The sequence below is a fragment of the Armatimonadota bacterium genome (assembly GCA_039679645.1).
Classification (GTDB): domain Bacteria; phylum Armatimonadota; class UBA5829; order UBA5829; family UBA5829; genus UBA5829.
On record JBDKUO010000055.1, the window covers coordinates 1 to 49,544 of the forward strand.

Sequence of the window (49,544 nt, forward strand, 5' to 3'; positions counted from 1 at the left end):
AGGCTGAAATACTGCCGGATGTGCCAGTTTGTTGCTCGCTTTTGAACTCTGAGACATTCAAGGCTACTTATGAAATCAGCTGTCGGCATAAAATGCGCTCAAAATAACGTCTATCGCAATTGCCTCCTTGTATGTATGTTTGACCGCTCGGTGCGTCATTCGGGTTCCAGTAGACGACCTTCAAGCCGGTATTCGATGCGGTCGTAAGTCCCGAGCCGTCATCTATCCAGCAAGCAGCATGACCGTTTTCTGTCGTGGTATTGGTTACACTTCCCCACACTCTCACGCGCGTGCCGACGGGATTCAGACCGCCGGATGCGGTCTGGTCTGATGTATGCATATAGAGTGCAGGCTGCTCACCGAACTCGCCGCCCGCAGCAGATCGACTTATCATCCCTGCCGGTCCCGGGCGTTTCATCGAACCCGTGCACTTGACACTGGCGGCGTATATATACGCCTCGCCGGACGATTCACCGCTTATCAGACTGCCGTCGATAGTGACGATATTTCCAGGTTCGAGCGGAACCGATACCTGCGGCACGACTTTGATTCCATTGCCGCCGGTGACAGGCTCCTGAATATAGAAAAACGAGACCGAACCGTTAACATAATAGACTGCCGTTACCAACTTGCCCGTCAAATCCACTTCGCCGCTGTTCAGCTTCACATATGCGACTGTTCCAGGTGATGCGGCAAGCGGCTCCGACTCTACCGGCTCAGATTCGGGGACCGGGGGCAGTGTCGGGTCGGCGTCCGCTGTCGAGACCGCGGTCTCAGCATCTTTTATATACGGCCATTTATCTTCTGCTCGAAATGGGAAAGGCACACAGAATTCTTTGCCGTCGACATCTGTGTAGACTGATATTTGCCGCGCCACAAGCACGCGGTAAGAGCCGACTGTCGCCATCTTACCCGTGATATTCAGCGTCCAGCCATTTTTCACGATGAATGTCTTGAGATAGACAGGTAAGATACAGGGAGGACTTGTGCTAAAAATATCTCGAACAAATGCATAATCCCCAATCACATTGTCAACGAAGACGGCAGACAGATTGACAATTGTGCCGTTCGGCTGTGCAATAGCGTTACAAACGCAGCCGGTCGTTTGTGACTGTTCAACCGATGCGAATAACGCGACCGGCAATAATAAGAGTAAAACTGCAAGAACTACGCCCAAACAAATCCTTGTCATCCGATTACCCTCGCTAATTCCAAATCGCAATTTTCATGTCATTCAGTATTGTTTGCAATTTAGCATGCAGGCATATGAATGTCAAGTATAGACTGTTAAATATTTTGCATGCTATTTAAGAGGACTATACAGTGGCTGATAAGAGGCGCGCCTCATACGTCCTAATCCCGCCATTATCTGCAATGAAGCGAGAAGGGATATTGTTACAAGTAGTAGAAATCTAATGCTGGAGGTGGATTAATTGCCTGATACGAAGATTGTGTTTTTTGAAGTTGAAGACTGGGTTCGCGAATATCTAGCCGACAGCTCTCTTGCGCCTCATCAGACAAAGATGATCAACAAGATACTCGATGAGTCGAATGTGCAGGAGGCTGCCGATGCCGACGTTATATCGGTATTCATATACTCAAAAATCGACAAGGCAATCCTGGATAAACTGCCTAACCTCAAGCTCATAGCGACCAGATCCACCGGTTTTGATCATGTTGATATTCGAGAGTGTGACAAACGCGGGATCACGGTCTGCAACGTCCCAAGATACGGCGAGAATACCGTCGCCGAACACGCTTTCGCGCTGATACTTGGTCTCACCAGGAAAATGAAGACGGCCGTAATGCGCGCAAATCAGTTGGACTTTAACATAGAAGGGCTGCGAGGCTTTGATCTGTATGGTAAAACACTGGGAGTCATCGGAGCCGGGGCTATCGGTCTGCACAGCATCAGGATCGGACGAGGGTTCGGTATGCGAGTGGTGGCATATGACGCGTTTCCACAGCCAATCCTGTCTGAGGTGCTTGGTTTTGAATATACGTCGCTGGATAATCTACTGGCCGAAAGTGATATCATCACCCTCCACGTTCCTCTCATAAAAGACACATATCACCTTATAAACAAAGACAATATCGGCAAGATCAAGCGAGGCGCAATCCTCATAAATACATCGCGCGGGGCAGTAGTTGAAACAGAGGCTCTTGTGAAAGCGCTGGATGGAGGTATACTCTCTGCAGCCGGGCTGGACGTGCTCGAAGGAGAGGAGTCTATTAAAGAAGAAGCGCAATTGCTATCGGATACGCTGCCTGTAGAAAAACTGCGCGCTATAGTCCACAGCTATGCCCTCCTGCATCGAGACAATGTGATAATCACGCCGCATGTGGCGTTCTACTCAGTAGAGGCAGAGCAGAGGATTATCGACACCACGGTTGATAATATAGAGAGCTTCTTGAATGGCAAGTCGAAGAATGTGGTTAAGAAGCGTTAGTCTAAACCTACCATAAAAAATGCTGCGCGAGCCACCACAAGCAAAGGCTTATGAGCAGCGTTGGGAAGAGATAGCCAAAGTCACGAACAGCTCCGCGGCGGTCCTCTTTATTACCGAAAACCAGGAGGCACTCGGCCAATATAAGTAAAACCGAGCCGACAGCAACCAGTAATGGCGCCAAAGGGACCAATGACGGCAGAATATGCGCATTGCCCATCGCGATAAGCGCGATCCCTCCGACAACCAGAACAAGCATAACACCTATTATAAGAACGTATGAAACTATCATGCTACCCTCGTTATGAGACAAGCAACAGGTTATTGCCTGTTACCTGTTACCTTTTCTATCAGATGCGTTGTGGAGTGCCCCTCTGTGTTCGTGCCTGAATACGGGATCACCCGGACAAGCCCGCCAATTTTGCGCATAACTTCAGTCTCAGGCAGATCCTCAGGTCTATAATCGCCGCCCTTGACGTGAATATCGGGCTTTATAGCCGCAATCAGCTCAATCGGTGTGTCTTCATCGAATACGGTCACATAGTCTACGCATTCGAGAGCTGCAAGCACCTCGACTCGCTCCGACTGCGGCACTACCGGTCTCCCATCGCCCTTGAGTTTGCGCACGGTCTCATCGGCATTTACTCCGACCACAAGTATATTACCCAGTGCACGGGCATCCTGTAGATACCTTACATGCCCGATATGAAGAATATCGAAGCAGCCGTTTGTGAAAACGACTTTCTTGCCCTCGCTCTTCGCCTGCTCGACTATATCTTTCATCTCAGAGCGCGATTTTACCTTCCACTGGGCCGCTCTGTATGTCTTTTTGTTCATCATAACCTGCTTTATCTGCTCACGGTCAATAGTCCCAAGACGCAGAACCTTTGGCGGATCGACACTGACATCCAAGACCGTAGATGCCACACCTATCTTGCATTCTCCCGAGTCCAAAACCACCGAGACTTTGTCTCCTATCTGCTCAATCGCCTGCCCGGCGCTCTTTGGCGGCTCTTTACCCGATAGATTAGCGCTTGTGGCTACTATCGGCGTGCCAAGCTCATTAAGCAGCGCAAGAGCGACAGGGTGATCCGGAACCCTCACGCCGACTGTGTCCAGCCCGCCGCTTACCAGGTCCGATACGGATTCGTTTTTCTTTATCACTATTGTAAGCGGACCAGGCCAATATCCGGCCGCAAGACGTTTTGCTTTCTCCGAGACTTCCAAGGCCACCATACTCAGTTGTTCTATTCCTGCCACTTGCACTGGAAGCGGATGTGTCTCAGCCCTGCCCTTTGCCTGAAAGATTTTTCTCACAGCATCCTCGTTGAGTGCATCAGCGGCAAGGCCGTAGACAGTCTCGGTCGGGAATATGACCAGTTCTCCGCGTCTTATTGCGTCCGCAGCCGTCTTTATTGCTGCAGTGTCCGGTTTTTTTGCATCAACCTGTAAAACTTTCACTGTATTGAACACACAACCAGTTCCCTCTCCCGGAGGAGAGGGTTAGGGTGAGGGCGCTACCTCCCGTAACTATTACATTCTTTTAATATAAACTCAAGCACGTTGTTAATATTTCCAAGAACTTCCCTGTTCGTAAACCGTATGATTCTATATCCCAAGCTCTTAATTACTGCGGTTCGATTTGCATCATATGCTTCGTTTTGAGCATGTGTATCGCCATCAACCTCAACAATCAGACAGGCTTCTTCGCAACAAAAATCAGCAATAAACTTGCCAATAGGATGTTGGCGACGAAACTTATATCCTGCCAACTGGCCTGCGCGCAGGTGCTTCCACAAAAGCGCTTCAATAGGTGTCTGCTGTCTCCTCAACTGCCTAGCGCGTTCTATTGACTCCGGACCTGATCCTTGTGCCATACGTAGCGCCCTCACCCCGTCCCTCTCCCCCAGGAGAGGGGGCTAAAGTAATCACTATTTTACAGCAATTACAACCCTATCTATGCCGGAAAGATCTTTGATGATTTGCGTCTCGCAATAACCCGCGGACATTGCAATCTCCTCTACCAACTGAGCTTCACCAATACCGACTTCCACTGCTATAAAGCCATTCTCTTTCAAGAGACCCAGCGAATTGGGAAGCAGATCGCGGTAGGCGTCAAGACCGTCCGAGCCGCCGTCGAGAGCAGCCCTTGGCTCATATACGGCAACTTCAGGCTCCAGCGTTTCAATATCGGCGCTGGGTATATACGGCGGATTAGAGACTATTGCATCGAACTGGACGCCAAGACTTTTAAGCGGCTCCACAAGATCGCCTTCGATCAGAATGACTCTATCCGACAATTGATGGTTCTCTATATTGCGCCTTGCCACCTTCAGGGCGTCAGATGAAATCTCGGTCGCGTATAGAATTGCGCCTGGAATATTTGCTGCAATTGCGATTGCTATGGCTCCGCTGCCTGTGCCTATGTCGGCTATATTTAATCGCGCAAACGCGGAAGAGCGAAAATGCGAAACTGAGAAGTCTACTAATGTCTCCGTTTCGGGTCTTGGAATCAGCACACCCGGAGAGACTTCGATCTCCAAGCCATAAAACTCTTTATGGCCGAGGATGTAGGCAAGAGGATATCGGGAGGCACGCTTTTCAATCAGGTTATGAAATGTGTTATGCTCAGTGTCGGAGAGTTCACGTTCAGGATGTGCGATTACATCGAGCCTTGTGCAGCCGAGAGCTTTTGCCATAAGTAATTGGGAATCGAGCAGCGGAGTGTCTACTCCTGCTTGCCCCAAACGCTCGACAGAATATTTCAGGATATCATGAATGGACAATAGAGCGCATTCTCCCCCACGAGAGTGAGTGGACCCGCTTTAAACTCTGCGCTCTCCACTCTCCACTCAGCTTACAGACTGCAGCTTATCAGCCTGGTCGACAGCAATGAGCCGGTCTATCATATCGTCAATCTCGCCGTCCATAAAGGCAGGCAGGTTGTAGATCGTGTGATCGATCCGATGGTCGGTAATCCGGTTTTGAGGGTAGTTATATGTGCGGCTCTTCTCGCTCCTGTCGCCGGAACGAACCATCAACCGCCTCGCGGAGTCAATCTCCTCGCGCTGAGCCTGCTGCTCCATATCAAGAAGTTTGGCGCGCAATATCGACATAGCGCGCAGCCTGTTCTGAAGCTGGGAGCGCTCGTCCTGGCATGTCACGACTATACCCGTCGGTTTATGAGTAATACGGATAGCCGTCTCGTTCTTCTGGACGTTCTGACCGCCGGCGCCCGCAGAGCGATAGGTATCTATCTCGAGGTCATCATCATTGACTTGAACATCTATGTCTTCAGCCTCTGGGAGCACGCTCACTGTGGCGGCGGAAGTATGAATGCGTCCGCTCGACTCGGTAGCCGGGACTCTCTGCACGCGGTGCACCCCACCCTCGAACTTGAGCCTGCTGTATGCGCCCTTGCCCTTGATCTCAAGCGTGGCCTGCCTATAGCCGCCGATACCTGTCTCTTCAGCGCTCATCAGCTCTGCCCGCCAGCCCTGACGCTCGGCATAGCGCGTATACATCCTAAGGAGGTCGCCTGCAAACAAGGCCGCCTCTTCACCGCCTGTGCCGGCTCTAATTTCGACTATCACGTCCTTATCGTCATTAGGGTCCTTCGGCAGGAGCATAAGGCGTAATTCCTGCTCAATTGTGGGCATCTTCTCCTTAAGCTCGCCAAGTTCGATCTGAGCAAGTTCTCGAAGTTCAGGGTCGAGCTTATCGTGAAGCATCTCTTCTGTGTTCGCAAGCTGATTTTGAATATGCTTATATTCACGCCACTTCGCTACGATCCCGGCTAGGTCCGCATGAGCTTTGGCGACCTGGTGATACTCCTTCGGATCCTGAACTATCTCCGGGTCCGCAAGTCGCTCCTCAAGAGCAGCGTATCTGTCTTCTACATCAGCTAGTTTCTCGAACAACTTCGACTTCCTCTTCCTTGTGCTCGGCTTCTCTTTCGAACACGCTCTCCAGTGACTTTATTGCCACTTCGATCATATCAGGCTCGGGCTCGCGAGTAGTAATCCCCTGCATCAGCAGACCGGGGAATATAAGCATCTTCGTAAAGAATGCATCCTTGTGATTTCCTGCGAACCTGACCCCGACCTCATAGGCAATTCCCGCAACAAATGGCAGCAGCGCAATATGATAAGCCCATCGTATAAATGTACTGATTATATTGTGCTCGGTAAGACTGCCGTGCGGGAGTTGGTCAGCGACCAGCGCGTAGACAATTATATTCGTGATCAGCACGACAAATATAAAGCTGGTCCCGCAGCGCACATGTACTTTGCTGTATCGCTTTACATTATCGACTGTCAGATCGACGCCGGACTCGTAGGCGTTGATCGTCTTGTGTTCGGCACCATGATACTGAAACACTCGCCGGATATCTTTCATAAACGAAATGGCGAAAACATATCCGACAAATATGGCTATCTTTACCAGGCCTTCGATGGCAGTAAGTTCCCATCTTACGTGAACATGTGAATTCAACGGTCTTGTAATGAGGATCGGAACATATACAAAAATCGCAAGCCCCAGCGCAAGCCCAACGAACATCATAGCATTAAGCGCGATATCGTTTACGCTGCCGCCTTTTTTCTCGACGGCTTCCAGATCGGCTTCGGCATGAGCCAGAGCTTTATCCTGCTTGCCCGACTTAGCACCCGCCGCTGCATCCGCTTCAGCGGCATCTTTCATGGCGATATCGGCAGAGAACATAAGCGCCTTCATCCCAAGGACCATTGAGTCTATCAGCGCAAGAGTGCCGCGCAGAAATGGCTTATTGAGCCACTTGAAACGTCCGAGAATGCCTTCGACATCTTCCTTGCGCGTAACAATCTCGCCGTCGGCTTTCCTGACGGCTATGCCGTAATCCTTCGGCCCGCGCATCATTACGCCTTCAATAACAGCCTGGCCGCCGTAATGGAAATCTTTTTTCTTTTGATCCGCCAAAACCGCACCTGCCTCCCCGAGACAAAAGCAAAGGAAGCGCCCGACGACAGACGCTGCAGTCGTCAAGATCGCTTCCCCAAAAACTTGTAATCGGTAAAAAGCTATTGCTCTTCCGTCTTCTTGTTCATGCCATACTTGGCAAGGAATTTCTCAACACGGCCTTCCGTATCCATGATCTTTTGCTTGCCCGTGAAGAACGGATGGCACGCGGAGCAAATTTCTACTCTGATCTCGTCCGCTGTCGATCTGGTCTCAAATGTATTTCCACAAGCGCATGTAACCTGCGCCTTTTGGTATTTCGGATGGATTCCCGCTTTCATTGTGTCACCTTTCGGAAAAATGCTTTCTGGTTCAAATCCTATTTCACTAATGAATTATACCATAACCACTCCAAGACTGACAAGAGCGACGCATCCGCTTTCTTAATCACGTTAACACGAATTCAAAACATGCTTTTGAAACGTTAGCGCAAAGCAGATTCCTCGACTTCGCTCGGAATGACAGTGTGCGAACACATTGATCTCATCACGAATAGTTCAGGTGAAATTACCATCACCTTGAACTAAAGCGTAACAAACGCTCGCATCTTCTCCCACTTCTTTGGACCGATGCCTTTGACATCAAGCATCTGCTCAGGGGACTTAAAACCGCCTGACTGAGTCCTGAAATCAATTATCTTCTGGGCTGTTGACGGACCAACACCGGGCAGCCGCTCAAGCTCTTCGCTGCTTGCTGAGTTGATATGTACGACGCCTTCGCCCGGCCTGGAAAGCTTATCGCTGCTCGACTTTGAACCGGAGCTTTTGGCCGGAGCAGAGCCTGCCATTCCGGCAGCCGCCTTCATACTCATGGGAGATGCGGAACTCTGACCGACAGCCGGGACAACTATCTTGGAAGCATCTTCAATCTTTGCGGCAAGGTTTAGAGACTGCATGTCGGCATTATCTTTAGCGCCGCCTGCGGCCTTTATAGCTTCATAGACGCGGCTGCCGTTTGGAAGAGAATAGACCCCCGGCGCTTTGACACATCCCGCGACCTGGAAGATCACTCTGCGACTAGAGTTGGAACCGGCATGGGTTGAGTCGCTGCCTGTCGCGATTACTTTCGCTGAGCCAGCCTGATCCGGTTCGGTGATGACGACATCGCCGGAACGGCTCACAGCGCCGCGCAGATGAGATATGGACAGCCCTATCGCAGCAATGCCCGCAATTGCCAACAGAGCCAGCTTCTGGTTTTTCGTAAAGTCAAACCCCAATGATATCGCCCCTCAATTCAGGTTTGATGGTGCGGCGGCTACAGTATCCCCTTGGTCGATGGTATGCCCTTAACACGATCATCGGCAGAAAGAGCCTCGCGAAGCGCACGTGCGAACGATTTGAACGCCGCTTCGACTATGTGATGCGCGTTGGAGCCGTCGAGCTGGCGTATGTGAGCATTTATGCCAGCGTTATTGACCAGAGCCTTGAAAAACTCAGGCGTAAGCTCCGAATCGAACGCGCCAATCATCTCTTTCTCGATCTGAAGGCCGTATACAAGGCCACCGCGTCCACTCAGGTCGAGCGCAGTCATCACCAGAGCCTCGTCCATAGGCACAACGGATGAACCGTAGCGGACGATACCCGCCTTATCGCCGACTGCGCGCGCAATCGCCTTGCCGATTGATATACCTACATCCTCGACAGTGTGATGCGCATCGACTTCAAGATCGCCCTTGCATTTAACGACAAGGTTGCAAAGGCTGTGCTTGGCGAGGTGCGTAAGCATATGGTCAAAAAAACCGATACCGGTATCGACAGTGCTTTCGCCGGTACCATCCAAATTGATTGAAACGCTTATCTGCGTCTCTTTGGTCTTTCTTTCTATGTCAGCTTTTCTGTCCCCCATAAAGCCTCCTTATATTCAGATGAGAGCGGAGAGTGGAGAGCTAATAGCCCTGAACAAATACCGCAAGACTCAAGGAAAATACTCAATATAAAATCCCAAATCTAAAATTCACTTGGTTCTTATTCGGATTGTGTTGGCATGCGCGTCAAGTCCCTCTGCTTTTGCCATCTCTACGACCGTCGGCGCTATCGCTGATAGAGCTTCCTCGCTATACGAAAGCAGGCCGGACTTCTTTATGAAGTCGTCCACACTCAAAGCAGAGCTGAACCTGGCTGTGCCGCCGGTTGGTAAAGTGTGGTTGGGGCCGGCTGCATAGTCGCACAAAGGCACGGGCGTATAACCGCCGAGCAGGATTGTACCCGCGTTCTTAATGCGCTTTAATGTCTCCCACGGGCTTCGAGTCACGACCTCGAGGTGCTCCGGCGCAAACTCGTTGGCCAGATCGACAGCCTCGTCCATATCACGAGTGATTACGATCACGCCGAAACCATCCAGAGATTTATGTATTAGCTCACTTCGCAAGGCTAAATCAGTCTGAGCGCGGACTTCCTTCAGGACTGCGTCGGCGAGTTGACGTGAGTTTGTAATAAGTGCGCACCGTGAGTCTTCGGCGTGCTCCGCTTGAGACAAAATATCCGCCGCCACATAAGTCGGGTTGGCGCTGTCATCGGCCAGCACTAGTATTTCGCTGGGGCCTGCCAGTTGGTCGATCCCAACTTTTCCGTACAACTGGCGTTTGGCTTCCACAAAAAACGCATTGCCTGGGCCGACGATCTTATCGACTTTCGGCACACTCTGCGTGCCATAGGCCATAGCGGCGGCTGCAGGCGCTCCACCAACCGCATAGACTTTCTCTACTCCGCACTCGCGCGCGGCAACCAGCATTGTCGGGTCTATTTTGCCGTTCTCCCTGGGAGGAGAACAAAGTAATATCTCCTTGACCCCCGCTACAACAGCCGGGACAGCGGTCATCAAGACCGTGCTGGGCAGCGGCGCCAGACGCGCTGGCGCATATATGCCTACTTTCTCAATGGGCCGGACTATCTGTCCGTATGTAAAAGCCTCACTGCTCTCGATCCAGGACTTCTGGACCTGGTTGCGGTGAAACTTCTCAATATTTGCCTTTGCCGTCTTTATTGCGGCAAGCAGGCTAGGATCGACGATGGAATAGGCTTCTTCAAACTCGGCGGAGGTAGCTGGAAGATGGTCAAGATACGGCGAGTCGAACTGTCTGCCATAATCGATCAGCGCCTGATCACCACGCGTTCTGACATCTGCGATAATTTCGCGGACTGTCTTTTCCAATTCCAAGTTTGCGTCGGACTCGACCGGTTTGAGCGCAGCGGTTATCTCGCCTGCCGGATCGCGATCAGTCTCAAGAATTCTCATGTTTGCATTTCTCCTGATTATCAACGCGATTATATCAGACCGGCGGGCGTTCGACAACTACGGGATTGCAACCCACAACTGTTTGACTATTGCAGAACCCGTCGATATAATACGCTTAGGAATAAAGGGAGAGCCGATCAATGCTTGCGCAGGTAATGTCGAGTGCGGTAAACGGAATCGATGCTTATTTGGTGGAGGTGGAAGTCGACATAACCCCTGCCCTGCCAAGTTTCACAATCGTCGGACTGCCGGACGCCGCCGTGCGTGAGTCTATCGAACGTGTGCGCGCGGCCATCAAAAACTGCGGCCTTGAGTTTCCCGCGCGAAGAATCACGATCAACTTAGCCCCAGCCGATGTCAGAAAAGAAGGACCTTCATTTGATCTACCGATTGCTGTAGGCATACTCGCGGCAAGTGGACAGATCGATTTGGACGCCGTAAGAGACTGCATAGTGGTCGGAGAACTGAGCCTCGACGGAAATGTCAGGCACGTCAGTGGAGTCCTTCCTATTGCCCTGAACGCCCGTGAGATGAAGGTCAAGCGAATGCTCGTTCCGGCGCATAATGTCAAGGAGGCGGCGATTGTTCAGGAAATCGACGTCTACCCGGTGACAAACCTCACTGAAGTGGTCCAGATACTAAATGAACCCGAGCACATGCTCCCTGCTATGTTCGATTCTAAAGATTTCGAAGCGCTCGACGAACCCAGTTATGATGTCGACTTTTGCGATGTCAAAGGTCAGGAAACTGTAAAACGCGCGCTCGAAATTGCCGCGGCGGGTGGGCATAATATGCTTATGGTCGGCCCACCGGGAAGCGGCAAGACTATGCTCGCGCGGCGTATTCCGACCATTATGCCCCCTCTGAATATGGAAGAGGCTCTGGAAGTAACAAAACTCTACAGCGTGTGCGGACTGTTAAGCTCAAATGAGGCGCTGATAACGCGGAGGGCATTTCGTTCGCCGCATCATACGATATCAAATGCCGGGCTTACCGGCGGAGGGACCTATCCGCGCCCGGGAGAAGTCAGTCTGGCGCACCGGGGAGTGCTGTTTTTGGACGAATTCCCGGAGTTCAAACGAGACGTATTGGAAGTGATGAGGCAGCCGCTTGAAGACGGCCAGGTCACTATTGCAAGAGCGCAGGCTTCTCTTACATATCCAGCGAATTTCATGCTCGTGGCTGCCATGAACCCTTGCCCATGCGGATTCTATAACGACCATCTCAAAAACTGCACATGCACCCCGCATATGATCCAGAAATACCTCCAGCGCATCTCAGGTCCGCTGCTCGACAGGATCGATATACATATTGAGGTTCCTCGTCTCAAGCAAAATGAACTGATGAACAAAGCACCGGGAGAATCATCGGCGAGCATACGCACAAGAGTGCGTGTTGCGCGAGATGTGCAGAACAAGCGCTTTTCGGGCACCAAAATATTCTGTAATGCGCAGATGACACCACGACACATGAAGCAGCACTGCAAACTCGATGCTGATGCAGAAAATATGCTCAAGATGGCAATCGAGCAGCTTCATCTGTCGGCACGCGCATATGATAGAATCCTCAAACTCTCCCGCACAATCGCCGACCTCGGCAGTTCCGACGATATTAGAGTTGAGCATATTGCCGAAGCGGTGCAATACAGAAGTCTGGATAGAAAGTACTGGGGATAGACAAATATGTCAGGACGGGACAGGAACACCCCGAACGACCAGGCTCAATACTTGCGATTTTCCTGGACAACCGTATTGCGCAGTATGCCGATTCCCTCTACCTCGATCTCGGAAATATCTCCTGCTTTCAGATAGACCGGCGGCGTGCGCGCAAAGCCTACCCCTGACGGTGTGCCGGTAAGTATGGCTGTCCCTGGAAGAAGCGTCATACACTGGCTCAAGTAGCTGATCACTTGGGCTACAGGAAAGATCATATCATCAGTATTGCCGTCCTGCATGACCTGCCCGTTCAAGCGGGAGATCACCCTAAGCCCGGTTGGATCAATATCGGTAACCACATATGGTCCCATAGGAGCAAATGTATCGAAACTCTTTGCCCGGACCCACTGGCCATCAGACTTCTGCGCATCCCTCGCCGAAACATCATTGGCGCATGTGTAGCCGAAGACGTAATCGAGCGCCTCAGACTCTGAGATGTTGCGGGCGCTTTTGCCTATAATGACGCACAGCTCGGCTTCATAGTCCACATGATCCGGCGCTGAATGAGGAAGCACGATGTTTTGACCATGAGCTATTACTGCAGTACTCGCTTTCATAAAGAGCAGCGGAGCTGATGGCAGGACATCATTAGTCTCTTTCGAGTGCTCGGCATAGTTCAAGCCTATTGCCAGCACATTAGGCGGATCCACTGGCGGGAGATATCCTGTTATCTCAGACTCATCTAACACATCGCCTGTTCTCTCGATCAGGTCGAGCAGGCCGCCTTTTATCACTTCTATTCTGCCGTTATCGGCAAATACTCCATATGTGCCATGCGGGAATTTCGCGCTCTTAAAACGAACAAACTTCAATGTGCTCTCCTACTACTATATATCAAAATCTGCAGCGATGAACGTGTGATCTGAAGGCTTATCAAGCAGTCGAGGCTGTTTGTCCACCCAGCAGTCTATCGACTTCTCCGCCAGAGTCGCGGTCGCCCAGATATGGTCCAGGCGCCAGCCTATCCTGCGCTTAAGTGCGTTGGGCACTCTATAGTCCCAGAAAGTAAACTGGTTCGGCTCGCCCATATGGTGCTTCCGAAAGACATCCACGAACCCCCACTGCCTCGCGTAGTCCAGCGCTGCATGCTCCTTAGGATGATAGCATACGCTGCCGGACAGACCCTCTGGATCATACACGTCGATCGGCTCGCGGGCAACGTTGAAATCGCCTACCCATACTATCGGATCATCAGGGGTAAACGAAACATCGAAGTAGTGGCGCATATTCTGGATCCAGGCGAGTTTATAGTCAAACTTCGGTGAATCGACGGCTGTGCCTTGCGGTATGTATGTGTTGACTATCGTCACGCCCTTAACACAGGCTCGTATGATGCGCGCCTCATCATCCCACTCAGGGTTTCCTGTACCAATGACAGTCTGATCTATCGGATGACGGCTTATAATTGCGACGCCGTTAAAGCCCTTCTGGCCTCTATAAGCCACGCTGTAGCCTTCATCAGTGATCGCAGCAAGCGGAAACTCCTCGTCGCGGACTTTTGTCTCCTGCACGCATACGACATCGGCTTCATTTGCTCGCATCCAATCAAGGATGATCTGCAGACGGTTCCGTATTGAGTTAGCATTGAAGCTGGCTATTCTGAGTTTATTCAACTGCATTATTCCCTAAAGCTACAGGTGACTCCCTTATTAATGGTAAACAAGCTTGTGTCATTCCCGCGAAAGCGGGAATCCAGACAATCAGCTTTTATCGGAGCAATCATTCCTAGATTCCCAGTCAAGCTGGGAATGACATGTGAGTTTTACCTTAGTTTTGTGATACACCCTTAAGATACAGGTGAAGCATTTGCGACGTGATCTGAAAAGCAGACCGAATGCAACCGGCAAATGCTTCACCCCTACGATTTTATCGCCTTGCCGACTTTTCGACCTAGTTCTACGCATCCAGCTATGTCGGAATCGGTGGGAACATAGTTCACGCGGATACCCGGGTCGACTATGTCGAACTTCATCTCTTCCATCGCTGTGTTTAGGAGCTTCACTGCTTCGCCGCCCCAGCCGTATGAACCGAATGCAGCGCCTATCTTGTTTGCCGGACGCAGACCCTTTACATAGCTTATGACATCCGCCATTCGAGGCAGCATTCCGTTATTGATGGTCGCGGAGCCGAATATAATCGCCTTGGCGTCAAGCATCTCAGTCGCTACATCGCTGCGGTGGCTGAACTGCATATTCATGGCCTTGACGCTGATGCCCTCGGCGGCAAGACCCTCGGCAACGGCATGAGCCATGCTCTCGGTGCTGTGCCACATAGTATCATAGACGACCAGCGCTTTGGCTTTTGTCTCCTGCCTGCTCCATCTATCCCAGGCCTCAATGATAGAGCCGGGGTTTGCCCGCCAGATCACGCCATGGTCAGGCGCGATCATATCTATCTCAAGGTCCATCTCGCTTACACGCGCCAACAGCTTTTGAACCAGAGGAGAATACGGCAGCAGGATATTGGCATAATACTTGCCGGCCTCATGCATCAGCTTGGACTGATCCACTTCATCGTCAAAACGCTCGGTGGTGGCCCAGTGCTCACCAAACGCGTCCTGTGAGATCAGGAGCTTGTCCTGCTCGATGTAAGAGAACATGCTGTCCGGCCAGTGGAGCATGCGTGTCTCAAGAAAATGCACTGTCTTGGAACCCAGGCTCAGCGTCTGGCCATCAGCAACCACTTCATACGGCCAGTCTTCACGATGATAGTGCGCAAGCAGAGCTTTCTTGCCGTTGGACGAGCAGAATATCTTCTCAGGCTTGACTATCTCCATCACTTCGGGCAGAGAGCCGCTGTGGTCCGGTTCGACATGATTGACGACTATATAGTCTATCTTAGCGGGGTCGATTATGCGCTTGATATTGCTGATAAGCGCACCGCCATGACCTTTTTTCACAGTATCAAATAGCGTGACTTTATCGTCTATGAGCAGATACGAGTTATACGTAGTCCCTTGGGGAGTGGAATAGCCGTGGAAATCGCGTATGTCCCAGTCAAGCGCTCCAACCCAGTAAATGTTTTTCTTTATCTCTATCGGTTGCATCTTTTGCACTCAGCCTTTACATGTTATTCATCTCAGCTATCTTATTCTTAACCGTCTTAGCGGCAATCGGATGATACATAATCAGCAAATCCGCACCAGCATTGAGCAGGCTCATGGCGGTCGCTATCTCAAGCAAAGCGCCGCGCCCGGCAGCCGATCCCCAAAGCGGGAATGTCTGCTGGGGAGCCTTGCTCTCCTTTGTCTTTGCAACCTCGCTGCCTGGAGTGCCCAGCATAGGCATTGCAAGCATAGCGTCACCGGTGAACGCGGAAGTGCGTATGCGCTCCATAACCGAGTATGTATACTCAAGGCCATAACCTATAGCACCGGTAAGAGCATCAATCATGATCTTCTCAGGGGCTATACCCATATTGGTCATCAATATATTGAGCTGCTTGGCCATATTGACATCAATCGGTGTTTGGGAGACCACGCAATGACCATAGCCCATAGCGGCGGCGGTAAGAGTCTTGTAGTTATCCGTCTCCGCCCAGTTGAGCAGCAGGTTTTCACCTGCAAACGCGCCGGCTATCTGCTTCATGACATCGTTCATTTTATCATAATTGCCCGGCCCGGTCACTATGATCGGCACCCCGACAGCCTTGAGCACGCTCTCGACAACTTTCGCCGCCTCGTCTGGTGACTTATCGCCATTGTCGGGATGCGTTCCATCGAGCCTTACGCTGATTGCCTCTGCTCCAAGCTCCTCGACACAGTATTTCGCCATCTCGGCAGGGTTCTCAAGTAAGCTGCCGTAGGCTTCATGCATGCTCTCGGGCAGTTTCGGAGAGACCTGATCGAAGACCTCCATCGCGACGACCTGCCTGCAGCCGGTATCGCCCTCGAAGTGCCTAAATGGGAACGCGGATGCTCCGCCTATAGTCACGGCAGATGTCCGAGTCCCACTGCCGCCTAGCGTGACTGTGCGAACCTGCATATTGACGCTCTCGCCGGGCACACTGAACTTGCCGGGCATTACTATCTTTGCTGATTGGCTTGGGGTGGCGATTCGGAGATCGCCACCCATCTTAATTAGGAGATCGCCATCCATCTTTGCATCCGATACTACAACAGGCGCGGCGGTAACTGCTGCGGCAGGCTTACCCACCGGCACGGCTGTTTTGACAGGAGCATCTTTAACAGGTTCGACGGGCTTGCGCTCCGCCACAGGAGCAGCAGCCTTCTTGGCATCCCATGCGGCAGCTTCGGGTGACGGCTGGGTAATATCCCACATATCCAGTGCCGGATGGCTCACCTTTTCCATATAAGCTCGGATCGAGGCGTCATCCATAGCGACGGTCTCGTCAGCGATCATATCTATGAACTCGGGTATGCCTATCTGCTCGCCGATGTGAAGCAGCTCTTCGCGCATGGAATCTTTGAGCTCTTTGGGCATCCAGACAATGCGTTTATGACCGCCGTCCGATGAGATAAACTTGCGGCTGGAGATATACGCCTTGCCTACGCCTATAAAGCCGGGGGTCTGAATACCTCCACCGATCATACCTGCAAGAGTGGAGAACTTCATCCCCATTGGAGTATTTCCCGGATACTCACGGCTCACTATCGCGACGCCGTTGCACTCCGGAAGCATCGCAACTATTGCCTCGAAACACCCGCAGCTTGTCATTGGGTCCTTGAGCATCGAGTAGGCGTTGAAGCACTTGATCGTCTGCTTGGAGTTTTGATAGACATAGTCGTTGATATTTTTCCACTGACCGCGAATCGGGTCCAGACACTCGCCCTTAACCAGCGGCTGGTTCGGACCGGTCGGGTCGATCTCATAGGCTGCCTTGCCGTCCAGCCAGTTATACGCACCGCACAGCCCCAGCCTCTCGGGTGTAATTACGCAGACATGATTGGGAGCAAAGCTCTGACAGAGCAGGCATGAGTAAAACGTGTCCACGGTCTCATCAGTCATCGACTCGACACGCAAATTGCGCTCTCGATACACTCTGCGCGCTTGCGCAAGACGCTTTTTGACATCTTCTTTATCAGTAAACAGGGTCACCTGGACTTTGTCCACAATCGCCGGGTACTCATTCAGGAGCTTGGCATGAAGAATCTCACCCAAATGGGCGATAGTAAAGCCCTTGGCTTTGGCGTTCTTGCTGATCCGCACCCAGATGATGTCGCGCTGGCCCATGTGCCAGATACCCTCTGCGCCGTTGATCAGATGGTGGATCTGGCGCTCAAGGATCGACTCGAAGTCGGGCTGCATCTTGCGGCCGGCCACTTCGACCCATATGCCCAGAGGCAGAGCAGTGCCCGGCTCTACGTCGTCCACATCCGGGCCGACAACTTCTATCTTGCCGTCCTGAACTTCATCAAGCTCTTTTGTGGTCACATACTCGAAGGCAGGCGTTCTGTTGCCGCCGAACTCGACATGGGTCTGCTCTTTTCTGACTCTTTCACCCTCGAATGCCGCGCCGTAAGTGACAGGGATCGGGACCTTGGTAATCTTGATCTTGCACCCGCGCACTTCAAGGGCCTTCTCGACTATCTGATCGAGCGGCACGTTTGAGACTATGTGCTCGTAAGTGCAGACTCCACTAGGCAGTATCTGCGGGATGGCAGTATCGGCTATTATCGGGAAGCCATAACTGAGCGCCCCGGCTGCAGCGGCGCATTTGATCTCATCTACTGCGCCCAATGCCATTACAAACGCGAAGATGCGGTCTTTGTTATATTTGAGATTTCGGGCATAATCACCGGGCTGGACCCCGCCAAATGAAAGAGCCGCGCGGTTGGCAAATCCTAATGCATAAACTGCAGCCGAGACATCCTTGCCGAAGGGGACAAGGCGGGTATCCCAGCCGACCTCGACTCCGTCCTCGACAAGCTGCTCAGCGAAGGAGATACCGCCAGTCTCGCCAGCCATAAATACGTAAATATTTTTCTCCTGTAGCTCACGAGCGATCTTAACTGCCGTCTCAACGTCAGGTGCAGCCCCGACAATAGCGGCAAAGCCCGGAGCGGAGCCGTCTACAAACTCGATCCCGCGCTCACGTATAATTACATCGCTCGCAGCGCCCAGCCATATTCCATCTACCGGACTGGGGCCGATCAGATATTTACAGGCTTCAAGCATCTCTGCTGCAAAAAGAGTCGCCATCCCCGCGTCGAGAGTGCTGCCGAAATACGGCAGCCATGCGCTCTCAGACGGCGGAGGAGCGAGCAAACTTTTGCACTCATCCAGAACAGGCAGCATATCTCCAAGGGTTTCGACTTTATGGCCCAGCAGAGAGTAAATAACCGGCAGATAATAGGCCGTGTCGGGAAAGCCTACCGGGCAGTTACTGCCCTTGTCGGCGATAACCTGCCGCACAGCCGAATCGACAGCCCCTACCACTTTTTGTGCGCCGGATATGGCTATGGAGGATATAACTTTGCTCATACCAGTTCCCTACGCTCTTTCATATCTAATAATTTGCGCTCGCGCTGAGTGTTGATTTTCAGGTTGTCGCGTTTGGACTCGATGTGCGTGATGATGGCGTCAACCGGGTCGTCGATGGTGGAAAGCGGAAAGCGGAAAGTGGAAAGATCAGATTTGCCTGTCACTGTGAACAGGCCGCTTGCTGCATAGCAACCTGCAATCGCAGCACTTCTTCCCTCTATTCCGCTGCAGTATACGGCAACCGGCATATCTGAGAAATCCTCACCCAGACCACCTAAGGCAAGCAGTTCGTTTGCCAAAAAGAGAATACGGGCGCTTTCATAACAAGAGCCCATCTGCAAAACGGGCGGCATCCCGATCATCTCACACATCTCAGCAAGTGTCTCACCTGCCCGTTCAGCCGCAGCATCCGGCAGCAGCAATCCAGCCTTCGCCAGATCGACAACCGAGCAGCCGATATTGAGCACGAGAACGTTTCGCTTAATAAGCTCATTCGCTATATCGGCCAAGCTATTATCGCCTTGGCTGCATCCAAACACACAAGCGATCCCGCGTATTCTACCGTCGGTGATTGCATCGGAGAGGACTTTGAGCCCGGCTCTGAACCGCCCGCCAAGCATATGTGCAATAGACTCATTAGAGAACCCTGCAATAAGCCTTAAGTCCGTGGAAAGATTCCCCGGACCACCAAATTCGGTGTTTTTCATAAAATCGGTAAAGCTTTTGCACTCAATCTTCTTACCAGGATCGATGTGAGCCACAAACGGCTTTGGCGAACCGTTCAGGATATCTGACGCGATAGTAGCAATCAGTGAACCTATCCAGCCATCTGCTATGCCGCACTTCATGCATGTCTTGGCCGGATCGCCGGTATTAGCCAGAGATTCAACCACAACCGAATCAATCCCGCTGGGCTCTATACCAAGACTCTTCCAGTGCTGTCTGAGCTTCGCCGGGGCCAAGTGCAATATAGCGCTCGGCTGGCTTGACCAGGAAAACTGGCTCATAAAAAAGCCTGCCAGTGCGGATGCGACGGTGCAGTCATCCCGGCCATCTGTCTCTATATCGAACAGCGCTGCAGCTTTGTGTAAAAGCCCAGCATCTGCTATTCCATTTTGCGTTTGCGCGGAAAGCTTGAGAACTGCCGTTTTTGTCTTGGCAAAATCAGAAATGGAAGCTGCGCCCATCGCGCATGCACGCGTAAATTCCCCTATTTCAACAGCCATTAGCTTCTCCTAAATTGGTCGTGGTCATCACTCAGATAATAATAATCAATATAAAATATAGAATACTAAATCAATTGACTCATCAGCTTGTCTACACTCACTCGGCAGGCCGAATCAGATGGTATATTGCCGACTGCCGAGCCGTCAGCATCCAATGCCGCAACATTATCATCCATCTTAATGACCTCAAGGAGCGGCAGACCCGTAGCCTCTGCCTCGACCTTGACTCTATCCGGCAATACACCGTCCGGCACTCGATTGACCACCAGACCACGATTTGCGACCGGCGTGCCCATCTCCTGTGTAAGATCTGCAATGCGCTTTGCAGTGCGGATACCCCGCACGCTGCAGTCCGACACTATTACCAGAAAGTCTATCTTCAGCAGAGTCCTTCGTGAGATGTGCTCGCATCCGGCTTCGCTGTCTACCACAATATGCTTGTAACCAGACGAGAGGCGTTGAATGACATCACGCAGCACGTTATTAGCGAAACAGTAGCAGCCGGGGCCTTCGGGTCGACCCATCACAATCAGGTCGTAGCCCTCCTGCTCCACCAGAGCCGACTGCACCTGCATATCCAGAAATTCCTGCTTGGCTATCCCGGCCAGCTTGCTCGCAGTCGTCCGTGCGTCCTCGCGTATGCCCCCGACGCTCGCCTCATACGTGATACCAAGAGCCTCGTTGAGGTTGGCATTGGAATCCGCATCCACGGCTAATACGGGTGTCTCTTTGTGCGCCACCAGCCACTGGAGAATCATGGTGGAGATAGTTGTCTTGCCCACCCCACCCTTGCCTGTCACAGCTATTGTATAACCCATAACTACCTGCCTTGCAGCGTCCTGCTCGTCTCACTTAACAATCTGAACACCAACTCCGCATCATCAACGGGCAGCGAGCCTGTCCCACATGACGGCGTAATAAATGCCCGGTCGATAATATAATTGCGGTCCAGCCCGCTCTTTGCAGCAAGGTTATCTACAGCCGAATTGAACTTCGCAATGAGACTCTCGACCGATTGGCCGCGCACTTTCTCGCTATTTGTAGGCACTATTCCCCAGGCCAGATACTTGCCCGCTTCCAGATATTTCTTGACGGAATCGGCATAGAGAGCAATGGTGTCGCCGAAGTCGAATGCGTCGAAGCTGATTATATCGACCCCGGCGTCGATAAGAATCGACCACTCGGTATTGCCGCAGCAGTGGATTCCCGCGAGCGCGCCTTCGGAGTGAACGGCTTCGATCACCTCGCTGAGAGTTGAGATTACATCTTCACGGCTCACGCTTACATAAGTCGATGACCCGAATGCCGAGAGAATCGGCTCGTCTATAAAGCAGATCACCTTTTCGGCATAGGGTTTGAATTTGCGGATCTGCCAGCGGCATTTCATCGCCAGAGCCTTTATGACGGCGTCTTTGTAGACATCGTTGTAGTAGATGGCGCGCTTGTCCTGGTCTACAATCGTGAGACCGAAACTGAGCGGCCCGGTTGTCTGCACCTTTACAAACGGCCTAGATGAACCCGATGCCTTCAGCGTCTGCTCCAAGGCATATATCCCCTTGGAGTATTCCGGGCTTATGGCGAAGGCGTCGACGTCGTCCATCGCGATCTTCTCCATAAATGCGCCGAGCGCCATGAAGGTGTCGTCAGTGGTATCGAAGTAAATTCTCTGCTTTTCATTGTCGACCACGACATCCGGCAGGCCCTCTGAGTATTGGATCTCCATCTGCTCGTTCATGCCGTTGGCGGGAAGCTGAGGCCACATAGGCGCATCGGGGATACTATTAAGAATGATATTTATGGCGTCATCGGCGTCGGCATGCGGCAGACTGCCAATCGCTGTGGCCATGCATTTGGGTAAAAAGCTCACTTTGGCTGATTCTCCTGTGTTTGTTGGACAGCACTAGATTACAATATTGAGCACCAAATTACAATATCTAGGCTATAAATCGCCCTACTGCAGAAGCCACAGCGCCTAGTTCGTCCATAAGTTTGGAGAAAACATCAAGATCGAGAGACTGCGCACCGTCGCACAGCGCCTCGCAAGGATTGGGGTGAATCTCTATCAGCAGACCGTCCGCGCCCGCTGCAACTGCAGCTTTGCTCATAGCAGAGACGTATTTCCAGTTGCCGCATGCGTGTGACGGGTCGACGATCACAGGCAGGTGCGAAAGTGTCTTGACCACCGGCACAGCCGACAGATCGAGAGTATAGCGAGTGTGATTGCGTTCGAGAGGGTGCACGCCGCGCTCGCATAGGATTACATTTCCGTTGCCCTGCGCAAGAATATACTCCGCCGCCAGGAGCCACTCGTCGATAGTCGCGCTGGAGCCACGCTTGAGCACAATCGGGTGCCTTGTCTTACCAACTTCAATGAGCAGCGGATAGTTCTGCATATTTCGAGCGCCTATCTGGAGAATATCGGCGTGCTCGAGTATCGCGTCGAGATCGTGCGGGTCCATGACTTCAGTCACGGTGACCAGGCCCATGGCCTCACCAGCCTCTTTTAATAACTTGAGGCCTTCGAGACCCAGCCCCTGAAAAGCATACGGCGAGGTTCTAGGTTTGAACGCCCCGCCGCGAAGAATTTTACCGCCGTGCTCTTTCACTGCTTTGGCGGCTGCCATAAGCTGATCACGGCTTTCGATTGCGCAGGGCCCGGCAGCCACAATCACTTCCTTTGAGCCGATGGACACGCCCTTAACCGTCACGACAGTATCCGCTGGGTGAAACTCACGCGAGGCACACTTATATGCGCGCGTAACCTGAGTGACATGATCGACTCCGGGCATGCTTTCGAGAATACTTGTAAGGGCATCACGAAGATCGGGCGGAATTGCGCTGGCTATTCCGATAGCAGTCCGCTCGCCTCCGGGCATGCTTTTGGGCTTGAGTTTGTAGGTGGATATACGGTCAACGACTGCCTCTATCTCACTCTTTGAGGCGCCGGACTTCATTGCAACGATCATGTTGTGCTCCGTAACTTATCAGTTTATGACATTATCTTAAGCTTGCCCTGCTCCGCTGTCAAGCGCTCGCAGGACTCCGTATAGTAATCATCGGCGATCTCAAAACCAATAAACGGCACACCAAGTCTGGCGCAGGCAATCGCACTGGAACCAATCCCGAGAAACGGGTCCATTACAAGTCGAGCGCGTTCAAGGCCGTGCAGCCTAATGCACCGCATCGGAAGCTCGATTGGAAACGTAGCGGGATGCGGACGTTCCTTATCACGACTCTGGATAGTCTCGTATGGGATAAACCATGTGTTGCCGCGGCAGCGCAGGTCTTTATCCGCACTCTTCCAACGGCCTATGTTGGTCTTATCCTGATAGGGCACGCCTACAGCCAGTCTATCGAGAGGAACATCGCCGCGCTTCGTAAGATGAAATATATACTCGTGGCAGTCATTGAGAAAGCGCTGTGAGGATATCGGCTTGAAGTGGCCGACTGCAACATCGCACACAATTCCAGGATATTTGCCGACCTCACTCTTTAATATCGCAATCGACTTTACCCAGTGGATCACATTTTGGAGTGTAAAGTGCCTGACCATAACTTCCAGCAGTTGAAACGGTACCAGCGGATCTTTTGGCTTGCCTCCGACATTGAGGAAGAGCGATCCCTGATCGGAAAGCACTCGCTTGATCTCTACAGCCCACTCATCCATCCATGACAGATAGTCCTCACGTGAAAGTGTGTCGTCATAGCCGTTGTAGTTGATCCCGAGGTTATATGGCGGCGAGGTCACGACAATGTCCACACTGCCCGCATCCAGGCTGTCGTGCATACCCGAGATGCAGTCTCCATTTATCAGTCTGATCTGAGCATCATTGCATGTGAATATCTGTGAATTTGTGGCCGGTTCTGTAATTATTTCGTTTTCTCCCTGCTGGCTAAGGCTATTTTCCTCAACTTTATCATCATAGTGGCGACATCACGCGCGCCTTCAAACTTCTCGACTATATGCCCTTTAGAATCCGCCAATACAGACGCTGGCGGGTTTGCCAAAGACAGGCTATCTATGGCGCTCTGGCCCGCTTTATCTTCCCAGTTGAGCTTGCGAAATTCGATTTTACTGCCGAATTCGGCCTGCATTTGCGTAAATACCTTATCCATTGCCTTGCCGCCGGGTTTTATATCGGATCGAACCAGCAGCCAAGTCGGCTTGCCCTTATTATGAAAGTTGAATGCGGGAGCAACCTGCCCCGCGCCTATCGGGACGCCTCACCCTCCACTGGAAGAACCGCATTGAGATGTTTCTTCGGTCTTAGGCTCTAGAGCCTGCAGAGCAGCCCACAATATGCCCAACACTATAACAATAGCCAGACCAATCATGAAGTTTTTCATAACATCTTCTCCAGCAGTCTGAGAGCCTGCAGACGGATTTTGTCTGCGCAAGCGGTGTCGACCCGGTCGAGCCAGTCGAAGTCGCCACTGTTGGTATCAGTAGGCAGTGCGCGAGCTTCGGCAAGCACTCTTTCTGCCTGAGCCTTCAAAGCCATATTTTTCGTCTTTGTCGCGGCGTCTTTGAGCATCGACAGACATGCATAGTCTTCCACACCTTCCTGCATAGCCTGCCAATGTATTCCATCGGTAACATCATCGGATGCAATAAAAACCGGTGTGAAAGACTGCCCATCCACACCGAACTCGTTCCAGGAGTTGCCGCCTGACGCGGGATTATATGTTCCGATATCGCCGAACGACCACGAACCTATCCCCTGCGCGCCATACTTGAACGCATACCACGCCAGCATTCGATAGTACCTGTACGGATCATAGATCCTGGTGGGTCCCCATGCGCGATAGAACCACAGCGCCTGTTCGGATGACCTCCGAGTTATATAATATTTCATATATGATGTTGTCTCAGAATTCTTCTCGCACAACTGCGGGCAGACCACATCCATAAGCAAAAAGGCATCGTGCTGCACGCCGGTCTCTGGATTCGGATACCATGGGTCGGAAAAGACACACAAATCGGGAGCGCCTGACTTGATCGCCTTCGCCCATTGAACGAAAAGCTGCGCCTGCGCGTCAGATGATGGCTCATCGATCAGATGCAGTCCGAACCGCTTAGGGCTGATCCCGAGTGACTTCACATGCCCGGCTATCAGGCGTGACCACTCGCTCACTCTCGCGTCAAATGCGGCCTCACCGGCCTTAGCTCCGGCAAAACTGTCTCCCACATATGCGAATACGAAGTAATTGCTTGCCCCGTGCCAGCGATTGACCCACTTATCCAGATTATCGAACGACAAAGCAGCTTTGAGCTTGTTGTTTGAATCGAAATCTTCCACCTTGGGCCATGGCAGGACAACCGGCTGGCCCCACGGCGAGTCCACAAACCCTTCGCGCATAAGCTTTATGGCCTGGCTCATGTTTTTCTGAGTAAGACCGCGGTCCTTATCGCCGTCTGTATAGTCCCACATACACACCGATAGTCCGGGCTGTATCATAGCGACTCTGGACACGTTCAGATCAAACGGCAGCTTTATGCGCCTAGCGCCGTCGATCACAAGTATTCCCTTATACCTGCTGGAAGCCAGTTTTGACGAGTCCACTGTAATCCATATCTTCCGGGTCATACCGGCAGGGATACTTACCGGATAACCGCCTTTTGTGTAATGGTCATCAGGCAGCGCCGCGGCCACGGGAATATACTCGGCGGTATCCGTCCAGGGAACCGAAGAAATCTTGATCCATGCAGGGTTTGGCGAGCCGTGCAGACCCTTGACACTCAAATTGACTGATACGGGCTTTTCTGAAGCATTTGTAATCAGAAAGGACTCCGAACGCCTTTCCTGTCGCATCATGTCTATTGAAAGCCCCGTATCTTTCGGCGGGCTCTTCGGACAGTCACACGGGCCTACATACTCATACCTGGGTTTCTTCCAGGCAAAGAGCGGCGGCAGGCCGCGTGAACTCAGAATAGCACCATAAACCGCAAACACCTGCGCATGCTCGCTGCAATAAGGCATTATGAGTTTGTCGGCTGGGGCAGGCTCAGGAAGAGTATCGATATTGTCCGCTATGTTCTTGAGCGCGGCGGCATACCGGCTCTTTTTACTCGCGGCGATGTTTGATGCGTCAAGCTCGGCCTTTACGGCGCGTATGTCCGCTGCCACTCTCCTCTTGATTGCCGAACGGCACGGCATCTGCTGGGCGAATGTTTTGATATCGGCTATCACTTCGCCGGACGGCTGCACGTTCAGATACTCATCTTGCCCTTTGCAGACCTCTATCTCATCAACCATAACATAAGACTTGTTTGCAACAGCAAGCCTGACGTAGCGGCCTCTGGTCTTGGGGTCATCGGAGACGAACCTGTGCGCCACATAGCCGTTGCGCAGGCTCGGGGCATCGGTTTTCGTGCGGACCATCAGGTCACCGGCAAAATGCCAGGTGATATTATCGTCACTGACAGCTACAATTACCGCCGAAGGCCAGAAGACGCCTACTCCAAAATTAGCCGCAGTGCTGTATGAAATCGCGCCTATAGGTTGGACCTTGCCCAGGTCTATCGTCATAAGGACCGGCGAAACGCCCTGCCATCCCACAGAGCCGCGCTGACCCCACAAGAAATCCGGGTGATATACCCCGTCGGTGAGCTGCTTGGCGTCGTCTGGGTCTTTACAGAGAGAGTAGTTCGGTGCCGGATCGAACGTGACCGGGCAGCCTAGCGCAATATTTACCGGCTGTGAAGAGTTATCAGCCTGTGCACAAGCGCATAAGCAGGACGCTATTGCCATCAGGCAGAAAACTCTTGCCGCAAATCTCATTATAATCTCCTCACAGTCGTTCGGAATGACAGTTGTAAGTATTCAGTATCATTCTTCTTCGTGAGACTGTCGGTTTCCTTGGATCATATAAACCGGGCGCCGGAGATTCCCTTCCCCGGCGCCCAATCCTAACGTCCCTGTTCTTGCAGTGCTTCCTGCAAACTTAACACTTTACCCTACCCTCCAGGTAAGACACCTGGAGGGATTGAAAACCTGACAATTCATTCAATCAATCCCAGCATCCAGGGTTATTGGAGCTTCAGAAGGTGGTACACCAGTTTCTTGCTCGATTTTTCTTGCGATGTCATTTTCAAGAGTAAGTAGCTTTGCACTCATATCGGTTGCTACAGCTACTGCCCTAGGAGCCGCAACAAGTGACATATTCATAACTTGCACTACAACAAGCCATACCAATTCTAGATTCTGCGCTGCTATGAAAACACGCACCATGTCTGTCCTAGCGACGATATCAGGTTGATTATTTGTTGCTCCATTAGCCAAACTCCAAAACAGAAATCGCAGCCATTAACCTGTGCCATTAATAAAAAATGCGGAATTGTTCAAGCGCCACAATGCATAGTATATTGAGGCAAAACCCACACACAGAAGTGTGAAACAAAGCATGAAAGTGAATGCAAAGTAGAATCCCTGAAATGGCAGCAAGCCGAGTCTACCAACAGTAGATTGCAGCCATTGTACCCACCCATAAAGTGTTTTTAGGGACAGTGCATGCACCTCTTGCTCTGATTTTTTCTTGCTCTGCTCATTACTAGCCTGTGTCAGAATAGACCGAATAAACTTACAGGCCATTTCTATTAGCATCTGTGGAAAAGCATATGGATTGCCACACCAGTCCGCAAAACTCGAGATTAAATATGCAAATCCGATACATATAAGCACTACACATATTCTAAGTTGTGCACAATCATGTGCATTACCTGCCCAAACCACTGCAACAATAAATAAGCTAGCAGCAATAATACGATCGCGGGTTCTCCTAAAGGAATGAAAAACACCCCGCGAAAACCGACCGATGTTTTTTCCAAAAAATATGGTTACTTTCACGTGTCTTTTTATAAGCCACCAAACAATACTAACCACAACGATTAGTGGGAAAAACACCACATAAACAGCTGTAACAACACGGTTTACTAGAATGAGCAGAAGTAAAAGTGCACCGATTACAACTGCTTTACCGCCTACTGTATCAATTGCATTCACAATTAATGAAGTAAACGCACACTGCGGAGGGTGTATGGCGGTTATACAAACTAACCACCATACTATGCCAAACACAGCATGTGAAATATTAGAACCACTTCCCGTGTCACTCTTAATCTCATTATTGTTTTTAGCACTTTTTTCTTCTAGGGTAACATCTGCATCCTCTCCCATTTAGCCACCACCTATCCGCACTTGCTGAATCCGCAGAACCTGCAGACTACACAGCCGGACTCATGCTCGACTGCGCTTCCGCAATCCGGGCATGCGCCCACCAGGTTATCGAGTCTGTCTACGTGCTTGGATATCTCGTCAGTCGCAACGCCGGTCTGGCGCTCAGCCAGGTAATGCTCGATAGCGATCCCTATAGCGTCGGCGCACGAAAGGACAGATCCGCCGTTGCCCCATGCGGGGGTCGGGCACCTGATCCCGCGCAGATGTTTCTGAATAGACTGAGCATCCACACCGGCTCGCAATGCAAGCGATATCAACCTGCCTATGGCTTCGAGCTGGCTCGACGCGCAACCGCCTGCTTTACCCATAGAAGTGAAGACCTCACACAGACCCTCGTCGTCCTCGTTTATGGTGACGTATAGATTCCCACAGCCGGTGTTCATACGCTCGGTGGAGCCGTGCGTGCGGTTCGGCCTGGCCCTCGGACCGCGTACAATCTTACCCGCCGCATCGACAGTTTTCTTGTCCATGCCTGAAACATTGAGGACCTGAGCGTCTCGACTTCCGTAGCGATAGATCGTGCATCCCTTGCATCCCTCTTTATATGCGAGCAGATAGACCTCACGTACATCATCCGGGGTAGCATCCTCAGGGAAATTGACTGTCTTGGAGACTGCATTGTCCGTAAACCTCTGGAAGGCTGCCTGCATACGGATATGCCAGGCCGGAGCAATATCCAGAGCTGTGCCGAAGACCCTCTGGACATCCTCAGGGACTTCGTCCATTCCGCGAACGCTGCCCCGCTCGGCGATATTACGCATCAACTCCTCACTGTAGAACCCGCGCTCCCGCGCAACTCGCTCGAAGTAAGGGTTCACCTCCACAAGCTCAGTGCCGTCCATAACACGCTTCACATAGCTGATGGCAAAGAGCGGCTCGACTCCGCTGGAGCACGCAGCAATGATGCTGAGAGTGCCAGTCGGAGCTATAGTCGTGACGGTGGCATTGCGCACCTCCATGCCGTCGTCCTTGCGGTCATAGATACTGCCCTTGAAGTTGGGGAAGACACCCCGCTCCTTGGCTAGCTCGCAGGAGACTTTGCGGCCCTCGTTGTTGATAAAACTCATCACCTGCTCAGCGATGGATATACCCTCTTCTGAATCGTAAGGAATACCCAACTGCAGCAGCATATCGGCAAAGCCCATAACCCCCATCCCGATCTTGCGATTGGCCCGAGTCATGTTAGCGATCTCTTCGAGAGGATAACGGTTCACGTCGATCACATCGTCCAGGAAGCGCACCGCAAGCTGGACTGCATGGCGGAGCTTGTCGTAGTCAACTTCATAGTGGCCATCGACCTCTTTCACCATCAGCGCAAGGTTGATTGAGCCCAGGTTACACGACTCATACGGCAGCAGAGGTTGCTCACCGCATGGATTGGTGCTCTCGATCTGGCCGACATGCGGGGTCGGGTTGTCCCGATTGATGCGGTCTATAAAGATGATGCCCGGCTCGCCGTTTGTCCACGCCAGGTTTACGATCAGATCGAAGACCTTGCCCGCATTGAGCTTCTTGCAGGGCTTGCCGTCGCGAGGATTGATCAGATCATAGTCCTTGCCCTTAATAGCAGCCTGCATGAACTTCTCGGTGAGCAGCACGCTTATATTGAAGTTGGTGAGCTTGGTGGTGTCTTTCTTACAGGTTATAAAGTCGATTATATCCGGGTGATCCACACGCAGGCAGCCCATGTTTGCGCCGCGGCGGGTCCCACCCTGCTTGATCGCCTCGGTGGCCGAGTTGAAGACCTCCATAAACGAGATCGGACCGCTTGAGACGCCGTTGGTCGATTTGACGCAGTCGTGTGCCGGTCTCAATCGCGAGAAGGAAAAACCTGTCCCGCCGCCGCTTTTATGGATGAGCGCAGTGTTCTTTACCGTCTCGAAGATACTCTCCATAGAGTCCTCGATAGGCAGCACAAAACACGCAGAGAGCTGGCCGAGGTCACGACCCGCGTTCATAAGAGTCGGGCTGTTTGGAAGGAAATGAAGATTACTTATGAGTTCATAATATTCGCCCGCGAGCCCTTCGATGTGCTTCTCGGACTTACCGTAAGCGATCTCTGCCTCGGCAATTGCACGCGAAACACGCTTGAACATCCCATCGACGTCCTCGATCAGTTCGCCTTTCTCGTCTTTTCGTAGATATCGTTTTTCTAAAACGGTTATTGCATTTTTAGTAAGCATTAGCCCACCCCTGTATAGAAGTTGATGTAAGAGGAAAAAACATAAGTGCTGCGCTTTTGATAATGTTGGATATATGATCCAACACGCAAAGGAACCTCGCAATCATAAATCGCGGGATTTCTATGCGGTCGCGATCAGATATCGCGCCCGAACACATTTTCTTATTGAGACTAGCGCGAAGACCTTTTGGAAGAGCGCCGCCCACTGCCGCCCAAGACTTCCACTATATCTCTGAACTGCCCTGCATCCTGAAACTGCCTGTAGACCGATGCAAACCTTACATATGCGACCTGGTCCACTTTTCGCAGAGCCTCGACTACCATCTCACCGACCTGCTCCGATTCGATCTCTCTGACCCCGGAATCATACACTTCACGCTCGATGTCATCGGCAATAGATTCCAACGTGTCCATTCCAACCGGACGCTTTTCACACGCTACGATCATGCCTTTTAGTATCTTATTTCGATCGAAAGGCTCGCGGCGCTTGTCCCGCTTTACTACCATCACGCGCAGCTCTTCAATCTGCTCGAAAGTAGTGTAACGCCTGCCACAGCCGACACACTCCCGACGACGCCTGATAGCTTCGCCGCCCTTTGCGGTGCGCGAATCTAGAACTTTATCGTCCTGATTGCCACAAAATGGACATTTCATGATAAGCCCTCTGCCACTATATCTAGTGGACTCCAGAATAGTATCACACAACATATACCATGTCAATGAGACGCAACAACATTTTTATGTGGCAAATTTCCCCGGCTAAATGCCCGGTTGGTATTGACAAAAAACAAAAAAAGTGGCGATTTTTTCAATCGCCACATGGTGTTTACAATCAACTGATAAGCATTAACTATTAATCTTGGTCAGTCCTTTACATTGAGCTTGCTGTAGCAGTTATATTGCCCATCTTTACAGAAGCTGTTGTATTGCAAAGGCAGTGCTGCATCGCTTTTGAAAAGCACCTGTAGTATGCCAAGATTCGATTCATCTGCTTCATCTGGGTAGCGCATGGGGCACGTACGGCTGCCCTCAGAACTCTCGCTACTGTTGCCGTCAGCATCCGTAACTTCGTGGCCGGGCAGACCGCACGCATGGCCGACTTCATGTATGGCACACAAAGTCACCATCTGCTGCACTAACTGTTCACGAGTCCCTTCACTCATCTTTTCGAGCGCCCTCTGGGCCAGCCAGCGGGGAAGGCCCGATGCCTGTAATTGCTTTGCCTCATCTGAGCCCGGCCAGTTCAGCGCATTATTTAGAAACCCATAAATATGCTCGATATATGCTCGCAACCGCGCCGGGAAGACCTTGGTGTAATCAGCGCCCTCAGGGCTGTCACAGTTGTTGCAATAGCCGTAAATATTGTGGTTCGGCCTGATCCCATCAGGGTCCTCCATTCCTGAAGGAACAACCAGCCGGACAGCATATTTATGATAGCCGCTCGGCTCGCCCATCTTCCAATCGACGATACGATCCAGTGTAAGCCCGCCTCGATTGAACACAAGCTGATTATTCAGCCTATATGCAGTAATACCGGAGGCTTGTTTCCAGAGTTGAGTATTGAATTTATTGCTCTCATCGATAACAAAGAGCTCTTTCTCTTTGGGAGACAAGCGCTTGTATGTTAAAGTGGAGCCGTCAAGGACTACGAAACCACGATACTCCCGGTAGAGTGAAAGGCCATCGCCCTTTTTCTCCTGTCCTGCAACTTTCTCTTCATCCCAGTCCTCGCTGTGGCCACTAAATCCCTGCTCTTCCTGCCAGGCATCTGCAACATGATTATCGTCTTCATCGCGCGGGACAGACAGAAATTCGCGCCCGTTAGATTCGTCCTTCGCAGTCTCATTAAGCTCATCGCATACCGCTTTTACACGCCCATAAGCGCCGCAGTCCGTGCTCTCTACTATCACAACTGCCAGCGAGACACGATCACTAGTATAGGCATGTTTGGGATCTTGCGGATCGATAACAATATTGTCCGCCTGTTCGTCGGCAAAACAGAGGTCTGTTTTCTTGCTTACATCTGCGGGATAGTTACAGCAGCGTCCTTTGTTTTCACTGACATCCGTCAGATAAAAGTCTATCCTGCCCTTTGGCGCAGGCTTACCTTTTTCTTTTGGTTTGAGTTCAGCCTTAATGCCCAGAGGCATCGGCATACCGTAAATATGGTTCGGATTGTCTTTCATACGCGGCACGGGGACCCACTTCTGATAGAGCTCAGGCTGAACCGGTGAAATTATCATATCCGGCTCCACAGGCACATTGCCGACAGACCAATTCACAGTAAGGGTTCCCGGAATCAGCATTTGTTCTTCTGTTAAGCCATCACCCCATTGAGCCTGCATCGCTTTTTTTGTGGTCACTATCAGTGAGTTTCCACCTGCCAGGGCAACCACAGGGATTGTCATTGAGCCTTTGCTCCCCCCATCGCGCCAGTTTACTTCGAAAATACCGCCCTCAACCATGAGAGGCGAACCTGATTCACTGCTCTTTCCACTCGATTCAGCGTTGTTGGCGAACTTAGAGAAAGCAGTTCCAGAGCTCTCAGCATGAAATGGTATACGCACAGATAAACTGAATCCTGTCTCAGATGTAACGCTGCCACTTGGGCCGGTATCTGTTTCAGTTACATCGGAATCGGTTATTTGCCAATATGCTTCGTTCAGCGCAAAGCAAGCAAGACTCAGCTTTTTACTGACGGCTACACGTCCCACTATACCCGCTATATCGCCCTCACTGATGGGCATATCGACGGAATCATTTGTGCTGATTGGTAAAGATATGGTAGCGCGTTTGCCGTTGGATACTCCAATATACACTACATTACCGCTGAACGAGGCTTTTCTTTTGACTGACGTCTTTGAGCCAGTAAAAGCTGTGCCGGCTTGCACGTTTACATTTGCAGTAATGGACCCATCACTTGTTTGTTTGACACTTTGGCCGTTGATCTTAAGATTATAGGTAATAGTGCCCTTGGTCGGGCATATTATCTGCTCATCGGGATAACCAAGCGGTACCGGCGACTCAACAAAATCGTACTGATCTTCTTCGCAAAAGCAGGGACCGGCTATGAATACAATCCCCAGGACGAATGCGCACAATCGCAAAAAAATTGAAATTCTCCCCCACATACAACTCTCCCCATATTTTCTATCCTGCGCCGGATAGAGTAGCTATTTATATAATCATTCCAGCTCAAGAATGGATTATATACAATTGACATTGAAGCCTTGTAACACCCGTGGTGCTGCCTCACCAAAATCACACACTATAAGGGCGCTTGTTATTATATGTCAACAATTTAACCACTTGATATCACCTATTACATAGACAGCCCTGCTATTATGTGGTAAGTAATATAGTAATCCTATTCAGGGCTGGTTCTATGGAGACAACACACGGTAAACTGATAGTAATTATAGCAAACTCACGTATAGATATCACAAATCAAAGTGTAATGGTTCGGCTCGTTTTTCAAGATGGCGGTTATGCGCAGGAGTTTCACGCCCTCGACAAAGACGGCAAGTTTCAGCTCATTCTATCCTCACTGCACAAGAACCTGATCCCATCCAGCGAATATCGGACATGTGCATCACCTATGATATCCGGCAGCCGCCCACACCTGTTCGCCATCAGTCGCGACTCTCTGAGAATGGTCTACTCAACGGCTGAAATAGTATCACATACCGTAAAGAGTGTGGTCATACTCCTCACAGGCTCTGCTATGGGCCACAATCTGAAGTGCCATATAGAACTGCGCGAAGATGAAAGCAGCGTGCATATCACGGTTGAGGATAAAATCGAGACCGGCGTGAGCGCGCCGCTTGTCGAGTATTTGATGAGTTCATATGCATTTATCCCGGCCAGATGGGCCGTCACTCACGGCAGCAATATCGACTATACATGGGCTCCTGTTCTAAGGCCGGGAGACGACAATGTCATCGGCGACCGGGCTTTTCATGCTCCTGCAGTAATTGTTCAGCACGAGCATATGGCAGCGGCGCTGATACCCGATCTGCACAACACAAATGGGCAGATGCAGACCGCTCTTGATCTGGATAACGTTAATGGACTGCTCTCATCTCCCCTTATCTCGTACGGGTTCTGCGGCTACGAAGAGTCCTGCGGTAAATTTGTACATGATATGACCATGGCAAAACGGTTGGACACGCCATATCTCAGATATAGCTATGAGCTGCTGCTGGATGCGAACTGTAAGAGGAAATCTATACACAAGCAGGTATCAAAGGTCCTGTGGGAGCGTTACAGTGGAAAGCTGAAAGTGGAAAATGGAAAGTCCAGTATCGATCCGGCAGCATTGACAGACATATATAAAGATGATGCCGAAAAACTGAGACTCGCGCTGCTTGAGCCGGATGCATGGGCGGCGTATGGAGTCTACTTCAAAGGCGATGCCGCACTAAAAAAAGGAGCGCATGCGGTAATAAATGCTCTGCTTGCAGCGCCCAAGTATGCAGGACTTTTCCCAACAAAGTTCGATAGAGTGTGGTCTGGCTGCAATGTCGCAATCGATGGAGCGTATTATCACAGTGTAGAGTGCTCGCGGCAGTGCATCTGGCTGCTCAGGTGGTATACGGATATCTATCAGGACCCGCGCATAGTCAATTATTGCAGAGAATATGCCCAATTCCTGGTCAATGCTATACAAAGAGACGGGTCAATACCATCATTCTTCGACAAATATGCCGATCCATTGCCGGCTCCATTGGACAGCTCCCAGACAGCAATCTCTGCGCTGTTTCTTGCACGGATGGGAATGATTACAGGTGACAGTCAATATATTCAGGCGGCACAGAAAGCAATCAAGCTTGTAACTAAGAACAATCCGCATCAGGATTACACACTTATCGACACACAAAACCGTCTTACCAAATCGGTTAGAGACCCGCACACAGGTTCGCTTCCTCAAAGCGGATGGTCGATGCTCTGGAATGCAATGGCCTGCGTTGAGATGTATAAATCGACTAAGGACCGCAAGCATATCATGCAGGGGATCGATATTTTTGACCAACTCTGCCTGTTTCAATCCGTGTGGGGCGAAAATGGATCAATTCCATTCGGGCTGTGCGCGAAGGGCAATATGAACATATCAGCCGATATCGAGCTTACTGCCGAGTTTGCTGAGTGCGCTATGCGCTATGCACGCGCAACAGGCGAAAAACACTACTTCGAGCGAGGCGCGACAGCGCTAAAAGCTGCAACAAATACGAATAATGTTAGTCCGCTTATCGCCGCGCGCATAGCAGCCATTGACACAACGATACGCCACTCGTTTGGACATGCATTCGTCCATGTCGGGAAAAAGCGGTTATTGTACCAATACGCCACGACGAAACAAAGCACGAACTGTGGGCATAGCAAGCTCAGCCCGCTGCCGTAGGATGCCGTCTTTCCATGAGCGCATCAGCAGGATTTTCTTTAAGCTGGTCACCGACTCTGGCAAGCTCTGTTAGCTTTTCGATCTCTTCTGAGACATTGATCGAATCGACATCTCGGCGGTCCAGTGCCTGGATGATTTTCTCGGCGACCCTGATGGCTCCCAGCACAAGTATCTCGTTTTCATACTCGACATACACGTGGAACCTTCCTTTGGGGTCGACTCGCCAATTCCACTGGGTTTCGCCTTTCAATGTGCTGTGACGAAGCACCTGGCCCTGAAGCTCAATAATCAAATGTTCAAACAAATGCGGGATCTCAGTTGATTGACACTCTCTACGGAAAGAATAACCGTTTTCATTGTCACATCGATGGCGCGACAGATGAGGAAAGAGCTTAAAAAGCAGCCTGGGAATATGAGGCGCATGTTTGGTGGTATAGCAATTGGGGTCAGGCATCTCCACTACCAGCTTGACGTGATTGCTATCATAGAAGAGAATCTCGACTACCTTCAACTTCCGTACTCCTGAGTGGCCGGTAAATGCCTTATGTATTTGTATTGTATCACGCCGACACAGCGATGTAAAGAGCATGGCGCTAGTTTGTCGTCATTATTTATGCATTAGACAACAAACTCAGCCGTCAGCCATAATATAAGCAGCTCTCGCGAATTTATTGTGAGAGCTGCTTGAACGCTACATCAATATCCTGGGCCGTATATATGCACCCCTGGCAGAATTGCATTCAGATTGCGTAGAAACCTGAGTGAATCCGGACTGACCCAGCCCGGAGGCGGCACAGGGCCAAGGCCGAACCTTGTTACATAAGGAAATCCTCCAAAAGCCACCAGAGGCCAGTATCCCCCGAAGCCGAAATTCCCGGCGCCGTAGGTTGGCGGATAGCCGGAATAGCCCGGATTATACCCCGGCTGACTATAAATAACAGGAGCCTGCTGATTGACAATGACCTGCTGTGACGGCATAGCGGCCTGGGGAGCCGTCTGAGGGCTTGCAGGCTCTGAGACTTGAGCTTGAGGATACTTAACTGATGCGCTCGGAACAGGCTTCTGCGCATATTTGGCGGTCCCTTGCTGGATAATCGTTCTGGTTGCCTGGCCGGGATTCGCCACAGGACTGAAAATATACATACCGTCGCTGATTGTGTATGTCAGCCCTGCCGCATTTGTAAACAGAGTCAGTGCCTGCTCAAATGTTATACCCTTGAGTTTTAGTTCTATGACTTTGCCCGAAACTCCGGGCTCGACCATATATTTGTAACCCGTTCCCGCAAACAAGGCTGATATGCCCTGTTCCACGGTCACGTTTTTGAGGTCCAAATCTACAAGTGCGGCTTTTTGACCGGCTGCGCATACACACGCAGACCCCAGGATCGTCAACGCCAGCACCCACGAGAGCAAACCTATTGATTTCATCTCGTGCCCCCTTAGCATACGTATCACACAATAAATATACCCCAAGGAAGAGAAATCAATATTGAAATCTGGCGACCGATTCCGGCAAATACTAAATATTAAATATAAAATATAAAATCTATAGTGGATTGACTGGTTTGCCGTTGATACGTTTCTCGAAGTGGACGTGAGGACCTGTGGAGTAGCCCGTGCTGCCTGATCTTGCTATGACCTGGCCTCTTGACACCTGCTGCCCTCTTTTTACGAGGAGTCTTGAATTGTGGCCGTAAAGCGTGGAAACACCGCCGCCGTGGTCTATTACAACAGCATTGCCATATGCGCCCATCCATCCGGCAAGAATAACTTCACCGGCAGCAGCGGCATGCACAGCCGTGCCTGAACGAACACCAATATCTACGCCTGTATGCAGTTTGTAGACTCCCGTAATCGGATGAACGCGATAGCCGAATGGGCATGTGATACGGCCGCCGCATGGCATCGAAAGGCCGCCTTTGAACGCACGGGCATAACGCGCACGGCCTTTTGGAGTCATTTGATACTGCCTGATCTGGTCTTCAATTTCCTGGGATTTTGCTTCGAGCTCATCCTCAGCTTTTCTCAATAGATCAGTGTTATGTTCGAGGTCATCAACCATCTGCTGCTGGCTGTCGGCGAGTGCGCCTATCTTGTTGCGCTGCAACTCAAGCCTATTCTGAAGTGAACCGATCTGCCTGACTCTGCGCGCCTGGCGAGACTTATCCTTTTCAATTGTCGCCTTGTCCGCTTTTATCTGCCTGATGAGTGTCGCGTCGGAATCGAGTATTCGCTGGAGGTAGTATGTCCGAGTCAGGAATGACCACATATTCGCCGCGCCGAGCACGACATTGACATAGTCCAGGCCCTCGCCTTCATAGATATCGACTACCCTGCTCTGGAGCAGCATCTCGCGTCTGTCGAGCTGTTTCTGAGTCCTCTTTAGCCTTGCCTCGGTCTCATCGAGGTCGGTCTGCGCATCCATCAGTTTTATCTTGTTGTTTGTCAGGCTTGTTTGTGTGCTTTCTAAATCTCGCTGGGTGGAGTAAAGCTGACTCATCACAAACCGCTTCTGGTGTTCTTTCTTTTTGATCTCTTTTCTGTAATAACGGATTTTGCTCTGCACATTGCGCAGGTTCGATTTCAGAACAGACGTTTTCTTCTTGGCGCCGAACGTCGGCATGCACAGACCAAGCGCCAGTAAAAAGATCAACGATAATATTGCAAACCTTGTTTTTTTTGCGAGCTTGTTCGGCATGACTACCTTTATGTGAACTGATCGTCTGCGATCTGTAATCCCGCTAAGCACTATGTGGTGGCATCAGAGATGCCATTTTGCCCTTTTCGGCGCAGATTTCAAATCTGCCCAAACTAAGAACACTCTCGTTCGGATATTCAGCCCAAAAAGAAAAGCAGATTCCTCACGTTCGTTCGGAATGACCGGTCACGACAGGTAAACTGTCTAACTTTTTGACTTTCTAACTTTTTGACTTTTTGACTTCCAGTCAGTCTCTCAAAAACCGCCTGATGGATACGAAGCTTCCCGCAGCGCCTATCACAGCGCCGAGCATCACCAGGGACAATACCTGAGCCCCGGGTCCAAGTCCGCTGGATACCTTACCGAGCAGCGGAGTCACCTTCTCGGCGGCATATGCCATATATGTCGAGCCGATCCTGAGCAGGCACCATGCCACAAGCGCTCCGGCGATTCCAAAGACGATGCCTTCGATAACTAAAGGCAGCCTTATGAACTCGTTTGTAGCGCCGACAAGCTGCATTATCCGTATCTCGCGGCGGCGTGCATAAAGAGTAAGCCTGATAGCGTTACTGATTATAAATGCCGTTGTGATCAAAAGCATAATGACGCCTGCAAAGCTTATTGCCTTGACAACCTGAGCGCCCGCCATTACCCGCTGAAAGGTCTCACGTCCCTCACGAACGGTGTCGATCCCGCCCATAGAGCGTATTCGTGACGCAATCACCGGAAGCCGGTCAGGATCGGTGACCTTCACATCCATCGCATAAGGCAAAACGTTGGTCGGCAAGCCTGCCGAGTTGATATCGGGATGCAGGCTCTTAAAATCGCGCCATTCTTTGTCGCGATCACGAACCAACACGCTGCCGACACCGTTCATCTTGCGAATGCGCGCGGCGGTCTCATTGGTGAGATCACGGTCGGCATCACCATGCATAAACACGGCTATCTGGAACCTGCCGATCTGCGCAGCGGCGAAATTGTTCGCGCCCAACGCAGCCAGCACGAATGCTCCCAGCACACCGAGCGAGAGGGCGATTGTAGATATCGACGCGAAAGCCATAAGGCCGTTTCGCCATATGCCGGTAAATGCTTCCTGAATTACAAATTCTATGTTTCTAAGGTTCACAGTATTGATACATACCTTTATTGACATCGCGGACGAGCGTACCTGATTCGAGTTGAATGACTCTCTTTTTCATCTTGTCCACTATTTGACTGTCATGAGTTGCTACTAGGATTGTCGTTCCACGAATGTTGATCTGTTCAAGCAGTTGCATAATCTCCCACGAAGTCGCGGGATCGAGGTTTCCGGTAGGCTCGTCGGCAATGAGGATAGTCGGGTGATTGATAAGAGCGCGGGCGATCGCCGCCCTCTGCTGCTCACCGCCAGACATCTGGTTCGGAAAAGAATCGCACCGGTGAGTAAGACCGACAAGGTCGAGCACATCGCCGATCCTGCGTCGTATGTCCCTGGGATTTATGCCGATCACACGCAGCGCAAAGGCAAGATTCTCCCAAAGATTTTTTTGAGGAAGCAGCTTGAAGTCCTGGAACACGATTCCCAGTTTACGACGCAGAAAAGGAACTTGCGATGAGTTCAGAAGAGTGACATCCTCGCCATCGACAATCACGCTTCCATAACTTGGCAGTATTTCACGATAGAGCAGCCGAAGAAATGTCGACTTTCCACTGCCGGTGGAACCAACAACGAAGACGAACTCACCCTTATTAATTGATAAATCGATTTCTTTTAGCGCTCGGACACCGTTCGGATATTCGACCGAGACACCTTGTAGATGTATCATATTGCCTCAATTATACTTTATGCTCGCGCCTGATGCAACGCCAAATCGTTTGATCGTTTAATCGTGCAGATGTTCTAACGATCCACGATCAGATGATACACGGTCTTCGAAGTATGTTATAATCGAATTGAGCACAAGTATGAAAACTATAGATAAATACGTCGCAAGAGAAATGATGGTTCCGTTTGTTGCCGGGTTCGCGGTCGTCCTCATTCTCCTTGTCGGCAACATCATCTATAACAGCATTGATCTAATAGTAAGCAGAATCAGCCAGTGGCCGGACCTGCTCTACTATATACTCCTGCAGACGCCTTACTGGGTCATGCTCGCGCTTCCCGCTGGTGCGCTGTTCGGATGCACGCTGGCTGTGAGCAGGTTGGCGCGCGACAGTGAGATCACCATGATGCGAATGGCAGGTGTCAGCGTGCGGCGAATATTCCTGCCTGTTTTTATAGTCGGAGCGCTGACCAGCATAGTCGCGTTTGTCTTTCAGGAAAGGGTGACCGTCTGGACCCAACGCGAGGGCGTAAAAGTGCTTAAGCGCATCTATCTTGCCCCGGGTCCAATACCGATCCAGGCCAATATCTTCTTTCAGGCAGACCAATATTATTTTTACGTGAACAGGGTCGAGCGAATAAACGGCAAGACCACACTGTTCGATCTGATGGCATACGAGCCTCCGGTCGGAAACGGATTCCCCACCCTGACCACTGCGAAATCCGCGATTGAAGAAAACCATGTCTGGTACCTGAAAGACGGCACGATATATCGCGTTGCAAATAACGGCGACCCGGAGCTTATCGGTCATTTTAAGAGGATGAAGCTCGATCTGAGGCGCGCTGTGACAGACTATTTCATTCAGGAACAAAACATCCCTGAGGCAATGTCTATTAATGAGCTTAGAGGTGAGATGAACAAGCTCAAGCAAAGCGGCCAAAAATCCGACAGCTATCAGCTTGAATACGGTTACAAACTCGCTATTCCTCTGAGCTCGCTCGTGCTGCTGCTGTGTGTGGCTCCGCTTAGTCTTCGTTTCGGGCGAGGCGGAGGCTTTATGGGAGTGCTTATCGGGATCGTTGTGCTCTTCTTTTATTGGAACGTGATCCTGTTTAGCCGCGTGCTCGGCAAAACAGGCGGCCTGCCGCCCGGCCTGGCGGGTTGGAGCGAAGTAATCATCTTTACAATACTCGGCATATACCTCATGTGGAAAACCGAATGATTTTTGATTTAGTATTTTATATTGATTATTTGGTGTGAGATTATGGGGTTGGATATTTAGTATTTCAGATTGATTATTTGGAGACAGCAGCAACAGGTCCAGATGGTCCGGGAATTTAAATCCCGGACCCAAGTATTGGGGATTTTAATCCCCTATTTTTTGAACTATAACTAAATGCTTCTCTACTTTTATTGATGATATGAAATTATTGGGATGGTGGGCAGTTTTGGTGTGGGCGCTTCTGCCGGTCTGCGCGTATTCGCAGGCTGACGGCGTCTACTCGACAACCACATCAACAGACATAACCCTGCCCAAACCCGTCACGCCGCCAAATCAGGTTGCCCCCATACCCGTCGCGCCGTCCGAAGCGCCGTCCGGATATATCCCTATGCCTGAACCCCCACTTTCCACCGGCCCGGCCAACTATATCAATATTAAAGGTGATCAGGTAAACACTGTATTGGATGACGGCAGCCCTGTTTTCACCGTCGCAAGCGGGCATGTGAGCGCAAGCTATCGGAATGTGCTGGTGACAGCCGACGCAGGCACAGTAGACCACAAGACGAACATTGCAATATTCACCGGAAATGTCGTCTTTCAGATAGACAAACAGCAGGTGCTGGGCAAGCAGATCACCATAAACCTCAAAACAGGCAAATGGAGCATGCAAGACGCCATCACCACCGTAACACCCGATTTTACAAGAGGTTACACTTGCGCGCCTGTCTTTAGCAATGCGCCGACCATAGAGGGACTCAGACGCAAATCAATGGCTGTTTACAAAGGCGAAGTCACGACATGCGACCTGGCCGATCCGCACTATGAGCTTGTCGCCAGGTCTGTCGATATCTACCCGAGCCAAAGACTCGTCCTGCGAAAAGTGACCCTGTTTGTACACAACAAAAAGATCATCACATTTCCTAAGCTGGTGATCCCAATGAACCGGATCATGCGAGACCCGCAACTTGTGCCCAAGTTCGGACAAACCGCTGAAGAAGGTTATTACGCCAAGTTTTCATATCCGCTGTCGGGCAGCGAAAAGGAAGCTACACTCTTGCTGGTAGACCTGATGTCCAAGAAAGGCACCGGCACAGGGCTCAGCAACAACTATCAGTCCGGCTCCACCAACGGCGATGTGCAGTTTTACACTCTCAATGACCAAAATATCGGCCGCCGGACATATACCGGCAGAGTAAACCACAATCAATGCCTCGGGGACTACAAGCTCAACTTAACCACAGACTTCAGAACTAATGAGTATCAATACGCGCCGCACAGCCAGACGCTGACCGGCAGAGCCACATTCCTGCGCGACACATCCTTATCAAAAAGCTCTCTTGTCGTAGGATATCAGAGCAATAATACGTATACAAAAACATCCAGCACCACAGGCAACCTGACATACTCTCAGAAACTGTCAGACAGCTTTATGGTTGACAGCCTCTTCAACTATGTCGCGTATTCCGGCTATTCAAACACAGCGCGGCTTACTTCAAACCTCGCGTTTACTAAGAAAGAGAAAAAAATCGATTGGGGTCTGACGGCCATCAAACAGACCGACCTCAGTGATGAAGCGTTTGTCAGCAGCAGTTCATTCGGAGGCATCGAAAAACTGCCTGAGCTTTCACTTACAACAGACTCCACACGTTTCGGCAATCTGCTTCCATTCGGAATCCCGGCGCAGATGAAGCTTGCATTCGGAGAATTTGCCGAAGTAGGAAACACAAGCCTTTTTCGCACCTTTCTGCAAATGGACACGCCAGCAAAGCCGCATCCCTTGAGCAGCACATGGAACCTGCTTGCGGGCGCAGGGCTCAAACAATACGTTTACAGCGATAATACGGCGCAATACGGGCTCAACGCCAGCACACAGCTCAAGAAACAACTGGCGCAAGATTCCGATTTCTCGCTTACCTATCGCTACCAGAACCCGCGCGGATACTCGCCGTTTCGCTATGATTATATCAGCAGCTATAACATCATTAACGCAGCATTGACCCTCAAAGAAGGTGACACAAACAAGTTCAGCCTGCTCACAGGCTACAATTTCGAGCAGCCAAAATTGCCCTGGCAGGACGCAACGCTCAGATGGGCAATACAGACATCACCGCACCTGCTCTTCTACACAGCCACCGGCATGAACTTCAACACATGGAGATGGAGAGCAGTTATCAATCAGGTAAGATACAGATCACTCGACGACTGTTTTCGTTTCGATCTCGGCACGCGCTACGACACATCAATAGGTATCCACAAATTATCCAGCATAAAGGGTCTGCTGGACACCAAAATCGGCCCCAAGACACGCATTCAGGCCACCGCCGGCTACAATGGCATCAGCGGGGACTTCGACTACCAGAACATCATGATCACACGCGATCTTCACTGCTGGGAGCTTTCGCTTGCATTCGTAAACCAGACCGGTTTCTATGAGGATAAGGGCATCAGGCTCAACCTGCGCATCAAAGCGTTCCCGCTAACGCAGAACTTCGGCGCGGGAGCATTCGGCCAGGTGCTCGATACAAGCGTTGGAGATGTCTATTAAAAGAGAGTTATGGGTTATGGGTTATGGGTTATGGGTTGTGAGATGTGGGTTGTGAGTCACTATCGATTGGCAAGTCGGCGGAGAGGCGCTAACAGCATGCCCATGCCAATCGCTAATATGCTCAACCCTCCCGGCTCGGGGACGACAGTCCCATCCACTCGCACTGCAAAAGGCATCGCCTGCTTATACCATGTCGCGCCCTGATCACCCGACAAAAACCCATAATATCCATAGCTCGAATAAGATATTCCGCCAAAACTATCGGCATTGCTCGGCATCACGACCAGAAAATACGGTTTGCCGCCTGTCAACAATATCGGACTATCGGGCTGCACATAATAGTATTGCATAATCGGGCCAGTCGGCGAGATAGTCCACTGCGCGAGCGCCGAACCTGCAATATTTACAAGTGATGGCGTCAAATATACGGTAAAGCTCGTGTTTAGCGAACTCCGCGAGAGAGCCGTGCCGAACTCGCCAGCATACGAGTCTGAATTGAGCACAAATGGCGCGGCAGCCCAAAACAGCGTAGAGCCGTTGTTCAGAGATGGACCGCTTCCCACATATGACCCACCATCAAATAACCATGCCCAACCCGGAACACTGATCAACAATAAGCATAAAGTGATCATCAGACCAATTGCAAAACGTCTATATGTCATGATTCTCTCCCGGACAATCACATTCATAACCAATGAGTGTCCCTTCGTACACTGAGATTTCAGGCCGCTAAGGCCGACATTGTGTTTTTTTGGCCGTGACTTTTACTATAATACCAACCAATAAGCTAATCGTATTATAGCATGCAGGGATATTGTGTTTGATATCGAATCATTGAATTAGTGGGAATGATTCTATACACACGCGCGTCGAGGCGCAGGGAGGATGCTTATGTTCGGAAGACTGTGGCGCTACCTCAAGGCCTTATTCCTGGGAAAATTGGACGAGCTGGAAAATCCGGAGGTTCTGCTTCAAGAAGCTGCGCGGGAGATGCGGGAAAATCTCGCCGCCAACCGCCAGCGGGCCGTCACCGCAATCACTCAGAAAAACAACCTCAAGTCGCTTATGGACGAGCAGGAAAAGCGCGTCGCGCAGCTTGAGGCGCAGGCCGAAATGGCCGTCAAACGCGGCGACCGCGACCTTGCGCGGCGAGTTCTTCGAGAGAAGATGACGTTCGAGGAGACAATCGTCACCACACGCACCAGCTATGATCAGGCAGTCGAGGCGTCCGAGGCCATCAAAATCGCGATCCGCAGGCAGGAAGAGACAGTCCGCCAGCGCACAGCCGAGGCGCTTGCCAAGAAGGCTCAATGGAAACAGGCTCAGATCCAGATCGAGATCGACAAGGCCCTCAACGGCCTGACATTCGAGGCCGAATCCTCCGCATGGGAGCGCGCAGGCGAGAAGATACGCACCGCGCAGTCCGAGGCCGCAGCGCGTGCCGAACTATCGCAGGCCAGCATTCAGGCGAAGATAGCCGGTCTGCAGGATGACGCCGTTGATGCCCAGGCTGAAAAGGCCCTGGAGGAACTCGAACAAAAGATGGCGACTCCGACAGCCGAAGTCGAGACTCAGCAGACCGTTCAAGCCGGCCAGAGCAGCGAAAGCGACGTCGAGCGTCAACTCGCCGAGCTTGAAGCGAAGCTGGGTGAGGCTCCGACCGAAACACCGGAGCAAATACAATCACAAGAAGAGCAGCCGGGGCAAAAGCAGGAGTAAATGTCTTTTTCGCAGCGGCACAACCTTTCTCTGGTAATAAAGCGTGCGCTGAAGATGCCGTTTTCGGTCATCTTGCTGGGTGTGGGCGCGCTCTTTGCGCTCACACTGCACGATGTGCTCGGCTTGTTTATATTCGGTTGTTCAATAGCGGGTGTATTCTTTTTTATTCTCTCAAAGCTCCAGGACAGCGACTTCATCAGAGCCGCGATCCGAGAAGACACCGGCAGGCGGCACGCGCACGAGGCCGAAAGCCGCATATTTAAGATCGAAGAGCTTGACATTGAGAGCCGCGTTCGTATGAAGACAATAGTCAAGCTCCAGAATGAAATCGCAGATGACATAGCCGACTCACCTATCGATGAGACTGCCGTCGGGCTTGCGGATACACTCGTTCAGACGGAGAATATCGTGGACCGGGCGCTTGCGCTGGCCCAACAGAAGCGAGAGCTTCAGCGTTTCCTCAACAAAACGGACTCCGACAGCATAGAGGCTCGAATTCACAGTCTGGAGAGCAAGCTCGATACAGAAGCCGACCCCGCAAGGCGTTCCGAGATTGAAATTTCGCTTGCGGCAAAACGACAGGAACTGGACGACTATCGCGCAATAGAACAGGCCGGAGTGCGGATTATGGGTCAACTGGAGAGTATCGAGTGCTCATTTGCGGGACTCAGAGCAAGGCTAGTGCGCATTAAGTCCACCGACATCAAAGAATGGGTCTCGGCTAACGAAGACCTGAAAGTCGAGCTTGTAGGGCTCAGCAGCGCCGTAGATAACCTCGAACATACCATTCAGTTTTTGATTTAATTTTAGTATTTTTTATTGATTGTTTCCTATTATGTGAGCGGGTTGAATTGGGTATATTTCGACGAATATCGCTTATACTGCGCGGATATATCTCTACTGCGGAAGACCGTGTCAATCGGATCGCAGCCGAGGAAGAGCTTCGCCAGGCAAAGGCGCCCCTTCAAACCGGCAGCGCAATCGACCCTGATACAACCGCCAGACATGCAACAATACCTCCGCAGCAAGCGCACCTGACTACAGATTACAAGACCTTAGGCCTTAAATCGGGTTCAACACTCGATGAAGTGGAAGCCGCCTGGAGGAAACTGGCGTCACGCGCAGACCCTAAGAGATTCCCGTCAGGCTCAGAGGAAGAGAAAAAAGCAGCAGACATTCTCGACTCAGTAAACAAAGCGTACGCAAACATCCGGGAAGAACTGAACCCGACCGAAGGACGTTTCGGCAGATTGGAGCTTTAAGCCGTACATTTCCGGGGGCCTCAGCACTTAAGCACTGAGGCCCCCGGCAGGATGACTTGGGCGAGTCGAGATATTTATACCCTCGCCCGCAAGAGCTTAAACAAGTAAACAAAAAAAAGCTGAAGTTTTTTCTATATATTTCTTACCGATGGAAGAGTGACTGTAACACAGGTCCCACTGCCCGGTGAGCTTTCGATACTAATCGAACCGCTGTGAGCCTCCACAATACTGCGGCAGATTGCCAGACCCAGACCCGCGCCGCCGCTTTTTTTCGCGCGAGCCGCATCTACACGATAAAACCTCTCACCCAAATGCGGCAGATGCTCGGGGGCAATCCCGCACCCGGTGTCCGTCACAGTCAGTTCCACCATTGTTTCCCGCCTATGTGCGTGCAGGGTTATCTCGCCATCCGAAGCCGTGTGTCGCAGGGCATTTTCAAGCAGATTGATTACAAGACGATTGAGGTGTTCCATATCCCCATGTATGAGACCGATCGAATCCGCAACATCTACAGTCACTTTCGCATCACTTTTGCTTCGGCGGACAATGGCCAGAGCATTATCGAACAGGTCATGAGGGTCCACGCCCTGGAAGTCCCGAGCCAACTGCCCGGCGTCCGAACGCGCCAACAGCAGCAGATCCTGGACAAGACGGCTCATAGCGTCCGCCGACGCATCTATATTGGCTATTGCCTCACGATACTGTTCCGGCGTCCTCTCGGCAAGCAGCGCCAGTGAAGTGTTCGCCTTTATGGCTGTCAGGGGAGTGCGGAGTTCGTGAGAGGCATCTGAGGTGAAGCGCCTCTCTCGATCAAAAGCGTCTTTGAGCTGTTTGAAAGCTTTATCGAGCCTTGCGAGCATGCCGTTTATTGTAGCCGCAAGATGGGCGAACTCATCCGCGCCGATTACCGGCAGGCGCTGAGAAAGGTCACTGTCACTTATCGCTCCGGCCTTCTCACCCATCTGCCTGATCGGTTTTAGCGCGCGGCTTGTCAGGAACAGTCCCCCGATACCTGCGACCAGCAGTGCGACCGGCACAAGGATCGTCAGGGTCATTGTCAAGCTCTCGAGCATGACCTGGACCTCGGCAAAAGACGCGGCAACCTGAACAACTCCCGTGACGGTCCCTCTCTTTTTGACAGGAAGAGAGAGGACCCGCAATATCGTATCGTCCGTCGCGATTGTTGTAAAGATCCGTTCACCAGCCACCGCTTTTTCAAATGCTTTTTTGTCCCACGGCGGCTCTTTTGTCTCCTGCATATCCCAGTAAGGGATCACCTGTCTGCCCTTGAGATCGAACTGATGAACCATTGGCCGAAAGTGCTTCTTTTCGGAGGCGGCGTCATCTTTTGGCGGAGGAGGAAGATTATTCGGCACTTTTTTTGACATCATCTCAAGATGCCGATGCGCCATACCGGAGAGCCGGTGGTCAGTCTCAGAGAGCAGATAAGAGCGCACCGAAAAGTGCATTACGGCAAGGAATCCAAATAAGACCAGCGCCAGCACCCCTATATTCCACAATGTAAGTTGAAATCTGACGGAGTTGAACTTCATGACTGCTCCACATCCGGACTCTTAAGCATATAGCCCAAACCGTGGACCGTATGAATGAGTTTGACGGGTCGGTCCGCATCTATCTTCCTGCGCAGCATGCGTATATAGACATCCACAGTGTTGGACATGCTGTCCTCATTATTCCATATACGATACTGGATAGCCTCCCTGCTGAGCACCCTGCCCTCGTTGGACGCAAGCGCCTCCAGCAATGAGAATTCTCGTGACGTGAGAGAAACTTCCTTACCGTCGCAGAGCACTCTATGCGCTGTTGTATCCATCTCAAGATGAGCGATACGAATGACTCTGCCCTTGGAAAGCTTGTCGCGCCTGATGAGCGCACGAACACGCGCCAACAGCTCCTCAAAATCAAACGGCTTGGGCAGATAGTCATCTGCGCCAATCTCCAGTCCATGCACACGATCACGAACCGCGTCTCGCGCGGTAAGCATAAGAATTGGTGTGCTGATACGTTTGTTCCTGAGCCGTTCGCATATGCTCCAGCCGTCAATTCCCGGCAGCATAAGGTCCAGAATGATAAGAGCATAGTCTTCGTCCCATGCCATATCCAGACCGGTTGTGCCGTCTTCGGCGGTATCGACATGATACATGCCGTCCTCTTCCAGACCTCGTTTGACAACCTCTCTTATCGATGCCTCATCTTCTACCAGCAGAATCTTCATAGTACCGCCAGTATAGCACCACCGCCGAGTTCATCACAAGGACCCGGACAGGTATGGGTGCATGTCAGATTTACGGAATCACGCTGCAATTTTGGCAGCCTCTAATATATTGCCAGTTCTTTTATTAAGCACTGCAGAGCGCAAATGTGCGATTGTCTCGATTCCGTGCCTCTTCCAGCG

General features: G+C 51.3%; 44 protein-coding genes. 8 read left to right on the forward strand and 36 right to left on the reverse strand.

Going from position 1 to position 49,544, the window contains the following annotated elements; translation table 11 throughout:
• Positions 1-67: 67 nt before the first annotated feature.
• On the reverse strand, positions 68-1,192 hold the full coding sequence (locus tag ABFD83_11200) for a hypothetical protein (GenBank protein MEN6357635.1): 1,125 nt from the start codon (positions 1,190-1,192) through the stop codon (positions 68-70).
• A gap of 241 nt (positions 1,193-1,433) precedes the next feature.
• On the opposite strand from ABFD83_11200, the gene ABFD83_11205 reads away from it, so the two are divergent.
• Positions 1,434-2,450, forward strand: a complete 1,017-nt coding sequence (locus ABFD83_11205; protein MEN6357636.1) for a hydroxyacid dehydrogenase — start codon at positions 1,434-1,436, stop codon at positions 2,448-2,450.
• Between the two features lie 7 nt (positions 2,451-2,457).
• Here ABFD83_11205 and ABFD83_11210 read toward each other — a convergent pair whose 3' ends face one another.
• The 10 genes from ABFD83_11210 to hisD form a co-directional block, all read right to left on the reverse strand.
• Positions 2,458-2,739 (reverse strand): hypothetical protein, encoded by a 282-nt coding sequence (locus ABFD83_11210; GenBank protein ID MEN6357637.1) that lies wholly within the window; start codon positions 2,737-2,739, stop codon positions 2,458-2,460.
• A 29-nt stretch (positions 2,740-2,768) separates the two neighbouring features.
• The gene (locus ABFD83_11215) at positions 2,769-3,920 is read right to left on the reverse strand and encodes an L-threonylcarbamoyladenylate synthase (protein MEN6357638.1); all 1,152 of its coding nucleotides are present in this window, start codon (positions 3,918-3,920) and stop codon (positions 2,769-2,771) included.
• A gap of 44 nt (positions 3,921-3,964) precedes the next feature.
• Positions 3,965-4,324 (reverse strand): endonuclease domain-containing protein, encoded by a 360-nt coding sequence (locus ABFD83_11220; protein MEN6357639.1) that lies wholly within the window; start codon positions 4,322-4,324, stop codon positions 3,965-3,967.
• Positions 4,325-4,378: 54 nt separating this feature from the next.
• On the reverse strand, positions 4,379-5,233 hold the full coding sequence (gene prmC, locus ABFD83_11225) for a peptide chain release factor N(5)-glutamine methyltransferase (GenBank protein MEN6357640.1): 855 nt from the start codon (positions 5,231-5,233) through the stop codon (positions 4,379-4,381).
• Between the two features lie 66 nt (positions 5,234-5,299).
• Positions 5,300-6,367 carry a peptide chain release factor 1 gene (gene prfA / locus ABFD83_11230; GenBank protein MEN6357641.1) on the reverse strand — a complete coding sequence of 356 codons (1,068 nt, stop codon included), beginning with the start codon at positions 6,365-6,367 and terminating at the stop codon, positions 5,300-5,302.
• Positions 6,348-7,403, reverse strand: coding sequence for a DUF1385 domain-containing protein (locus ABFD83_11235; GenBank protein MEN6357642.1), 1,056 nt, complete (start codon positions 7,401-7,403; stop codon positions 6,348-6,350). The genes prfA and ABFD83_11235 overlap by 20 nt, the downstream gene beginning before the upstream one ends.
• Positions 7,404-7,504: 101 nt before the next feature.
• Positions 7,505-7,723 (reverse strand): 50S ribosomal protein L31, encoded by a 219-nt coding sequence (rpmE, locus tag ABFD83_11240; protein MEN6357643.1) that lies wholly within the window; start codon positions 7,721-7,723, stop codon positions 7,505-7,507.
• Between the two features lie 242 nt (positions 7,724-7,965).
• Positions 7,966-8,658 (reverse strand): ComEA family DNA-binding protein, encoded by a 693-nt coding sequence (locus tag ABFD83_11245; GenBank protein MEN6357644.1) that lies wholly within the window; start codon positions 8,656-8,658, stop codon positions 7,966-7,968.
• A 38-nt stretch (positions 8,659-8,696) separates the two neighbouring features.
• Positions 8,697-9,287, reverse strand: a complete 591-nt coding sequence (gene hisB, locus ABFD83_11250) for an imidazoleglycerol-phosphate dehydratase HisB (GenBank protein MEN6357645.1) — start codon at positions 9,285-9,287, stop codon at positions 8,697-8,699.
• Between the two features lie 108 nt (positions 9,288-9,395).
• Entirely contained in the window at positions 9,396-10,676 is a 1,281-nt protein-coding gene (gene hisD, locus ABFD83_11255; protein MEN6357646.1) for a histidinol dehydrogenase, read from the reverse strand.
• Positions 10,677-10,816: 140 nt separating this feature from the next.
• Here hisD and ABFD83_11260 point away from each other — a divergent pair, with 140 nt between their 5' ends.
• Positions 10,817-12,352, forward strand: coding sequence for a YifB family Mg chelatase-like AAA ATPase (locus ABFD83_11260; protein ID MEN6357647.1), 1,536 nt, complete (start codon positions 10,817-10,819; stop codon positions 12,350-12,352).
• Positions 12,353-12,396: 44 nt separating this feature from the next.
• Here ABFD83_11260 and ABFD83_11265 read toward each other — a convergent pair whose 3' ends face one another.
• The 17 genes from ABFD83_11265 to ABFD83_11345 form a co-directional block, all read right to left on the reverse strand.
• Positions 12,397-13,203 (reverse strand): fumarylacetoacetate hydrolase family protein, encoded by an 807-nt coding sequence (locus tag ABFD83_11265; protein MEN6357648.1) that lies wholly within the window; start codon positions 13,201-13,203, stop codon positions 12,397-12,399.
• Between the two features lie 15 nt (positions 13,204-13,218).
• The gene (xth, locus tag ABFD83_11270; GenBank protein ID MEN6357649.1) at positions 13,219-14,010 is read right to left on the reverse strand and encodes an exodeoxyribonuclease III; all 792 of its coding nucleotides are present in this window, start codon (positions 14,008-14,010) and stop codon (positions 13,219-13,221) included.
• A 239-nt stretch (positions 14,011-14,249) separates the two neighbouring features.
• Positions 14,250-15,437 (reverse strand): flavodoxin domain-containing protein, encoded by a 1,188-nt coding sequence (locus ABFD83_11275; protein ID MEN6357650.1) that lies wholly within the window; start codon positions 15,435-15,437, stop codon positions 14,250-14,252.
• A 16-nt stretch (positions 15,438-15,453) separates the two neighbouring features.
• The gene (gene acsB, locus ABFD83_11280) at positions 15,454-18,834 is read right to left on the reverse strand and encodes an acetyl-CoA decarbonylase/synthase complex subunit alpha/beta (protein ID MEN6357651.1); all 3,381 of its coding nucleotides are present in this window, start codon (positions 18,832-18,834) and stop codon (positions 15,454-15,456) included.
• Positions 18,831-20,060: a hypothetical protein gene (locus tag ABFD83_11285; GenBank protein MEN6357652.1), complete on the reverse strand. Its 1,230-nt coding sequence runs from the start codon at positions 20,058-20,060 to the stop codon at positions 18,831-18,833. The genes acsB and ABFD83_11285 overlap by 4 nt, the downstream gene beginning before the upstream one ends.
• Before the next feature lie 65 nt (positions 20,061-20,125).
• Positions 20,126-20,878, reverse strand: a complete 753-nt coding sequence (locus tag ABFD83_11290; protein MEN6357653.1) for an AAA family ATPase — start codon at positions 20,876-20,878, stop codon at positions 20,126-20,128.
• Between the two features lie 2 nt (positions 20,879-20,880).
• Entirely contained in the window at positions 20,881-21,927 is a 1,047-nt protein-coding gene (locus tag ABFD83_11295) for a methionine synthase (protein MEN6357654.1), read from the reverse strand.
• A 67-nt stretch (positions 21,928-21,994) separates the two neighbouring features.
• Positions 21,995-23,026, reverse strand: a complete 1,032-nt coding sequence (aroF, locus tag ABFD83_11300; GenBank protein MEN6357655.1) for a 3-deoxy-7-phosphoheptulonate synthase — start codon at positions 23,024-23,026, stop codon at positions 21,995-21,997.
• Positions 23,027-23,049: 23 nt separating this feature from the next.
• Complete coding sequence (locus ABFD83_11305) at positions 23,050-23,847, reverse strand: site-specific DNA-methyltransferase (protein MEN6357656.1); 798 nt, start codon at positions 23,845-23,847, stop codon at positions 23,050-23,052.
• A gap of 83 nt (positions 23,848-23,930) precedes the next feature.
• Positions 23,931-24,176 (reverse strand): hypothetical protein, encoded by a 246-nt coding sequence (locus tag ABFD83_11310; protein MEN6357657.1) that lies wholly within the window; start codon positions 24,174-24,176, stop codon positions 23,931-23,933.
• A 108-nt stretch (positions 24,177-24,284) separates the two neighbouring features.
• A complete protein-coding gene (locus ABFD83_11315; protein ID MEN6357658.1) occupies positions 24,285-24,407 on the reverse strand; it encodes a hypothetical protein in 123 nt (40 codons plus the stop codon).
• Positions 24,404-26,842 (reverse strand): discoidin domain-containing protein, encoded by a 2,439-nt coding sequence (locus ABFD83_11320; GenBank protein ID MEN6357659.1) that lies wholly within the window; start codon positions 26,840-26,842, stop codon positions 24,404-24,406. Before ABFD83_11320 ends, ABFD83_11315 begins: the two co-directional genes overlap by 4 nt.
• 225 nt (positions 26,843-27,067) lie before the next feature.
• Positions 27,068-27,343: a hypothetical protein gene (locus ABFD83_11325; protein MEN6357660.1), complete on the reverse strand. Its 276-nt coding sequence runs from the start codon at positions 27,341-27,343 to the stop codon at positions 27,068-27,070.
• Between the two features lie 24 nt (positions 27,344-27,367).
• Positions 27,368-28,237: a hypothetical protein gene (locus tag ABFD83_11330; protein ID MEN6357661.1), complete on the reverse strand. Its 870-nt coding sequence runs from the start codon at positions 28,235-28,237 to the stop codon at positions 27,368-27,370.
• 11 nt (positions 28,238-28,248) lie between these two features.
• Positions 28,249-30,480: a vitamin B12-dependent ribonucleotide reductase gene (locus tag ABFD83_11335; protein ID MEN6357662.1), complete on the reverse strand. Its 2,232-nt coding sequence runs from the start codon at positions 30,478-30,480 to the stop codon at positions 28,249-28,251.
• Between the two features lie 170 nt (positions 30,481-30,650).
• Entirely contained in the window at positions 30,651-31,133 is a 483-nt protein-coding gene (gene nrdR, locus ABFD83_11340) for a transcriptional regulator NrdR (GenBank protein MEN6357663.1), read from the reverse strand.
• A gap of 209 nt (positions 31,134-31,342) precedes the next feature.
• A complete protein-coding gene (locus tag ABFD83_11345; protein ID MEN6357664.1) occupies positions 31,343-33,586 on the reverse strand; it encodes a hypothetical protein in 2,244 nt (747 codons plus the stop codon).
• 278 nt (positions 33,587-33,864) lie between these two features.
• On the opposite strand from ABFD83_11345, the gene ABFD83_11350 reads away from it, so the two are divergent.
• Complete coding sequence (locus ABFD83_11350; protein MEN6357665.1) at positions 33,865-35,880, forward strand: hypothetical protein; 2,016 nt, start codon at positions 33,865-33,867, stop codon at positions 35,878-35,880.
• On the opposite strand, the gene ABFD83_11355 is transcribed toward ABFD83_11350, so the two are convergent.
• The 5 genes from ABFD83_11355 to ftsE form a co-directional block, all read right to left on the reverse strand.
• Positions 35,864-36,391, reverse strand: a complete 528-nt coding sequence (locus tag ABFD83_11355; protein ID MEN6357666.1) for a hypothetical protein — start codon at positions 36,389-36,391, stop codon at positions 35,864-35,866. The two genes, ABFD83_11350 and ABFD83_11355, sit on opposite strands and share 17 nt — an antisense overlap.
• A gap of 185 nt (positions 36,392-36,576) precedes the next feature.
• On the reverse strand, positions 36,577-37,308 hold the full coding sequence (locus ABFD83_11360) for an STN domain-containing protein (protein ID MEN6357667.1): 732 nt from the start codon (positions 37,306-37,308) through the stop codon (positions 36,577-36,579).
• A gap of 118 nt (positions 37,309-37,426) precedes the next feature.
• Positions 37,427-38,578 carry a peptidoglycan DD-metalloendopeptidase family protein gene (locus ABFD83_11365; protein ID MEN6357668.1) on the reverse strand — a complete coding sequence of 384 codons (1,152 nt, stop codon included), beginning with the start codon at positions 38,576-38,578 and terminating at the stop codon, positions 37,427-37,429.
• 247 nt (positions 38,579-38,825) lie between these two features.
• Positions 38,826-39,704, reverse strand: a complete 879-nt coding sequence (gene ftsX, locus ABFD83_11370; GenBank protein ID MEN6357669.1) for a permease-like cell division protein FtsX — start codon at positions 39,702-39,704, stop codon at positions 38,826-38,828.
• Positions 39,694-40,383, reverse strand: coding sequence for a cell division ATP-binding protein FtsE (gene ftsE, locus ABFD83_11375; GenBank protein ID MEN6357670.1), 690 nt, complete (start codon positions 40,381-40,383; stop codon positions 39,694-39,696). The genes ftsX and ftsE overlap by 11 nt, the downstream gene beginning before the upstream one ends.
• A gap of 139 nt (positions 40,384-40,522) precedes the next feature.
• Here ftsE and ABFD83_11380 point away from each other — a divergent pair, with 139 nt between their 5' ends.
• A complete protein-coding gene (locus tag ABFD83_11380) occupies positions 40,523-41,602 on the forward strand; it encodes an LptF/LptG family permease (GenBank protein MEN6357671.1) in 1,080 nt (359 codons plus the stop codon).
• 199 nt (positions 41,603-41,801) lie between these two features.
• Entirely contained in the window at positions 41,802-44,147 is a 2,346-nt protein-coding gene (locus tag ABFD83_11385; GenBank protein MEN6357672.1) for a hypothetical protein, read from the forward strand.
• Positions 44,148-44,206: 59 nt separating this feature from the next.
• Here ABFD83_11385 and ABFD83_11390 read toward each other — a convergent pair whose 3' ends face one another.
• Complete coding sequence (locus ABFD83_11390; GenBank protein MEN6357673.1) at positions 44,207-44,809, reverse strand: hypothetical protein; 603 nt, start codon at positions 44,807-44,809, stop codon at positions 44,207-44,209.
• 229 nt (positions 44,810-45,038) lie between these two features.
• On the opposite strand from ABFD83_11390, the gene ABFD83_11395 reads away from it, so the two are divergent.
• The 3 genes from ABFD83_11395 to ABFD83_11405 are packed head-to-tail and all read left to right on the forward strand — an operon-like array spanning position 45,039 to position 47,128.
• Positions 45,039-45,866, forward strand: a complete 828-nt coding sequence (locus ABFD83_11395) for a PspA/IM30 family protein (GenBank protein MEN6357674.1) — start codon at positions 45,039-45,041, stop codon at positions 45,864-45,866.
• Positions 45,867-46,670, forward strand: coding sequence for a hypothetical protein (locus tag ABFD83_11400; protein MEN6357675.1), 804 nt, complete (start codon positions 45,867-45,869; stop codon positions 46,668-46,670). It begins immediately after the preceding gene.
• 47 nt (positions 46,671-46,717) lie between these two features.
• Entirely contained in the window at positions 46,718-47,128 is a 411-nt protein-coding gene (locus tag ABFD83_11405) for a hypothetical protein (GenBank protein MEN6357676.1), read from the forward strand.
• Positions 47,129-47,259: 131 nt separating this feature from the next.
• Here ABFD83_11405 and ABFD83_11410 read toward each other — a convergent pair whose 3' ends face one another.
• Both ABFD83_11410 and ABFD83_11415 read right to left on the reverse strand, forming a co-directional pair.
• Positions 47,260-48,681, reverse strand: a complete 1,422-nt coding sequence (locus tag ABFD83_11410; protein MEN6357677.1) for an ATP-binding protein — start codon at positions 48,679-48,681, stop codon at positions 47,260-47,262.
• Positions 48,678-49,364, reverse strand: a complete 687-nt coding sequence (locus tag ABFD83_11415; GenBank protein MEN6357678.1) for a response regulator transcription factor — start codon at positions 49,362-49,364, stop codon at positions 48,678-48,680. Before ABFD83_11415 ends, ABFD83_11410 begins: the two co-directional genes overlap by 4 nt.
• Positions 49,365-49,544 lie beyond the last annotated feature (180 nt).

Excerpts from the sequence above, each read along its gene's own strand:
- ABFD83_11335 (MEN6357662.1), bottom strand. The coding sequence starts at position 30,480 with ATGCTTACTAAAAATGCAATAACCGTTTTAGAAAAACGATATCTACGA.
- ABFD83_11260 (MEN6357647.1), top strand. The coding sequence starts at position 10,817 with ATGCTTGCGCAGGTAATGTCGAGTGCGGTAAACGGAATCGATGCTTAT.
- hisD (MEN6357646.1), bottom strand. The coding sequence starts at position 10,676 with ATGAGAATTCTTGAGACTGATCGCGATCCGGCAGGCGAGATAACCGCT.
- ABFD83_11415 (MEN6357678.1), bottom strand. The coding sequence starts at position 49,364 with ATGAAGATTCTGCTGGTAGAAGATGAGGCATCGATAAGAGAGGTTGTC.
- ABFD83_11200 (MEN6357635.1), bottom strand. The coding sequence starts at position 1,192 with ATGACAAGGATTTGTTTGGGCGTAGTTCTTGCAGTTTTACTCTTATTA.
- xth (MEN6357649.1), bottom strand. The coding sequence starts at position 14,010 with ATGCAGTTGAATAAACTCAGAATAGCCAGCTTCAATGCTAACTCAATA.
- ABFD83_11310 (MEN6357657.1), bottom strand. The coding sequence starts at position 24,176 with ATGGATAAGGTATTTACGCAAATGCAGGCCGAATTCGGCAGTAAAATC.
- ABFD83_11285 (MEN6357652.1), bottom strand. The coding sequence starts at position 20,060 with ATGGCTGTTGAAATAGGGGAATTTACGCGTGCATGCGCGATGGGCGCA.
- ABFD83_11290 (MEN6357653.1), bottom strand. The coding sequence starts at position 20,878 with ATGGGTTATACAATAGCTGTGACAGGCAAGGGTGGGGTGGGCAAGACA.
- ABFD83_11275 (MEN6357650.1), bottom strand. The coding sequence starts at position 15,437 with ATGCAACCGATAGAGATAAAGAAAAACATTTACTGGGTTGGAGCGCTT.
- ABFD83_11320 (MEN6357659.1), bottom strand. The coding sequence starts at position 26,842 with ATGAGATTTGCGGCAAGAGTTTTCTGCCTGATGGCAATAGCGTCCTGC.
- rpmE (MEN6357643.1), bottom strand. The coding sequence starts at position 7,723 with ATGAAAGCGGGAATCCATCCGAAATACCAAAAGGCGCAGGTTACATGC.
- aroF (MEN6357655.1), bottom strand. The coding sequence starts at position 23,026 with ATGATCGTTGCAATGAAGTCCGGCGCCTCAAAGAGTGAGATAGAGGCA.
- ABFD83_11385 (MEN6357672.1), top strand. The coding sequence starts at position 41,802 with ATGAAATTATTGGGATGGTGGGCAGTTTTGGTGTGGGCGCTTCTGCCG.
- ABFD83_11390 (MEN6357673.1), bottom strand. The coding sequence starts at position 44,809 with ATGACATATAGACGTTTTGCAATTGGTCTGATGATCACTTTATGCTTA.
- ABFD83_11395 (MEN6357674.1), top strand. The coding sequence starts at position 45,039 with ATGTTCGGAAGACTGTGGCGCTACCTCAAGGCCTTATTCCTGGGAAAA.
- ABFD83_11315 (MEN6357658.1), bottom strand. The coding sequence starts at position 24,407 with ATGAAAAACTTCATGATTGGTCTGGCTATTGTTATAGTGTTGGGCATA.
- ABFD83_11400 (MEN6357675.1), top strand. The coding sequence starts at position 45,867 with ATGTCTTTTTCGCAGCGGCACAACCTTTCTCTGGTAATAAAGCGTGCG.
- ABFD83_11305 (MEN6357656.1), bottom strand. The coding sequence starts at position 23,847 with ATGCACGACAGCCTGGATGCGGGCAGTGTGGACATTGTCGTGACCTCG.
- ABFD83_11210 (MEN6357637.1), bottom strand. The coding sequence starts at position 2,739 with ATGATAGTTTCATACGTTCTTATAATAGGTGTTATGCTTGTTCTGGTT.
- hisB (MEN6357645.1), bottom strand. The coding sequence starts at position 9,287 with ATGGGGGACAGAAAAGCTGACATAGAAAGAAAGACCAAAGAGACGCAG.
- ABFD83_11350 (MEN6357665.1), top strand. The coding sequence starts at position 33,865 with ATGGAGACAACACACGGTAAACTGATAGTAATTATAGCAAACTCACGT.
- ftsE (MEN6357670.1), bottom strand. The coding sequence starts at position 40,383 with ATGATACATCTACAAGGTGTCTCGGTCGAATATCCGAACGGTGTCCGA.
- ABFD83_11330 (MEN6357661.1), bottom strand. The coding sequence starts at position 28,237 with ATGGGAGAGGATGCAGATGTTACCCTAGAAGAAAAAAGTGCTAAAAAC.
- ABFD83_11380 (MEN6357671.1), top strand. The coding sequence starts at position 40,523 with ATGAAAACTATAGATAAATACGTCGCAAGAGAAATGATGGTTCCGTTT.
- ABFD83_11365 (MEN6357668.1), bottom strand. The coding sequence starts at position 38,578 with ATGCCGAACAAGCTCGCAAAAAAAACAAGGTTTGCAATATTATCGTTG.
- ABFD83_11360 (MEN6357667.1), bottom strand. The coding sequence starts at position 37,308 with ATGAAATCAATAGGTTTGCTCTCGTGGGTGCTGGCGTTGACGATCCTG.
- ABFD83_11410 (MEN6357677.1), bottom strand. The coding sequence starts at position 48,681 with ATGAAGTTCAACTCCGTCAGATTTCAACTTACATTGTGGAATATAGGG.
- acsB (MEN6357651.1), bottom strand. The coding sequence starts at position 18,834 with ATGAGCAAAGTTATATCCTCCATAGCCATATCCGGCGCACAAAAAGTG.
- ABFD83_11220 (MEN6357639.1), bottom strand. The coding sequence starts at position 4,324 with ATGGCACAAGGATCAGGTCCGGAGTCAATAGAACGCGCTAGGCAGTTG.
- nrdR (MEN6357663.1), bottom strand. The coding sequence starts at position 31,133 with ATGAAATGTCCATTTTGTGGCAATCAGGACGATAAAGTTCTAGATTCG.